Origin of the sequence: Pseudomonas grimontii (genome assembly GCF_007858185.1) — a bacterium.
Classification (GTDB): domain Bacteria; phylum Pseudomonadota; class Gammaproteobacteria; order Pseudomonadales; family Pseudomonadaceae; genus Aquipseudomonas; species Aquipseudomonas grimontii.
On sequence record NZ_VFES01000001.1, the window covers coordinates 1 to 56211 of the forward strand.

Genomic DNA, 56211 nt, shown 5'->3' on the forward strand with positions numbered 1-56211 from the left:
TTGACGACCATAGAGCATTGGAACCACCTGATCCCATCCCGAACTCAGTAGTGAAACGATGCATCGCCGATGGTAGTGTGGGGTTTCCCCATGTGAGAGTAGGTCATCGTCAAGATTAAATTCCGAAACCCCATTTGCGAAAGCAGATGGGGTTTTGTTTTGCTCGGTCGAAAAGTGCAGAAAGAGGCACGACAAATTTGCACAGTTATTTCTGAACCAGACCACTAGAATAGGTACCTAACCTTTTTTAGAGTCAGAGCCCTATCTATGCCGGATCCGGTTGATACCCTTGAGGTGTCGGATTTATCACTGGACAACCTCGTGGCATGCCATGAGTGCGACTTGCTGATGCGCAAACCCGTGCTCGCCCTCGGTGAAAAAGCCCAATGCCCGCGTTGCGGTTATGAGCTGTACGCTCACCGCCATAATGTTGTGGAGCGCAGCCTCGCCCTGGTATTCGCCGCGCTGTTGCTGTACATCCCCGCGAACTTTCTGCCCATCATGCAGCTCAATCTACTCGGGCAGTCCTCAGAAGACACCGTGTGGAGTGGCGTAGTCGGCCTGTTCGATACTGGTATGCAAGGTGTCGCCGCCGTGGTGTTCCTGTGCAGCATGGGTATTCCGCTGCTTAAGTTGCTTTGCCAACTGGCGGTGCTGCTCAGTATTCGTTGGAAGATCGGCCGTAGTTACGGCCTGCTGCTGTACCGCATCTACCACCATATGAAAGATTGGGGAATGTTGGAGGTCTACTTGATGGGCGTACTGGTGGCGATCGTGAAACTCGCCGACATGGCCTCAATCACGATTGGCCTGGGTCTGGTCTGCTTCGTCAGTCTACTAATGGTTCAGGTTCTGCTTGAGGTGGTGATGTCGCCGCACCAGATCTGGCAAGCGCTGTCAGGAGAGGATGAGCATGCGGGCGATTGATGCAGGCATTCTGATTTGTACCGAATGTCACGAGTTGAACAGGCAGGAAGCCGATACCGATGAGCAGATCTGCACCCGTTGTGGTGCGTTGATCCATGCCCGTCGTCCCAATAGCCTCGCACGTACCTGGGCTTTGCTGATCACCGCAGCGATTTTATATATCCCTGCCAATCTGTTGCCGATCATGACCATTAACTCCCTCGGCCAGGGGGATCCCAGCACCATCATGGCAGGCGTGATCCAACTGGTGCAGCACGGTATGTTTCCCATCGCCGCCGTGGTATTTATCGCCAGCATCCTGGTGCCGACATTCAAGCTGGTAGGCATCGGCCTGCTACTTTTTTCGGTGCAGCGCCACCAACCGCTTTCCGCGCAACAACGCATTGTGATGTACCGCTTTATTGAATTCATTGGACGCTGGTCCATGTTGGATATCTTCGTGATCGCCATACTGGTGGCGGTCGTAAACTTTGGACGGCTTGCCAGTGTCGAGGCCAACCTTGGCGCTGCGGCGTTCGCCAGTGTGGTGATTTTGACGATGCTTGCCGCTGTAACTTTTGATCCCCGACTGATTTGGGATAACACGGAGTCGGACGACGACCATGAGTGATTTGCCAAAAGCTAAAACCCGCCCGGCCTCCAACTGGTCGGCCATTTGGGTGTTGCCCCTGATTGCCCTGATCATCGGGGGTTGGTTGGGGTGGCGTGCCTATTCCCAGCAGGGTATTGAGATCCAGGTGCGCTTTGAAAGCGGCGAAGGCATCCAGGCCAACAAAACCGAAGTGGTCTACAAAGGCATGTCCGTGGGTAAGGTCAAGACTCTTGCCCTTGACGACGAAGGCAATAATCGCGGGGTGATTGCCACCATCGAGATGAACAAGGATGTCGAGCAATACCTCAAGACCAACACTCGCTTCTGGCTGGTCAAGCCCAGTGTCAGCCTTGCCGGTATCACCGGCCTGGAAACCTTGGTCTCGGGTAACTACATCGCCGCCAGCCCAGGTGACGGTGAGCCCACACGCAAATTCAAGGCACTCTCCGAAGAGCCGCCTTTGTCCGACGCCAAGCCTGGCTTGCACCTGACCATCAAGGCCGACCGCCTCGGCTCGCTCAACCGTGGCAGCCCGGTGTTCTATAAGCAGATACAGGTTGGCCAGGTCAAAAGCTACTTGCTCTCCGAGGACCAAAGCACCGTTGAGATCAAGGTGTACATCGAGCCGACCTACGCCAACCTCGTACGCAAACACACCCGTTTCTGGAACGCCAGCGGCATCAGCATCGATGCCAATCTGTCTGGAGTGAAGGTGCGCAGCGAGTCCCTCTCCAGTATCGTCGCCGGCGGCATTGCCTTCGCCACGCCGGAGAATCGCAAGGACAGCCCGCCGACCGATCCGAGCCTGCCCTTCCGCCTGTACGAAGATTTTGACGCTGCCGCTGCCGGTATCAAGGCCAAGGTCAAGCTCACTGACTTCGAAGGCCTGCAGGCTGGGCGTACACCGGTGATGTACAAAGGCATTCAGGTTGGCAGCCTGAAAACCTTGAAGATTGACCCGGACCTGTCCAGCGCCAACGCCGAGTTGACCCTCGACCCACTGGCCGAAGACTACCTGGTTCAGGACACTCAGTTCTGGGTCGTCAAACCTTCTATCTCGCTGGCCGGTATTACCGGCCTGGAAGCTCTGGTCAAAGGTAATTACATCGCCATTCGCCCTGGTGACAAAGGCAGCGCCCCGCAACGCGAATTCGTCGCCCGTGCCAAGGCGCCGCCGCTGGACCTGCGTTCCCCAGGCCTGCACATGGTCTTATTTACCGACAACCTCGGCTCCCTGGATGTCGGCAGCCCGATCCTCTACAAGCAGGTCAAGGTCGGTTCGGTGCAGAGCTACCAGTTCTCGCGCAAGAACAAGCAACTGGTGATCGGCGTTCATATCGAGAAGGAATACGAAAACCTGGTTAACGGCTCGACGCGCTTCTGGAATGCCAGCGGCGTCACCCTGACCGGCGGCCTCACCGGTGGTATCCAGGTGAAGAGTGAATCCCTGGCCAGCCTGATGGCCGGCGGTATTGCCTTCGAAACGCCGCAGCCGAACGTACCGCTGAAAAAGCGCATCCCACGTTTCCGCTTGTTTGCCGACCGTGAGGCTGCCAATCAGCATGGCACCCTGGTGACCATCAAGGTCGACCGTGCTGATGGTATGCGTCCAGGCACACCGGTACGTTTCAAAGGCCTGGATGTGGGCAAGATCGAGAGTGTAGACCTCAGTGCCGATATGCAATCGGTGTTGCTCAGCGCGCGTATTACCCAAGTAGCGGACCGCATCGCGCGCGTCGGCAGCCAGTTCTGGGTGGTCAAGCCAGAGCTCGGGCTGATGAAAACCTCCAACCTGGAAACCCTGGTCACCGGGCAATACATCGAGGTGCAGCCGGCCGCTAAAAATGCCGGCCCGCAGAAGAGTTTCGTCGCGCTGGACCAGCCCCCTGAAGCTGTCCGTCAAGAAGCGGGCCTGAGCCTGACACTCAGCGCCGCACGCCGTGGCTCGCTGAAGGAAGGTGTACCGGTGACCTACCGTGAAGTCACCGTGGGCAAGGTTACCGGCTACGAGTTAGGCCAGACCGCTGACCGCGTGCTGATCCACATCCTGATCGAACCCAAATACGCGCCGCTGGTACGCAGTGGCAGCCGCTTCTGGAACACCAGCGGTTTCGGCCTCGACTTCGGCTTGTTCAAGGGCGCGACGGTGCGTACCGAGTCCCTGGAGACGCTGGTGGCCGGCGGTATCGCATTTGCCACGCCAGATGGCGAGCGTATGGGGAACACCGCGCGGCCGCAGCAAACCTTCCCGCTGTTCGACAAATTCGAAGAAGAATGGCTGACCTGGGCGCCTAAAATCCCACTCGGTAAATAGACCGAGGCCCACATTTTAAATGTGTTCACAAATCCAATGTGGGAGGGGGCTTGCCCCCGATAGGGCCGTCAAAAACACCGCAAAACCCCAGCCCAAAAAAAGGCCGCGATCCATCCGATCGCGGCCTTTTTACATTTCAGCGCAAAGCGTCAGACCTCATCCAACTCCGGCTCATCCGCCTGCACATTCACCGTTGCCTTCACCACATCGTGGCGGCGGATGTACTTCCAGTCCGCCTCATCGATGTAGATCCCGTTCGGCCCGCTGCCGCCTTCCAGGTCGATTGCCACCTGGGCAGACACCTGCGGCTTCACACTCGCCAGGATCGGCACGAAGCCCAGTTGCAAGCTGGTTTCCAGCAGCGCTGCCTGGTTCTTCTCATCGATATCCGCCGCCTCGTCGAGGTAGTACGGCAGACGCACGCGGCCGGCCTGGTCGCGGTCCATCAAGTGCAGCAACAAGTACATGTTGGTCAGCGCCTTGATGGTCATGGTGGTGCCGTTGGACGCCGCACCGTCGATGTCGGTGTGGATCACCGGCTGACCGTGTACCTTGGTGATCTCGAAAGCCAGCTCGAACAGATCCTTGAGGCCCAACTGGTTATGGTTGGCGGCCACCAGGCGGGCCAGGTATTCCTTGGCCTCTTCGTTCTTGTTGTCCTGCTCGGCACTTTGGCTGAGGTCGAACACCGACAGGGTTTCGCCTTCTTCGTACTGGCCAGCACTGTGGATGATCTGGTCGATATGCTTGAGGGCTTCCTTGTTCGGCGCGAGCACGATGCGGAAGCTCTGCAGGTTGGACACCTGACGCTTGTTGATCTCGCGGTTGAACAGCGCCAACTGGTGTTCCAGGCTGTCGTAGTCGCTGCGGATATTGCGCAGGGTCCGCGCAATGTCAGTGACCGCCGCACGGCGTGCCTTGCCCAGTGTCAGTGCCTCATCAGTACGGTGCGCATAGGCGTTGATCAACAATTGCAGGCGACGCTCTACGTCATCCTCGCTGTCGAACTTGGCCACGCCCTTGAGGCGCACCTGAGCGTACAGTGCCTCGATCTGGCCATCGGCACGCAGCAAGCCCTGCCAGCTGTCCTGATAGTCATTGAGCAGCGGCAGCAGGTTGTCCATGGAGTCATCGACCGGGTCCATGAACGGCGTGCCGAATGGCAGGTCCGCCGGCAACAGTTGGCGACGGCGCAAGGCGTCATCCAACGTGCGTTGCTTGGCTTCCATATCGCCGATCTGCCGGCCTACCAGTTGCAGCTTGGCGGACAGTTGCTGGACGCGTTCGGTAAAGGCGTCACTGGAACGCTTCAACTCATCCTGGGCTGCTTCCATCTGCGCCAGGTTTTCCAGTTTTTCGCCTTCCTCTGCACTCAGGGTTTGCGCGCGGCGGAAGTCTTCCAGAGCCTTTTGCGCGTCGAGCACCTGCTGGTACAGCGCTTCGGTCTGGGTCTTGCTCGCAGCGCGGTCAGAGGCCACGGCTTGCTGGGTTTTCAGTTGCTTGAGTTCTTTTTCCAGGCGCTCTTTCTGGTCGCGCAAGGCCGCGCGATCCGCCAGGGCCTGCAACGCCGGTGGTTCGATGTGCGAGATGTCGATGGACAGCCCCGGCACTTCAAAGCGCTCGCCCTTGAAGCCATCCAGGATCTGCTCCAGGGATTTGACCCACTGGCCGTCCTCGTCCAGCGTGATGCCGTGCTCACCCAGCGGCAGGCTGAACAACGAGCTGTTGAACAGGCGCATCAGGCGCTCGACATCCTGCTGCGAAAACTCTTCGCGCAGTTTGGCGTAGCTGTTGTTATCCGCGTGATCAAGCTGCTGCTTGACCGACTTCAAGCGTTTTTCCAGGTCGCGCAGACGCTCGTCCAAATCCTCGGCGCTGAACTGCCGCGACTGCGCCAGGGCGCCCGCCAGTTCATCGTGAGCGTCCTTGGCCGCCAGCAGTTGCTGCTCCAGCACCTTGACGTCATCCACCAGGGCAAAGCGATGCTTGAGCACCGACAGCTCGCCCAGCCAACGCTGGATACCGCTGATTTCACGCTCCAGGCGCATCAACTCCTGGGTGCCGCCACGCTGGTCGTTCTGCAGCGCGTCCTGCTCGTTGCGGTAGTGCTCGGCCTGGATGGTCAGTTCTTCCTTGCGCGCACTGGCGTAGTCCGACCAAGTGCCCAGCAGCGAGTCCAGCAGCGGCGACAGGCGATGCAGTTTGCCGCGCAGGGCGTCGCGCTGCCGAACGCCATTGGCCAAGGCTTCGACCAGCGGGCCGGCAGCGACCAGGGAGTTATAGTCCTGCTCCATGCGTCGCACATCGCGGAAGGCTTCTTCGCATGCGGCAATGTAATCGACGCTGCCAGAACGCAGGCTGTGTTCGAACGCATCGAGGAACAGCTGCTTGAGCTTGGCAGCGGTGATTTCGCGCATGTGCAACAGGTTGATAAACAGCGCGCGGAAGGTCTTCAGGCTCTGTTCGCTGGTGGAGCGCAGCGGGATCAGGGTCAGGTCCAGCGGGATCGACGTGTGACCGCCCACTAGCAAACGCCGCAGTTCATCCGGCTTGAGTTCGTAGGCTTTCAGGCCCTCGCGCTCAAGGTTGGTGAACAGCTCTTTCTGGCGCAGGCAGGTGTCGTTTTTCTGGTAATGGGCCAGGTCCAGCTTGCCGGCATAGGCAAAGAACTGGTGACCAAAACCGCCGCCCGGACCGCGCCCGACCACGCCGATTACGTGCGGGCCGTGGGGCAGGGAGACTTCCACCAGGATGTAGCTGGTGTCGGTGGCAAAGTAGAAGCGCCGCGATTGCTCCAGGGTGTATTTGCCGAAACTCATGTCCGACATGCGCGCGAGGATCGGGAACTGCAAGGCGTTGATCGACGCGGATTTACCCAGGTTGTTGGCGCCATACACCGACAGCGGTTCTTCCAGCGGGAACAAACCCAGGCTGTAACCGGCGGTGTTCAATAGCGCGAAGCGGCGGATGCCGTAGCGTTCCTTACTCATGCGTCGGTCTCCTGTTCTTCGGCAATGGCGCGGGCCAGGGCGTCTTCTTCGCTTTCTTGCGCGAAGTCACTCAAGTCCAGTGGGTCATCGGTCTTCAGCAATTTTTCATCGCTGTCTTCGTCGATGATCACTGGCGCAGGCAACGGCAACACGCTGTGCACGCTGGCGGCGAGGTCACGGTCCTGCTGCACCGACAGGCACACGTCGAGGAAGCGGTGCATCGGTGGCAGGAAGCGATAGATGCCGTTGTCTTCGCTGGCAAAACCCAGTTGGGTCATGCGGCGCATGATTTTTTCTTCGAGTTCTTCCTGGGTCTGTACTTCGGCCTGGATAAACAGGTCGCGATACTTTTCCAGCAGGGACGGCAGTTCATCACGGCCGAGGCTGCCTCCGTCGAGAACGGCGATCGGGTCGCGGCCCTGGTCGGCCAGGTGCTCGACAATGATGAAGGTGAACAGCGCCAGGCGCTGGGCGGTCTTGTTGACCTGGGCGCTGGCAATCGCGGAGTCCGGCACGAAGTAGTAGAAGCCACGGGTATCGCACACCAGCTCAAAGCCCAGGGCCTTGAACAGCGTGCGGTACTGGTCCTGGAAGTTCGACAGCTGTGCGTACAACTCGGGGTCGCGGCGGCTGACGTGGTAACCCTTGAACAGCTCGCGAAAGATCGGCGCCAGCTGGGACAGTTCGGATAGATCAAGATGCATAAGGTGTACTCGCAGGATGCTCGGCGGCGTCGGTGCCGGCCGGGAGCAGGGCGAATGAGCGCAGGCTGACCTGGTGCTCGTGTGTGTGGTAGTCGCGGCGTTCCAGGCGCTCGCGCTTGAAGCGTTTTTCGCGCGAGAGCCGCGAGAACCAGTACAGCAATTCGTCGGTGGCACCGTCCGGCTCCTGCTCCAGCAGCCAGGTCATCAGGTCCGGCATCGGCAGTGCGTCTTCGCAGCGCTCGAGCATTTCCTTGACTGTACGCGGCGCGCGCTGGGCTTCGCCCTTGTGGGATTTGTGCGCCTTGGGGAACCGTGCCGGTTTCGGCTCGAAGTTCGCCAGCGCATACACATAGGCCTCGACCTGGCTGGCACTGCCCAGGAAGGTGCTTTGCGGCCGGGTAAACATCGGCATCGCCGCCTGCGGCACCGCGTCCAGGCCTTTACGGCGGATGGCCGAGAGCGCCAGCGCCGCGCCGCGGGTCACGGCATTGTGCCGACGCGCTTCTTCGCGCAGCGGCAACAGCAGTTCGCGGGCATGACGCAACGTCAGTTGGGCGCTGGTCTGCATTTCGAGGATGCGCGCGTGGGTGCGCAGCAGCATGTCATCGTCCACCAGGTGGCCGAGACGCTGTTGCTCGGTGAGCATGCGCAACAGTACGTTTTCCACCTTGCGCACGCCTTGTTCGAAGGCGCCGTCGGCGTTCACCAGTTGGATCATTGGTTCGACGTACTCGTCCCAGGTCGCCAGGACTTCGGCGTAACGCTGGCGCAACGGGATCTGCCGGTCGCTGGTCTTGGCGCGGTCGGCCACGGCCGCGAGGGCCTGTTCGTCGTTGGCGAGTTTTTTCAGTACGTCGCGTACGCGCATATCGAGCAGGCGCAGCTGGCGGGCCAGGTCGTGGCCATCACGGATGTCGAAGGCGTCCTGGATATAACCGGCCAGGCGCTCCAGATGGCGCAGGTAGGCCTCGATTTCCAGGCACAGGCCAAGCCGGTGCTCCTTGCGAAGATAAGCCAGGAAGTCGTGGATCTGCGCGTTGAGCTCGAAACGGTTGGGGCTCTTGGCGACAGGCACCAGGATGTCCAGGCGAATCCACACGTCCAGCAGGCTGGTGATGTCCTGGGGCGTGCTGTCCAGTTGTTGGGCGGCCAGTTGTGTGCGCAGCTCGCTCAGGCTCAGGGTGCCTTGGTCGAAGTGTTCGCACAGAGGCTCAAGTAAGGCCCAGTGTTCGGCGAGGGCGCGCAGGACGCGCTTGGGTTCGATCATGGGAATGGCCGGCTGGTTGGCGATTAAAAGTCGCGATTGTACTGCATCAGGCGCGGGATTTATCCACAGCCGGTCAGTGCACAGTGGGCGATTGTTACCGAACAGCGGTAGAATCCCCGCTCTTTACTTATCCACAAGTGGCCGAGCTGTGCTTATCGAGTCCCGACGTCGCGCTTACTTGACCGCCATGCAGGTGGTCAACTGGCTGCCCCGCACTGAACTGCCGTTCGCCGCCCCGTCGCGGCCCGAGCTGTTAGAGGCGCTTGAGCCCTATGAGGCGTTCGAGACCTCGGGCGAGGAGGCCGCCGCCCCGGTGGTGGTGGCCAAACCAGTGCCGCAGGCGCGCCCGGCGGTCGAACGGGCCAAGATCGAAGTGCCACGCCCCTCGCCCATGGCCAAGCCGGTGGTGGCCGAAGAGGCCGCCCCGGTGGTCAAGGCGCCGGTGGTGCCGCCACCGCGTTTCGCCCTGCAGCTGCTGCGGGCCGGGCGCTGCCTGCTGCTGGTGGAATTGCCCACCGGCGAGCGCTTCCAGACCCGCGACCCCGCCTACATGCTGCTCAAGGACATGTTGCGCGCCGCCGGCCTGCCCGACAGCCCGCAAATCGTTGGCGACCCGGTACGTTGGCCGTTGCTGGTGCGCGGCACCATGGACCAGGGCCCGGAAGCGGCGCGGGATTTTGTGCAAGGCTTCGTGTCGGCACGCCTGGAGGACGAACCCTGCGTGTGCCTGTGGCTGATCGGGCTGCCCGCCGTGCGGTTTGCCGGTGAGGCGAATGCAGAATCCTGGTACCGCGAACTGCAGGTCGAAGGCCTGGGTTCGGTATGGGCCCTGCCGGGCCTGGAATTATTAATGGAAGAGCCACAGCGTAAGGCTGATGTCTGGCAAGCCATGCGCCGGCTGATGGCGCGCTGGAAAACAACCGATGAGTGAGGCTTTATCCTTCCGCCCGATGACCGAGGCTGACCTCGACGCCGTGCTGAAAATCGAATACGCGGCGTTCAGCCACCCCTGGACCCGCGGGATCTTTCTCGATGGGCTGGGCAAGTACCAGATCTGGCTGATGTTCGAAGGCGAGCAGCAGGTCGGCCACGGCGTGGTGCAGATCATCCTGGATGAAGCGCATTTGCTGAACATCACCGTCAAGCCGGAAAACCAGGGCCGTGGCCTGGGTTTGGCGCTGTTGGAGCACCTGATGTCCCGCGCCTATGCCGCCAAGGCTCGCGAATGCTTCCTGGAAGTGCGCGACAGCAACACCGGCGCGTTCCGTTTGTATGAGCGCTATGGCTTCAACGAGATTGGGCGTCGTCGGGACTACTACCCGGCTGTCGGCGGGCGCGAAGATGCGGTCGTCATGGCCTGCACACTGGTCGATTAAGCACTGAAATCCATGTGGGAGGGGGCAAGCCCCCTCCCACATTTTTACCGTGTTGCATCAGCGGTTTCCGTCTACAGGGTCAATGTCGGCCAACTCGGCCTCATCCAAGCCATTCCCGCCGCCAATCTCATCTTCATCCACAATGCTCAGGTCATAATCCGCCGCATTATCCTCACCTTCCTCCCGAGCATCCCGCGCACCATCTTCATGGATCAGCGTTTCCGGGCTCATATCATCATCAGTCGATTCATGATCATCGGTCGAAGCCCCGGTCATTCCGGCCTCACGCACCCGTTCGTCGGGCATCAGGTGCTCGCGCTCGTGAAGGGGGATCTCGTTGCCGATCTCAGCCGTCGGCTCTTCTTCGTCAAAATCCAGCTCCCGCATCGAGCCCATGCGGTCTTCGTTGTCGTCAATCGGTTCGGGCTGTGTAGCGCCGTAGGGACGTCGTGATTCAGTCATGGCCAATCCTCATACTGTGGGGCTTATAGTGTGTGGACAGGCATGGCCCACCAAGATTCAAGTAATTGCCCGCCGGCTATCTTTATGATCGGCGTGACCCGGACGGGCGGTCGTCTGTCAAAGCTGCGCATCATTCCTGAGGCTTTCCCTGATGAACGAACTACAAGACCTGCTTGATAACAACGAACGCTGGGCGGATGCGATCAAACAGGAAGATCCCGAATTCTTCGCCAAGCTCGCCCGCCAGCAGACCCCTGAATACCTGTGGATCGGTTGTTCCGACGCCCGCGTACCGGCCAACGAGATCGTCGGCATGCTGCCCGGTGATTTGTTCGTACACCGTAACGTCGCCAACGTGGTGCTGCACACCGACCTCAATTGCCTGTCGGTGATCCAGTACGCGGTCGATGTGCTCAAGGTCAAACATATCCTCGTCACCGGCCACTATGGCTGCGGCGGCGTGCGTGCCTCGATGCAGGACCGCCAGTTCGGCCTGATCGACGGCTGGCTGCGCACCATCCGCGATCTCTACTATGAAAACCGTGACGTGCTGGCGCAATTGCCGACTGAAGAGGAACGGGTGGACCGCATGTGCGAGCTGAACGTGATCCAGCAGGTGGCCAACGTCGGCCACACCAGCATTGTGCAAAACGCCTGGCACCGTGGGCAGAGCCTGTCGATCCATGGCTGCATCTACGGCATCAAGGATGGCCGCTGGAAGAGCTTGAACACCACCATCAGTGGCTTCGAGCAGTTGCCGCCACAGTATCGCCTGCGCCCGTTGGGCGAAGCTTAAGGTCGCTTGCGCATCCGCCAACGGGTCATGAACGCCTGTCCTTCGGCGTTCAACGGCTCCTGGCTGCCGGTGATCCAGCCTCGGCAGTTCAGCTCGCCGCAGTGGCAAGCGAACTGCCGGAACAACGCGTCCTCGGTACTCGCGTAGTCCAGGGTCAACGGGGCGCCTGCGGGGATGGGCTGCACGGTCCAGAGCTCCAGGTAGGTGGTGTCGAAAAACACATTGGGGTTGCAGGAGTGCCGCATCAGGCCGCAGAACCAACAGTCGTAGAGGTGGATGCGAGGTGACAGTTGCAACGTGTGCGGACGTCGCTCGCTCACGGCGTAACCGGAGACCTTGGCGATGCGCAGGCGGCTGTCAAAGGCTGTGCGAGCCTGGACACCGGCCTCGGTGCCATCGGTGGCTTGTACGACCTGGAAGTGCTCGGACGAGGGGTAGCCGTCTTTGATGAGCAGCGGCTTGAATGGGTACAGGCAGCCAGACACAGTGGTTTTAGCCTTATCCATGGCTTGAGTCTTCATAACTCTCCTTGGTGGGGCTGCCTCGACCTGCGGATGGAGTCTGACTGCCAGTCTTGCAGCGGATGGGCCCGCCTCAAGACTCGCTGAACATGGATCTGATTTCTACTGTCAACCTTGACAGTAGAAATCGGATTTTTTGGGCGCTCTACAGCGCCGGGGCGGTGAGCGCAGGGGCAGGCGCTGCGTTTTTCAGCTGTTTGAGCTGCGCTTTGATCGCGGGCGTGGCGCATTTGGCATTCGCTTGTTCCGGGGTCAGGTTGCGCACCGAGGAGTAGAACAACTCACAGGTCTGCTCTTTGCGCGTGACCTGCCAGGTGTTCATGCAGGCCTTGAGCAGCACATTCGGATCGCTCGCCGGTTTCTGGCCCATTCCGGCCTGCCAGCAGGCGGCGCTCAAGTCCTGGCCCATCACTTTCAAGCCGGCGTCGTCGGCTTTCTGCTCGTTACCGTCATAGGTGTCCGGGCTGGCCGCGTACCAGATGTAGCTGGGGTGGTTGGCGCCCAGCACCGAGACGGTCTTGCCCGCGACAGGGCTGATCTGCGCCAGGCCCAATACACCCACGGTTTGCCCGTATTGTTGTTTGACCCAACTGCGCACCGGCGCGCCGAACGCGACCATTGGCAGTGAGCCGTTGGGGTGCAGGCTCAGTTCGCTGACCATGCGGGTCTGGTAGTCGGTGAAGTAGCCGTAGACGTTCTCCAGGTCCTTGCCCGCGTTGGACGGCGCGGCGATGGGCGCGATGTCGATGATGGTCTGGTAGGCCGGGGTTTCGGTGGCCGGCACGCCGTTGTCGGTGAGCAGGCTGGCCCAGCGGTCGGTGGTGGCCGACTCCAGGTAATCCTGGGCCTGGGTCAGTGAATAATCCGGCGGGAAATGCAGCAACTCGATGCTCTTGCGGTTTTCCAGGGCCATGCCCAGCGGCAGGAACAGGTACCAGTTGTAGGCCCACTTGCCGTCGCTGTTGAGTTTGCTCGCGCCCTGGTAGGCCAGGTCAGCAGTATTAAGCAGCGCGCTCAGGGGCTGGCCGTAACTCTCAGGTACACCGCTGAAGGTCGCCGCGAGCTGCCCTTCATGGTTTTTGACGCTGACCTTGGCTCGGCTATAGCCGTCACGCTGCAAGCTTTGGTTGAGGTAGTGCTCGGCGGTCTGCTCCAGCGTCCATGGCCGAAAGCAGATCACATTGCAGTTATTGGGGTAAGCGAACAACTGGGTGACCCGTTGAGCGCTGCCCAGTGGTACTTCGATGTCGGCGTGTACGACCGCACTGGCCAGCAGTGCGGCCAGGGTGAAGGACAACCTGGTCGGTTTGAACATACTTGGTTCCTTGTCAGCGAAGGCCCGTCTGCGCGGGATGAAAGCCCACCTCCTCACAGTAGCGGTTGACCAGGAAAACCGCGTGCTAAATCGCCAGGCATGTCGCTATTGGATAAGCGTCCTACACGCTGAACTGCAACGCGTTACTCAAATCCCCCATGGGTTTCTGGCCTCGGGCAATCATGGCGTCATCGCGTTGCTTGAGCCCGTCCAGGGCCTCCAGCTGGAAGACCCGCGTAATCAAACGCAGGATCGATGCGGTGTCGTACACCGTATGGTCCACGGTGCCTTTGCGCGCGAAGGGCGAGACCACCAGCGCCGGGACGCGCGTGCCTGGGCCCCAACGGTCGCCTTTGGGCGGGGCGACGTGGTCCCACCAGCCGCCGTTTTCATCGACGGTCACCACGACTACCATGTTTTTCCACTGCGGGCTTTCCTGCAGCACCTTTAAGGCGCGGGCGATATGGCGGTCGCCCGAGGCCACGTCGGCGTAACCGGCGTGCATATTCAGGTTGCCCTGGGGCTTGTAGAAACTCACGGCTGGCAGCTTGCCGGCCTGGGCATCGGCAAAGAATTTGTTGGTGCTCGACTCATCGCCCAAGCCGCCATCGCGCAGGCGCTTGTCACGCTCCGCACGGTTCTCGGGGCCTTGTTGCTTGAAATAGTTGAACGGCTGGTGGTGGTACTGGAAGTTTGGAATCTTCGGAATGCCGCCCGAATCCTTGAACTGATCCAGCGTCGCCTGCCACGCCCCGGCGTACCAGGCCCAGTCGACGTTCTTTTTCGACAGCTTGTCGCCGATATGTTCGTGGGTCTGCGGCACCAGCACGTTGGGCAGGTCAGGCTTTGCGTAATCCGGGTTTTCCGGGTCACGAATCCAGGTCGGCCAGTAAGGTGGCGCCAGGGTGTTCACAGCGTAGCCGTCAGGGGTCAGCGCGCTGGGGCCGAACTGCGGCGCGCCGGTCATGGCGCTGGCCGGGGATTTATCCAGGGGCTTGAGACGCGTATCGGTCGGGTCATCGCTTTGCAGCGTGGCGATCTGCGCCTTGGCCACCGACTGCGCGGCATTCGGGTAAAACGGCGCGGTGGCGCTGATCAGGTATTGATGGTTGAGGAACGAGCCACCAAACGCACCCTGGAAGAAGTTATCGCAGAGCACAAACTCCTTGGCCACGTCCCACAGGCGCAGGGAATAACGGCTCTGGGCGTAATGGCCCATGACCAGGCCACCGGAGTCGGCCCAGGCGACGAAACCGTCGTTCTTGCCGCCGTTGATCTGCATCTGGTTCTGGTAGAACACGTGCCACAAGTCGCGGGTGACCAGGCTCAACGGCAGGTCTTCAGCGTTCGGGCCCTTGAGGGCGAACGGGGCGTTGGGCAGGTTTTCCTGGAATTGCACTTCGCTGGGGTAAGTCACCCCGTCCACGCTTTGCGGGCCCACTTGCAGCACGCCGCCCCAGACGGGGGGCAGGGTGGTCAATAGGCTGCCGTCGCGGTCGCGTTGTTGTGTGTCGGTGGCAGAAAGCGCCGACAGCGGTTTCTCAACGCCAGGGAAGTCCGCAAACAGGTTGTTGAAGCTACGGTTCTCGGCGTAGATCACCACCACGGTCTTCACCTGGTCGTGCAAGGCCTTGTCCAGCTCCTGCGGTGTGAGCGGCCGCGCTGCTGGCTTGCCGGGCGCCTCACTGCTATTGCCGCAGGCACTCAAGGTCGCGCCGACCCCCAATACCGCCGCGCCCCCCAGGAAGCGCCGACGGCTGGTATCTACCGGCGGTTGGGCTGCGGAATCGGGGGCAGGGCGGTCTTCGTGATCGTCACTCATTGCGGGGAGTCCTTGCTGGCGAGTTGTTGCAAGATATTTCGCAGGACGGTAGCAATGCAATGTGACGGAACGAAGACAGCGTTTCGAGTCAGGCGATCACAGCAGACGCAGTGCCAATTGGCTGCCGGCGCGCAGGTACTCTACCTGAGCCGTCACGGCATCCTTGACGATTGCCTCGCCGGTGTCGGTCAGGGTGGCTTTTTTTGCATCGATAACGCTGGTCTGCAGTAGTTGCATGGCCACATCCATGGCTTTCTGGAAGGCGGTTACGTTGTTATGCAGGCCAAATTCCTTGATGACAGCAGCCATGCGGCGATCGGCTTCGTCTCGCAGGGTCTTGTACTCGACGAACGATACGTTGTCGTCTTTGTAAATATCATCGAGCAACTGCTCCAGTGATTTGGATAAAGGGGTCATTCGGATTTTCCTTGGGCTATGTGAGAGGCATCCAAGGTTAATCAAAGGGGCTGGCAGGAGGAGTCAGGGTTGTCATCGTATCGAGTAGGACAACCCCTATGCACGTCATCAGAAACGCCGTGCCCTACGGCATCACCGGCGGTAAATACTTCAAGGTCGTCCCCAGCGCCCACAGCAGGAACAGCACCAACGGTGTGTGCACCAGTAACTGTACAAACGAAAACCCGATCAAATCCCGCGCCTTCAACCCCAGCACGCCCAGCAACGGCAGCATATAGAACGGGTTGATCAGGTTCGGCAGTGCCTCGGCCGCGTTGTAGATCTGCACCGCCCAGCCCAGGTGGTATTGCAGGTCATTGGCGACCTGCATCACGTAAGGCGCTTCGATGATCCACTTACCGCCGCCCGATGGAATAAAGAAGCCCAGTACCGCCGAGTACACGCCCATCAGCAGGGCATAAGTGTCGTGGGAGGCGATGGAGGTGAAGAAGGTCGAGATATGGTGCGCCAGGGTCTGGCCGTCGCCGCCCTTGACCACGGTCATCAGCGCTGCAATCGAACCGTACAGCGGGAACTGGATCAGCACGCCGGTGGTGGTCGGCACTGCACGGGCCACCGCATCGAGGAAGCTGCGCGGGCGCCAGTGCAGCAGGGCGCCCACCATGATGAACAGGAAGTTGTAGGTGTTCAGCCCCGAAATCGCGCTGATCGCCGGCTTGGTCGAGAACTCATGGAACAACCAGCCCGCCGCCAGCAATGCCAGCAGAATGGTCAGCAACGGGCTGTGTTCCAGCCATTCGCCGGGGCGAGTTGGTGGTTGCAGCTTGGGCAGGTTGAAGGCCGGGTCGACGCCACACGCCTTGGCGTCACGGGCGCTGTTCGGGCCGGGAGCGGTGGCGTAGGCGATGATCAGCGACACCACGATCAGCGCCAGCAACAGCACGCCGGATTGCCACAGGAAGATCGTGTCGGTAAACGGGATAACCCCGGTGATCGACAGGATCGACGGCGGCAAACTGGCCGGGTTGGCCTGCAATTGTGCGGCCGAAGACGACAGCCCCAAGGCCCACACCGCACCCAGGCCCAGATAGGCCGCCGCACCCGCAGCACGGTAGTCCATGCGCAAATCCGTACGCCGGGCCAGTGCACGCACCAGCAAACCGCCGAACACCAGGGACAGGCCCCAGTTGAGCAATGACGCCACCATGGAGATCAACGCGACCCACGCCACGGCGGAGCGGCCGTTTTTCGGGATGCGCGCCAGGCGGTCGATCAGCTTGACCGCCGGCGGCGAGCTGGCGACCACGTAACCACCGATCACCACGAAGGCCATCTGCATGGTGAACGGGATCAGGCTCCAGAACCCGTCGCCAAAGGCCTTGGCGGCTTCGGTCGGTGCGGCGCCCATGCCCAGGGTCGCCACGGCGACGATGATCACGGCGAGGGCGGCGAACACCCAGGAGTCGGGGAACCAGCGCTCGGCAAAGTTCGAGCAGCGCAGGGCAAATCGGGCATAGCGGCTTTCTTCGATAGCATCGGCCACGAGTCATACCTCTTGTAGTTATTATGGGGGCGGCAGTTTTCGCGCATGTTCCTCCACGGCCATTGATATGGGAATGCAGTTATCTTCATCGATCAATGAGGAAAACAAATATATCTGCCGCGATTGCCATCATCCGGCTCAGCTCATAACCTGCACGCCATTTTGTTTGTCTGCCGAGCCTCAACATGACTGCCACCTCTGTTCCACAGGCGCAGCGTTTTTCCCGTTCCGACTACAAAACCCTGGGCCTGGCCGCCTTGGGCGGAGCCTTGGAAATCTACGACTTCATTATTTTCGTGTTTTTTGCGCTGACCCTCAGCCAACTGTTCTTCCCGCCGGAAATGCCCGAGTGGCTGCGTCTGCTGCAAAGCTTCGGCATCTTTGTCACCGGCTACCTCGCGCGCCCACTGGGCGGCATCCTCATGGCGCACTTCGCCGATCATCTGGGGCGCAAGCGCGTGTTCAGCCTGAGCATCCTGATGATGGCGTTGCCCTGCTTGCTGATCGGGATCATGCCCACCTACGCACAGATCGGCTACTTCGCACCGCTGATCCTGCTGGCGCTGCGTGTGCTGCAAGGCGCGGCGGTGGGCGGTGAAGTGCCGAGCGCCTGGACCTTCGTCGCCGAACACGCACCGCGCAACCATCGTGGCTACGCCTTGGGCTTCCTGCAAGCCGGCCTGACCTTCGGCTACCTGCTCGGTGCGCTGACTGCCACGCTGCTGGCGCAAGTCTTCACCCCGGCCGAAATTCTCGACTACGCCTGGCGTTTCCCCTTCCTGCTCGGCGGTGTGTTCGGCGTGATCGGCGTGTGGCTGCGGCGTTGGCTCAGCGAAACCCCGGTCTTCCTCGAAATGCAGGCCCGCCGCCAGGCCGCCGCCGAGATGCCGCTGCGCACCGTATTGCGTGACCATCGCGCCGTGCTGCTGCCGGCGATGATCCTCACCTGCGTGCTCACCTCCGCCGTGGTGGTGCTGGTGGTCATCACCCCGACCATGATGCAGAAAACCTTCGGCATGAGCCCCAGCCACACCTTTGCCTTGAGCGCCCTGGGCATCGTCTTCCTGAATATCGGCTGCGTCCTCGCCGGCCTGCTGGTGGACCGCATTGGTGCCTGGCGCGCGGTACTGGTCTACAGCCTGCTGCTGCCGGTGGGTATTTTCGTGCTGTACGCCAGCCTGATCAGCGGCGGCATCTGGCTCGGCGCGGCGTATGCGCTGGCGGGCTTGAGTTGCGGGGTGGTCGGTGCGGTGCCATCGGTGATGGTCGGCCTGTTTCCGGCGCAGGTGCGGGTGTCGGGAATTTCCTTCACCTACAACATCGCCTATGCACTCTGGGCGAGTACCACGCCGCTGATGTTGATCGCGTTGATGCCGACCAGCCCATGGATTTGCGTGGGTTATTGCGTGGTGATGGGCGCGGTGGGGGTGGCAAGTGTGGCGCTGTTTGGTAAGCGCCACACCTTGGCGGCCTGAAGGTCAGGTCAAGAAGTGCCACAGCACCAGCGTACCGACCAGGCCGACGACCGAAACAATCGTCTGCAACACCGACCACACCCAAATCGTCTGCTTCAGTTGCAAGCCAAAGTACTCGCGCACCATCCAGAACCCGGCATCGTTGACGTGGCAGAAGAACACCGAGCCGGCGCCGATCGCCAGCGCCACCAGTGAGCTTTGCGTCGCCGCCAACCCGGCCATCATCGGTGCGAGGATGCCGGCGGTCGTGGTGGTGGCGACCGTGGCCGAGCCGGTGGCCTGGCGCAGCGCCACGGCGATCAACCAGGCCAGCAGCAGGTACGGCATGTGCGCGCCTTCGGCGACTTTGCTGATGGTCTGGCTGACGCCGGCGTCGAGCAGGGTTTGCTTGAGGCCACCGCCGGCGCCGATGGTCAGCAGCAACACGGCGATGGGCGCGAGGGCCTTGCGCAGGGTGTTGCCGACTTCGGCGCGCGGCATGCCGGCGGCCCAGCCCAGGCAGATCACGGCGGCGATCACGGCCAGGCCGAGGGCGATCAGCGGTTCGCCGAGGAATTTCAGGGTCAGGCCCACGCTGCTTTCGGCCGGCAGCGCGACTTTGGCCAAGGTGCTCCCGAGCATCAAAATCACCGGCAACAGAATGATCAGCAATGACACGCCAAAGCTAGGCTGGCGCGGGGCCTTGGGCGGGGCGCTGAACAGCGCGCCGATGTCGGCTGGCTCATCCACATGCAGGCGCTTGGACAGCCAGTTGCCATACAGCGGCCCGGCGAGGATCGCCGCCGGCACCGCCAGGCAGAAGCCCAGCAACATGGTCAGGCCCAGGTCGGCGTGCAATGCGCCCACCGCAATCAGCGGCCCTGGGTGCGGTGGCATCAAGGCGTGCAAGGTGGTCATGCCCGCCAGCGCCGGGATGGCGATTTTCAACAGCGGCTGGTTCGAACGTTTGGCCATCACAAAGATGATCGGCACCATCATCACCAGGCCCACTTCGAAGAACAGCGGCAGGCCGATCACCATCGCCACCAGCGCCATCACCCACGGCAACGACTTGCCTTTGCCCAGCCCGAGCAGCGTGGTGGCGATGCGGTCGGCCGCGCCGGATTCCGCCATCAGCGCACCCAGCATCGAGCCCAGGGCGATGATGATCCCGGCTTCACCGAGGATCGCGCCAGCGCCTTTGCTGAAGGCTTTGGCCACCTCTTCCGCTGGCAGCCCAGCGCCGACCCCGGCGGTAAAGGTGCCGATCAGGATCGACAGGAACGGCGGCAATTTGGTCGCGCTGATCAGCACGATGATGCTGGCGATGGCCAGCAGTACGCAGAGCATGAGACGGGTGTCGTGAACCATCCACGCGGCAGTCGATAACGCCAAGGCGGGACTCCTTATCGAACAGGTTGGGAAAATTGTTTCTTTTTGTTTCTTGTCCGAAAAGCATACCTGATAACGCCCGCCGCAGAGCCATTGCTGTCGGATTTGTAATCTTTGCTCCACCGCTCTGATAAGTCGCGAACGCTACATTCTCCCGGCTTTTACTTTATGGGCGTGGAACTCTCGTTATGGCAATTTCCGTTAGAAAGCTGGTGGGGGCGACGTTGTTGTGGGGAGCTGCCAGCATTGCCCAGGCACAAACCCTCACCCTCGACGCCGCCCTGCAAACCGCCTTCGCCAACAACCCCGACCTGGCGGCTGCGCAATGGGAAATCGAGATCGCCGAGGGCGGTCGCCAGCAGGCCGGGCTGATCCCCAATCCGGTGGCGTCGTGGGATGCCGAAGACACACGTCGCGATACGCGTACCACCACCCTCAAGCTAAGCCAAACCCTCGAGCTGGGCGGCAAGCGCGGTGCCCGCATTGACGTGGCGACGCGTGCCCAGGACGCTGCCGCACTGGCCTTGGAACAGCGCCGCAATACGCTGCGCGCCGAGGTGATCGACGGCTATTACGGTGCCCTGCGCGCCCAGGAACGTCTCGACCTGGCGCAACGCTCCCTGGCCTTGGCCGAGCGCGGGCTGGTGGTCGCCAACGGTCGTGTCACCGCCGGCAAATCCTCACCGGTGGAAGCCACGCGGGCCCAGGTGCAGTTGTCGCAGATCCGCCTCGAATTCAACCGCGCGCACATGGGCCTCACCGACGCCTATCGCCGCCTGGCCGCCAGTACCGGCAGCGCGGCGACCGACTTCCAGGCTGTCGCCACGCCAAGCCACTCCACACCGCCGTTGCCCTCCGCCGCGCAACTGTTGGCGCGTCTTGAACAGACCGCCGAACTGCGCCTGGCCGAACTGCAGATCGTGCAGCACGAAGCCAGCGTAGGCCTGGAAAAAGCCCAGCGTATTCCCGACCTCGATGTATCGATTGGCAGTCAGTACGACGCCAGTGTGCGCGAGCGGGTGAACCTGGTCGGCGTGTCGATGCCGATTCCGTTGTTCAACCGCAACCAGGGCAACGTACTCGCCGCCACGCGCCGTGCCGATCAGGCCCGCGACCTGCGCAACGCTACCGAATTGCGCCTGCGTACCGAAACCCGCCAGGCCCTGGACCTGTGGCAAACCGCGAATACTGAAGTGCGCGCATTCAACCAGCAGATCCTGCCCGCCGCCCAAAGCGCGGTGGACAGCGCCACCCGCGGCTTCGAGATGGGCAAGTTCAACTTCCTCGACGTGCTCGACGCCCAGCGCACCCTGATCGCGGCGCGCACCCAATACCTTGCGGCCACCGCCCAGGCTACCGATGCCTGGCTGCGCATCGAACGGATTTACGGCGACCTCGCCCGGTTTTGATTTTTTCTGGAGTGCCTTATGAACAAACGACACGGCGTGGCGCTTGCCGTCGCCTTGGGCCTGATGCTGTCCGGCGTGGCCAATGCCGAGGAAGAAGAAGGCAAGCTTGAGCTGACTGAACAGCAAATCCAGGCCGCCGGTATCGAACTTGCCGAGGCCCAACCCCAGTCGATCAGCACACTGCTGACGCTGCCGGGGGAGGTGCGTTTCGACGAAGACCGCACCTCGCACATCGTCCCGCGCGCGGCCGGTGTGGTGGAGTCGGTGAAGGTCAATCTGGGCCAGGCAGTGAAGAAGGGCGAGCTGCTTGCGGTGATCGCCAGCCAGCAGATTTCCGACCAGCGCAGTGAGCTGGCAGCCAGCGAGCGCCGGGTTGAACTGGCGCGTATCACCTTCCAGCGTGAACGCCAGTTGTGGCAGGACAAGATCTCCGCCGAGCAGGATTACCTGCTGGCGCGCCAAACCTTGCAAGAAGCCGAAATTGCGCTGAACAATGCCCGCCAAAAGATGACCGCGCTCAGCGGCAACACCGTGCTGGTCGGTGGCAATCGTTACGAGCTGCGGGCGCCGTTCGCAGGTGTAGTGGTGGAAAAACACCTCGGCGTCGGCGAGGTGGTGAGCGAGACCAGCAACGCCTTCACGCTTTCTGACCTGTCGCAGGTATGGGTCACCTTTGGCGTATTTCCCAAGGATTTGAACAAGGTCCGACTCGGCAAACCGGTGAAGGTCAGCTCCACGGAAATGGGCACCGACGTGCTGGGCACCGTGGCTTATGTCGGCAATTTGCTCGGCGAGCAAACACGCACCGCCACCGTCCGCGTGACGGTGCCCAACCCCGATGACGCCTGGCGTCCAGGGCTGTTTGTCACCGTGCAACTGGCCACGGACACCTACCAGGCCAAGGTCACCGTGCCGCAAACGGCGATCCAGACCGTCGAGGAAAAACCGTCGGTATTCGTACGCACGCCAGACGGTTTTATCACCCGCCATCTCGAACTGGGCGCCAGTGAGAACGGCTACGTCGAAGTGCGCCAGGGCCTGGAGGCCGGTGCCCAGGTGGCCACCACCGGCAGCTTCATCCTCAAGTCCGAATTGGGCAAGGGCTCGGCCGAGCACGCCCATTGATCCTGCGAGTGATTTCTCATGTTTGAGCGCCTTATCCAATTCGCCATCGAGCAGCGCATCATCGTGCTGCTGGCGGTGCTGTTGATGGCCGGTGTCGGCATCGCCAGCTATCAGAAACTGCCCATCGACGCGGTGCCCGACATCACCAATGTGCAGGTGCAGATCAACTCGGCGGCGGCCGGTTTTTCGCCGCTGGAAACCGAGCAGCGCATTACCTTTCCCATCGAAACCGCGATGGCCGGTTTGCCGGGGCTGCAGCAGACCCGTTCGTTGTCACGCTCCGGCTTGTCCCAGGTGACGGTGATCTTCAAGGACGGCACCGACCTGTTCTTCGCCCGCCAGTTGGTCAACGAGCGCCTGCAGGTGGCCCGCGAGCAATTGCCTACGGGGATCGAAACCGCGATGGGGCCGATTTCCACCGGCCTCGGGGAAATTTTCCTGTGGACCGTGGAGGCCGAAGAGGGCGCCCGCAAGGACGACGGCACGCCCTACACGCCGACCGACCTGCGGGTGATTCAGGACTGGATCATCAAGCCGCAGCTGCGCAACGTGCCCGGTGTGGCCGAGATCAACACCATCGGCGGCTTCGCCAAGGAATATCAGATCGCCCCCGACCCCAAGCGCCTGGCGGCTTACAACCTGACCTTGAACGATCTGGTCACGGCGCTGGAGCGCAACAACGCCAACGTCGGCGCCGGGTACATCGAGCGCAGCGGCGAGCAATTGTTGATCCGCGCGCCGGGGCAGGTGGCGTCCATCGACGACATCGCCAATATCGTCATCACCACGTCCGACGGCACGCCGATCCGTGTGCGCAATGTCGCCCAGGTCGAGATCGGCCGTGAGCTGCGTACCGGCGCCGCCACGGAAAACGGCCGCGAAGTGGTGCTGGGCACGGTGTTTATGTTGATCGGAGAAAACAGCCGCACCGTGTCCCAGGCGGTGGCTTCCAGGCTCGAACAAATCAACCGCTCGTTGCCCGACGGTGTGGTGGCGGTTACCGTCTACGACCGCACCAACCTCGTCGAAAAAGCCATTGCCACCGTGAAGAAAAACCTCTTCGAGGGTGCGCTGCTGGTGGTCGCGGTGCTATTCCTGTTCCTCGGCAATATCCGCGCGGCGCTGATCACCGCGATGGTGATTCCCCTGGCGATGTTGTTCACCTTCACCGGCATGTTTACCCACAAAGTCAGCGCCAACCTGATGAGCCTCGGCGCGCTGGACTTCGGCATTATCGTCGACGGCGCGGTGGTAATCGTCGAGAACGCCATCCGCCGCCTGGCCCATGCGCAGCAGCGCCATGGTCGCTTGCTGACCCGCAGCGAGCGCCTGCACGAAGTGTTCGCGGCGGCCAAGGAAGCACGGCGTGCGCTGATCTTCGGGCAACTGATCATCATGGTCGTGTACCTGCCGATCTTCGCACTCACCGGAGTGGCCGGGAAGATGTTCCACCCCATGGCGTTTACCGTGGTGATCGCGCTGCTGGGGGCGATGATTTTGTCGGTGACCTTCGTGCCGGCGGCGATTGCGCTGTTCGTCACCGGCAAGGTCAAGGAAGAAGAAAATCTGGTGATGCGTACCGCACGCCGGGCCTATGCGCCGGTGCTGGACTGGGTGATGACCCGCCGGCCGCTGGTGTTCGGTCTGGCCGTGCTGACCATCGTCGCCTCGGGCGTGGTGGCCAGCCGCATGGGCAGTGAGTTTATCCCCAGCCTCAGTGAGGGCGACTTCGCCCAACAGGCCCTGCGCGTGCCCGGCACCAGCCTGACGCAATCGGTGCAGATGCAGCAGCAACTGGAAAAAACCTTGATGGCCCAGGTGCCGGAAATCGAGCGGGTATTTGCACGTACCGGTACGGCGGAAATCGCCTCCGACCCGATGCCGCCGAATATTTCCGACAGCTACGTGATGCTTAAACCGAAGGCGCAGTGGCCGGATCCGAACAAATCCCGCGAAAGCCTGATCGCCGATATCCAACGCGCCAGTGCGATTGTGCCGGGCAGCGCGTACGAGTTGTCGCAACCGATCCAGCTGCGTTTCAACGAGCTGATTTCCGGGGTGCGCAGCGATGTCGCGGTGAAGGTGTTCGGCGACGACATGGCGGTGCTCAACACCACCGCCGCAGAAATTGCCGAGACCCTGCAAGGCCTCGATGGGGCTTCGGAGGTGAAGGTCGAACAGACTTCCGGCCTGCCGGTGCTGACCATCAATATCGACCGTGACAAGGCCGCGCGCTTCGGCCTGAATGTCGGCGATGTGCAGGACACCATTGCCGTCGCCGTCGGTGGGCGTCAGGCCGGTACCTTGTATGAAGGTGACCGGCGTTTCGACATGGTCGTGCGCTTGTCCGACGCGCTGCGTACTGACATCGATGGCTTGTCGCGGCTGCTGATTCCGGTGCCGGCGCTGGCCGGGAATGCGGCGGGGCAGTTGGGGTTTATTGCGTTGTCCCAGGTCGCCAGCCTGGACCTGGTGCTCGGCCCGAACCAGATCAGCCGCGAGAACGGCAAGCGCCTGGTGATCGTCAGTGCCAACGTGCGCGGACGGGATATTGGTTCGTTCGTGGAAGAGGCCGAGGCTGCGATTACGGCGCAAGTGAAAGTGCCAGCGGGTTACTGGACCACCTGGGGCGGTCAGTTCGAACAACTGAAGGAAGCCTCCGAGCGTTTGCAAATCGTGGTGCCGGTGGCGTTGCTGCTGGTGTTCGGGTTGTTGTTCATGATGTTCAACAACCTCAAGGACGGGCTGCTGGTGTTTACCGGGATTCCGTTCGCGTTGACCGGTGGGATCATGGCGCTGTGGCTGCGCGATATTCCGCTGTCGATCTCCGCAGGCGTGGGCTTTATCGCTTTGTCCGGCGTGGCGGTGCTCAACGGCCTGGTGATGATTGCCTTCATCCGCAACCTGCGCGAGGAAGGGCGTTCGCTGTCGGTGGCAATCAATGAGGGCGCGCTGACCCGCCTGCGTCCGGTATTGATGACCGCGCTGGTGGCCTCCCTGGGATTTATCCCCATGGCCCTGGCCACCGGCACCGGCGCCGAAGTGCAGCGTCCGTTGGCGACCGTGGTAATCGGCGGGATCATCTCTTCTACGTTGCTGACCTTGCTGGTGCTGCCGGCGTTGTACCAGTGGGCGCATCGCAAGGAAGAGGAAATACCAGGCTGAACCGTGTAAACCGGCCTGGTTGGCTGCTGACGTCGGCGTGCCCCTGATGCAGGTGCATGATCGACTGCACAATGGTCAGCCCCAGCCCGGTGCCACCTTCGGCGCGGGTGCGGCTGCTGTCGGCGCGGTAGAAACGTTCGAACAGATGCGGCAGGTGATGCGCTTCGATGCCCCGGCCGGGGTTGCCCACTGACAGTGCGACGCTCTGCTCGTAGGTTTCCACCAGCAACAACACGCTGGCGCCGCTGGGGGTATGGCGAATCGCGTTGGACAGCAGGTTGGAAATGGCGCGCTGGATCATCAGGCGATCGCCCGTCACCCAGGCGTCGCCGCGCAGGCTGAGAGTGATCTGCTTGTCCTCGGCACTCAAGGAGAACAATTCGATCACCCGCTGCGCTTCGTCACCTAACGACACGGCGGCAAATCCGGCCCGTGCCGCAGGGTGGCTGACCTGGGCCAGGAACAACATGTCGGAAACGATGCGCGACAGGCGCTCCATTTCTTCGGCGCAGGATTCCAGCCCGGCCTTGTATTCCTCCGAGGGCCGTTCGCGGGACAGGGTCACCTGGGCCTTGCCCATCAGGTTGGTCAACGGCGCGCGCAGTTCGTGGGCGAGGTCGTCGGAGAACTGCGACAACTGCTGTACCCCGGCATCGAGGCGGTTGAGCATCACGTTGAAGCCTTGGGCCAACTCGCCCAGTTCATTGGGCAGGTTATCCACGGACAGTCGATGGGTCAGGTCCTGGGTGGTGACTTGGGCCGCCACGTGGCTGAACTGCTTCAACGGCGCCAGCCCGCGTTGTACCAGCCACCAGGCGCCCATACCGATCAGGATCAACAGCAACGGCAAGGCGATCACCGTGGAGCGCAGGTAGGCGCTGAGCAGCGCTTCATCGTCGGAGCGGTCGAGCGACAGCAATACGCGCACATACTCGCCGCCGCGCAAGGGCATCACGTGGGTGGCGGTGAGGATGCGATTGTCGCGACCGTCTACCCAATTCATGTATGCCAAGGTTTTGCCGGCGGGCGCATCCAGCAACAACGGCTGCTGGGGTTTGGCGCCAACGCTGAGCAGCACGGGCGGGTCCGGCTGGACGCCGGTAATGGTCAGGTAAATGTTGTCGTGACCCATCACCAGGTCCAGCAGCGAATGTGGGCGGGCGGCGATATCCTGGGGTTTGAGGTCCTGGCGCAGGCTGTGTTCCAGTTGCTCCATCTTGTTTTCCAGGCCCTTGCGCGCGAGGTTTTCCAGCTCGTGGGTCAGCGCCAGGTACGCCAGGGTGGCGAGCAACACCACCAGCCCAGCGCCCATCAGGCTGACCGTCAGCCCCAGGCGCATCGACAGGCTGCTGGTCCTCATTGGCGCGCCTCCAGCACATAACCCACGCCGCGAATGGTATGGATCAGCTTGACCTCGCTCTGGTCGTCGACCTTTCCGCGCAGGCGGCTGATGGAGACCTCGACCACGTTGGTGTCGCAGTCGAAGTTCATGTCCCACACCAACGAGATGATCTGCGTGCGGGTCATCACTTCGCCAGCCTGGCGCATCAACACATGCAGCAGGGCGAACTCCTTGGTGGTCAGGTCGATGCGCCGGTCGCCGCGATAGGCGCGATGGCGGCGCGGGTCCAACTCCAGGTCCGAGACGCGTAGCACCTCCGGCAGCGGGATATGTTCGCTGCGCCGCAGCAAGGTGCGTACACGGGCCAGCAGTTCGGGGAATTCGAATGGCTTGACCAAGTAGTCATCGGCGCCCATGTCCAGGCCTTTGATCTTGTCGGCCAGGCGGCCGCGCGCGGTCAGCATCATCACGCGCTGGTTGCCGTCACGGCGCAGTTGCTCAAGTACTTCCCAGCCGTCGGTGTTGGGCAGGTTCACGTCGAGGATCACCAGTTCGTAGATGTGCTGCCGGGCCAGGTGCAGGCCGTCGATGCCGCTGGCGGCGCAATCGACGACGTAGCCACTTTCGGTCAGGCCTTGCTGCAAGTAGTCGGCGGTTTTCTGCTCGTCCTCAACCACAAGGATACGCATGGGGATTTACCTTCAAGAAAAACGAAAGGAGATGACCTCATAGAGGCTTGAATGGACTGTAGGAAAACTCTGAAGCCTGAAGTAGCTTTAGGGTCAAGCCGCGCCAGGCCGGTGCGACGATTCGTCACTGACCGGGCACACAAAAAAAACGCCCCGGCTGGGGCGTATAAAATTCATCTCTGTTCCAAAGGAGCTACACAAAAGCCGCAGAGATGAGATGTGTTCGATGCGCAGTATAAAAAGTGCAACTTAACGAGAAGGTGAGGCCGATATTACAGTTCTGACAGACTTCAACCTGTGAAGAGATGTAGGGCATCGGCAAGTGAATGTAAGCGCGTCTTAAAGAATCGCCAGTGGGTATTCGACAATGACGCGGACTTCTTCAAGGTCGGACTCAAATGAACTTGAGCGCACGGTGGCCTGGCGCAGTCGCAGCGATAAATCCTTCAAGTTGCCGCTTTGCACCACGTACTTGGCTTCGATATCCCGCTCCCAGCGGCGTTGGTCGGTGAGCGGATCGCCGGCGGCATCGCGGCGCATATACACCGCGTTGGCGTTGCTGTAGTCGGCGCCGGTGCCCTTGCCGTAACGGGCCATGAACGACAGGCCGGGAATGCCGAATGGCTGCATGTCCAGGTCGTAGCGCAGCATCCACGAGCGTTCCTTGGGCGAGTTGAAGTCGCTGTACTGGATCGAGTTGTTGAGGAAGATCGAGTCCGACTGGCGCAGGTAATCGAAGTCGTCATCGCCGTTGTTGCGCTGGTGCGACACAGCCAGGCTGTGGGCGCCGACCTTCACGCCGATCCGGGCGCTCCAGATGTTGTTATCGAATTCACCCAGCAGCTTTTTGCCTTCGTCCACAGCCTTGTAGTAGTTGATGTCGCCGAACAGCGAGACGTCTTCGTTCAGCGGGTAACTGGCGGCGCTGCCGACGTAGTATTGGTCCCAGGCGTCCTTCAGGCGGCTGCTGTACAGGCTCAGGCTGAGGTGTTTGTTCACGGTGTAGTCGCCGCCGAAGTAGCCGATCCAAGGTGAATCGACCGGGCCGGCGTAAAACGTTGCGAACCCTTTGTTCATGCCGCTTTCATTGGGTTGGCTCATGCCGCTCAGGCGCCCGCCCTGCAAGGTCAGGCCCTCCAGGCTGGTGTTCTGCAGGGTCACGCCACGGAAGCTTTCCGGCAACACCCGCGAATCGCCGTAGGCCACCACGGGGGTCAGTGGGAACACGTCGCCGGCCTTGATCACCGTGTCCAATACGCGCAGTTTCGCCGCGCCGCCGACCTTGCTGTAGTTGTCTTCGGGATGGTTGTTGCTGTCCACCGGCAGCACGCCAAACGAGCCCTTGCCGCCGCTGCGGCCGGTACCCGAGTCGAGCTTCACGCCGACCATGGCGAAGGCGTCCAGGCCAAACCCGACGGTGCCTTGGGTAAAGCCGGATTCGAATTTACCGATCAGCCCCTGGGCCCAAGCTTCGGAATAGCCATTACCGGTGGGGCTGGACTGGCCCTTGCGGTCATCGCGGTTGAAGTAAAAATTGCGCGCCAGCACGTTCACGCTGCTGCCTTCGATAAACCCCTCAGGTTTGTCTTGCGCTGCCACGGCTGCCAGGGGGAATGTGGCGATCAGTGAAAGGGGAAGGGTGTAATAACGGATCCGCATGTTTCGCTCCTCGGTATTGGCAGTTATCAGCTTCTTATGGAGGCGGGCGTTCTTATTGATCTGGCCCGGGCTGATAGTTGCAAACCGTGGATAACGATTGGGTGGCGTGAACATTACAATTCTGGAAGCTCGCAGCCACCTAACAAATAAGTAATATTCCAGTGAACATGGCGTCAGGGTTCGTTCGTTAGTCTCGGCACTGAACTTTCAGTCGAGGAATATGTGATGAACTTTTCTACCGTAGGCTTGGGTGTATTAACGGCCGTCCTGTCATTCGGTGCATTGGCCGAAGGCGGAGGTGACCGGACCTTTGCCCTGATGATGGAACGCAATGAAAAAGCCATGGCCGCCTACGCCGAGAAAAACGGAAAACGGGCGCCCCAGGTCCAGGTGTATCGCTATGGCATGGACCTGGACATTGCCAAGGTGGTCAACGTGACGCCGCCGATCCGCGCATGCAATCCCGTGCCGTCGCGCATGACCTATGAAGACTCCAGCGGCAAGCTCACTACATTGGAATATCAAGTGATGGGCGTGTGCCGGAACAATGGCAGCTAAGGACGTGCAACCAACCTGGCAGGCTTGCGCTTGAGGTATCGTAAGCTTTTCGCATTAAGAGCCGATCCTCCATGAATTCGACCCACCGCCGCCCCGTTCCCTTGTCCAAGGCCTACCGTTTGCTCAACCACGGCCCAACCGTGCTGGTCAGTGCGGCCGACAACGGCCAGCGCAATATCATGGCGGCGGCCTGGGCCATGCCGCTGGATTTCGAACCGCCGAAAGTCGCCGTTGTGTTGGACAAGGCCACCTGGACTCGCCAACTGCTGGAAGGCGCCGGCACCTTCGTGCTGCAGGTGCCCTGTGCGGCCCAGGCCGACCTCGTGCAGACGGTCGGCAATACCACCGGCGCCGAGCGTGACAAGTTCGCTGCTTATGGCTTGCAAACCTTCAGCGGTGAACACACCGACGCGCCCTTGCTGGAAGGCTGCGTAGCGTGGCTGGAATGTCGCCTGCTGCCCGAGCCCCACAACCAGCAAACCTATGACCTGTTCCTCGGCGAAGTGGTCGCGGCCTATGCCGATGAGCGCGTGTTCAGCGAAGGTCACTGGCACTTCGAAGGGCATGATGAATTACGGACGTTGCATCATGTGGCGGGAGGGCATTTCCTGACCATCGGCGAGCCCATTGATGGACACTCGCTATAAGCCTGCCGGCGGCACCCTCAGCGCCCGAGCATCTTCACCCAACGCGACGGCGGCATACCGTAGGTGCTGCGAAATTGCCGAGTCATATGGCTCTGGTCGGTGAAGCCGGCGATCAGCGCGGCGTCCACCAGCGACTGTCCCTGCGCCAACAGGCTGCGCACCAGGTCCAGCCGGCGCATCGTCAGGTAGCGGTAGGGGCTGGTGCCGAACAGTAAGCGAAAATCCCGCGACAATGCCCAGCGGTCGCGGCCGGCGTGATCAGCGATTTCATCCAGGGTGATGCTGCGGCCCAGGGCGCTGTGGATAAACTCGCGGGCGCGCTCGGCGGCGACGTAATCGAAAGCCTTGCGGCTGACGATGGCGCCAGCGGCGTTGCTCAACGCGTGGGCCAGGTCGAACATCGCGTCCTGTTCCTGCAACGGGTCAATCGGGTGATCGAGGTTCTGCAGCAGCACTTCGCTGGCACGGAACAGCCTTGGGTCAGTGGATAAACCACTGGGGATAAACGGCAACGGCTTGCCGCCGAGGATCTGCTGGATCAGCGACGGCTCCACGTAAATCATCCGGTACTTGAAACCCTCGTCACTGCCGGCGTGGCCGTCGTGGGTCTCATCGGGATGGAGCACCATGGTCGTGCCGGGCAGGCTGTGGATCATGTCGCCGCGATAGTGAAAACTCTGCACGCCAGACAAGGTACGCCCGATGGCGTAGGTGTCATGGCGATGCGGGTCGAACGCAAAACCTGCAAAGTACGCCTCGATACGGTCCAGGCCGCTGGCATGCGGGGCACGGTGCAGCCAGTCGAAGTTGCGGGTCGGTTTGCCCATGGCGGCTTGTCACAAGAAGAGATGGAAATACGTTAACCCAGTCTGCATCCCTTGTCTGCCGGGGTCTTGTACGATTGTGCAGGTGGTAGGCGAGGTCTATGCTCCTCGCTCGTGCCCTGCGCTGATGGAGCTGCCCAATGGAATTTATCGACCCCGCCTACGTGGCTCCCCTGGTCTCACTGGCCCTGCTGTGGGCGGTGGCAGTGGTGACACCCGGCCCCAACTTCTTCAACACGGCACAGCTGGCTGCCAGTTGTTCGCGCCGCCATGGCGTGGTGGCTTCGGCTGGCGTGTCCACCGGCACGATCATGTGGGGGCTGGCGGGTGGGCTGGGCATCAAGTCGCTGTTTACCGCTGCGCCCATGTTGTACCTGGCGTTCAAGATCATCGGCGGCTGCTACCTGATTTACCTGGGGCTGAAACTGTTCAAGCGCTCGGCACCGGCGATGGGCCAGAGCCTGTTGCCGGACGACGCGCGACGTTCGCTGTTTTCCGCCTGGCGCCTGGGGTTGCTGGGCAACCTGTCCAACCCCAAGGCCGCGTTGTTCGTCGCCACCATCTTTGCCTCCACCATGCCGCCGTCGCCGTCGCCGATGCTGCTGACCCTGGCGGTGATCACCATGGCCACCTTGTCGTTCAGCTGGTATTCCTGCGTGGCCCTGGTGTTTTCCAGTGTGCGCATGGCCAACCTCTACAGCCGTTCGCGCAAATGGCTCGACCGTTTTGCCGGCGGTTGCTACGTGTTGTTTGGCACACATCTGGTAGCGAATCGCTGACCACCCGTGGTAAGAAGCCTTACTTTCAACAGTGAGGCCGGGTCATGAGCAAGGTGCGGGTAGGGATTATTTTTGGTGGTCGTTCGGCTGAGCACGAAGTCTCGTTGCAGTCGGCGCGCAATATTGTCGATGCACTCGACCGCACACGCTTCGAGCCAGTCCTGATCGGCATCGACAAGGCCGGCCACTGGCACCTCAATGACACCTCGAACTTCCTGATCAACCAGGAAAACCCGGCACTCATCGCCCTTAACCAATCCAACCGTGAACTGGCGGTGGTGCCCGGCAAGGCCAGCCAGCAAGTGGTGGAAACCGCCGGCCAAGGCGTGCTGGAACACATCGACGTGATCTTCCCCATCGTCCACGGCACCCTCGGCGAAGACGGCTGCCTGCAAGGCCTGCTGCGCATGGCTGACCTGCCTTTCGTCGGCTCCGACGTGCTCGGCTCGGCGGTGTGCATGGACAAGGACATCAGCAAACGCCTGCTGCGTGATGCCGGTATTGCCGTGACGCCGTTCATCACCCTGACCCGCAGCAACGCCGCGCGTACGTCCTTTGAAACGGCGGTGAATAAACTCGGCCTGCCAATGTTCGTCAAACCGGCCAACCAGGGTTCTTCGGTGGGCGTGAGCAAGGTTGGCAACGAGGCCGAGTACCACGCCGCTGTCGAACTGGCCCTGGGTTTTGATCAAAAGGTGCTGGTGGAATCCGCCGTGCGCGGGCGCGAAATAGAATGCGCTGTGCTGGGTAACGAAAACCCGGTCGCCAGCGGCTGCGGCGAGATCGTGGTGAGCAGCGGCTTTTACTCCTACGACAGCAAATACATTGACGGCCAGGCGGCGCAAGTGGTGGTGCCGGCAGATATCAGCCATGAAGCCAGTGAGCGTATTCGCCGCTTGGCCCTCGAGGCGTTTGACGTGCTGGGTTGCGCGGGATTGGCGCGGGTCGATGTGTTCCTGACCGACGACGGCGAAGTGCTGATCAACGAAATCAACTCACTGCCCGGCTTCACCCGCATCAGCATGTACCCCAAGTTATGGCAGGCGGCGGGGATGAGCTATAGCGAGTTGGTGAGCCGGTTGATCGAGCTGGCGTTGGAGCGGCATGCGGGGCGTAAGGGGTTGAAGATCAGCCGTTGATCCTCAGGGAGTGGCCAGTAACGCCATCAGGCGTTACTGAGGACTTCCCGAAAAACGTCTGGTCTTATGGCCGCAATATGCAGCAGTGAGCGTGCTGCACCGGAGGGGGAACGACGCCCCTGTTCCCACTCTTGAAGGGTTCTTACCGAAACCCCCAAAAGCTCGGCAAATTTGGGTTGCGACAGTCCTGTCTTGCTTCTTGCTTCGGCAGCTTGAGTGATTTCGATCTGCTGCACGGCGCCGTAGCGTCCTGCTTTAACATCCTGAATAGCGCTCAGTAATTCTTCGCCGATATTGCGTTTGGCGTCACGTTCCTTCAGTTGTTTATCAGTGAGTGGCATGGTTCATCTCCTTCGCAATTTTGTACAGGATGTGCGCTGGAATATTCTCCGTAGCGCCCTTGCCGTAAATCAGTAGGGCTACTATTGCTCCGCAAGCCAATTGAGTGGTGTAGATGACTCGCACTGCCCCCCCTTTTGCCCTGACCCTCCAAGCACCAGCGTACTTTTCGGCAACCGCCCGAGCCAGGAATAACATTCCCGGCATCGGGATGGCTGGCAAGAAACGCCATGAAAATACCCTTTTCATCTTCGCTCCAATAGTCAGGCCATAGTTTGCTGAACAATGGAGATTCTATGATCGTTAACACGAGAAATTCTACGTCTTTGACGTAGCCCCTGGCAAGAAAGTGCGGGCCAGAAAATCGCAGGTGAAAAGGCGCCGCTCAAGAGGGGGTTTATCGCAAAAAATGACATGGCATTTTGCGATCTGAAGACATGTCGAGGATTTGAGAAAGAGTGTTGTAGGCCTTCTCGTGTCAGTCTGTACGAGCAATCCACGAATAAATCAACGTCTTCGCTTCCTCCGGCTGATGCGTCCTTCTTCGGTAGCTGGCAAACGTCGGCGACGTGCAGTAGGTGCACACCTCGCTCACTTCGATCTGCTCACGCTTGACGCCCGCCGCTTGCAGCAACAACAACCCATACCCGCTCAAATCAAACCACGCACTGCCTGCTTGCCGTGCATGGGGCGGGGTAATTTCCGGGGACCGCAGCGGTGCTGGTTGGACGAAGCTCCACGGTGCCTGGGCGTGTTGCCACAGGTGCCCTTGGTCACTCTGGAAGTCGGCGATAAAGCCTTCGCTCACTTCATAACAGCACCGCTTGATCGATGGGCCGATAGCCACCTGCAGCTGGTCGGCTGCAATCCCGTCGGCGGCAAAACGCTGCATGACGTTGGCGATAATCCCGCGTTGCAGCCCCTTCCAGCCGCCATGGACTGCGGCCACCCGTTCGCCCGTTTTCGACGCGAACAGAATGGGCAGGCAATCTGCGGTGATCACCGCGATCGGGTGAGCGTGGTGCGTCAACACACCATCGGCCTCGATCTTATTGGCCACCTGGCCGGCCTGCCATTCAATCACCGAGGCGCTGTGGACTTGCTTGCAGATGAACGCCTCATCCGGGCGTAGCGGGTCATCGATCGAACAGAAACCGTGGTCGATGCCAGGGATGGCAGCGAGATTTTCAGCCTGATGCAAGGGATCACCTCCGTTCAATAAAGTCAGTCGCCGAGCGCTTCGCCTTCACGCCGAGGATCGGCGCCACCGCTCAGCGACACCTTGCCCAGGGCGTCCCGCTTGAGCACGATGGCCTGGATACCGCTGGTCATGTCTATCTCGCTCAGCTCATGGCCCTTGTCCTTCAACACCTGCTTCAGGCCTGGGCTGAACAAGCCCGCCTCCAGCTCGGTTGCCCCATTGCGGCTGCCGAAATTGGGCAGGCCGATGGCGGCTTGCGGGTCGAGGTTCCAGTCGAGCATCGCCACCAGGGATTTGCTCACGTACTCGATGATTTGCGAGCCGCCCGGCGAACCGAGCGTGGCCAGCAACTCACCGCTCTCGCGGTCGAACACCAGGGTCGGCGCCATGGCCGAGCGCGGGCGTTTGCCGGGTTGCACGCGGTTGGCTACCGGCTGGCCGTTTTCTTCGGGGATGAATGAGAAGTCGGTCATCTGGTTATTGAGCAAGAAGCCCTGGACCATCACATGGGAACCGAACGCGGCTTCCACCGTGGTGGTCATCGACACGGCGCCGCCCTGGTCATCTACGGCGACGACTTGTGACGTGGAGATTCGCAGTGGCGAACGGTCTGGTGCGTACGCGACTTGAATGCCGGCCGGTCGGCCTGGCTTGGCGATGCCCATGCTGCGCTCGCCGATCAGCGTGGCACGCTGTGCCAGGTAGGTCGGGGCGACGAGGCCGGCAACCGGTACCGGCGTGAAGTCCGCATCTGCCACGTACAACGCGCGGTCGGCAAAGGCCAGGCGACCGGCTTCGGCGATCAGGTGTACGGCCTCAGGCGTGGGCTCAAGCCCGGCAGGCGAGGCGCTTTTTATCGGTGTCATCGGCGCGATGGCCAGGTGCGGGTCGCGGGCTTCCAAGGCCTGCAATGTGCCGAGAATCTGCGCGACCGCAATCCCGCCTGAGGACGGCGGCGGCATGCCACAGACTTTCCAGCGTTTGTAATCGGTGCACAACGGCACGCGTTCCTTGGCGACATAGCCCTTGAGGTCCGCTTGAGTCAGGCTGCCCGCATTGCGGTTGCCCTGCACCTTGCGCGCAATCTCATCGGCAATCGGCCCGTGGTACAGGGCGTCCGGCCCTTCCTGGGCAATGCGCTTGAACACAGCGGCCAGCGCCGGGTTTTTCAACCGTGTACCGGTGGCTTTAGGCGTGCCATCGGCATTCAGGAAATAGGCCGCCATCTCCGGCGATTGCGCGATAAAGCGGTCTGCGGCGATCAGGCTGTGCAAGCGCGGCGAGATCGCGAAGCCCTGTTCCGATAAGCGAATCGCCGGTTCGAACAGCTTGGCCCATTGCAGGCGGCCGGTCTTCTTATGGGCCATTTCCAGGGCCCGCAGCACCCCTGGCGTGCCCACCGAGCGCCCGCCGATCTGCGCGTCGGTGAAGGCCATCGGCGTGCCGTCGGTGTTCAGGAACAACCGCTCGGTCGCGCCGGCCGGGGCCGTTTCGCGGCCGTCATAGGCGTGCACGTTTTTCCCATCCCACAGCATGATGAACGCACCGCCGCCAATGCCGGAGGATTGTGGTTCCACCAGGGTCAACACCGCCTGCATCGCAATGGCGGCGTCAATCGCCGACCCGCCTTGGCGCAACATCTCGCGTCCGGCCTCGGCCGCCAGCGGGTTGGCGGCGGCGGCCATATGGCGCTCGGCATGACGGGTGCCGAGGTCGGTGCGATAGCCCGAGCCCAACTCCGGCGCCGGTGGCTGTTCGTTGACCGGGGTGTGGCAGGCAGCCAGGGTAAGGGCTGCCGCCATGAGCGACAGTAGGCGGCGGGAAATCGAAAACACGTGCTGAACTCCGTTCATTTTGAGAATGATCTGTTGTCCTTGGGTACTGCGGTTTACAGGTAAATCGTGCCTTGCATGTACAGCACCGCCTTGCCGGAAATAATCACTCGGTCGCCCAGCAGCTCGCAGCGCAACTGGCCCTTGCGCTGGCCCCCTTGCTCGGCCGTCAAGCGCGACTTGCCCAGGCGCTCGGCCCAGAATGGCGCCAGCGAGGTGTGCGCGGACCCGGTGACAGGGTCTTCATTGATCCCCACATTCGGCCCGAACCAGCGCGAAATGAAATCAAACCGGGTGCTCTTGGCGGTGACTGCAATCCCGCGCTTGGGCAGGCCTTTGAGCTGCGCAAAGTCAGGCGTCAGCGCGGCGACCTGGGCTTCGTCGTCCACCAGCACGATGTAGTCATCGGTGCCGAACACGTCGGCGCGCTCGATCCCCAGGGCACTCAACATTCCGGCGGGCGGTTCGCAGCGCTGTGGCTGCCGGGCGGGGAAATCCATCGCCAGTTCATCGCCATTGCGCGTCACCCGAAGCTCGCCGCTGCGGGTGGCAAAGCGCAGCACCTGTGGTGCGTCCGCCAGCGCGTGAATCAACACCCACGCCGTCGCCAGCGTGGCATGGCCGCACAGGTCGACTTCGACTTGCGGGGTAAACCAGCGCAACTCATAGAACCCATCGCGGGGCACAAAGTAGGCGGTTTCGGAGAGGTTGTTTTCGGCAGCGATATGCTGCAGTTGCTCGTCGGGCAGCCACTCGGTGAGCGGGCATACCGCGGCAGGGTTGCCGCCGAAGATATGTTGGCTGAAGGCGTCGACTTGGTAGATGTCCAGTTTCACCGTGAAGCACTCCGTGTGTGGGGGAGGCTGGACACTAACAGTGGCAAGGGAGGGCGTCAAAAGCGGCCTAACCGAGGATAGGCCGACCCGTCGGGGGGCGTAAGAGCCGAGTGGCGGTGGCGCCTCAGCCCAGTCGCAACACCATAGCCCCGCCGGCAATGATGCACGCAGCCACGATACGGCGGCGGGTCAGTCGCTCCTTGAGCACCAGCGCCGAGATTACCACGCCAAACAGAATCGACGTCTCCCGGAGCGCTGAGACCGTGGCGATCGGTGCTGCCGTCATTGCCCAAAGCGCCAGGCCGTAGGACACGACGGTGCCGAAGCCACCGATAAAGCCAGGGCGCCAGTGGCGCGCCAGGCAGCGGCAGAATTCACGCCGCCTGACGGCAACTGCCCACACGGCAAGCGCAATGCCGGTGAGCAGGAATATCCACAGCGTGTAGGCCGCCGGGGCGCCGGATGTGCGCACACCCACACCGTCGATAAGGGTGTAGCCGGCGATGACCGCCGCATTGACCAGCGCAAGGAGGATTCCTTTTCGCTGACCGGTGCCGGGGGCGGCAGCCATGCTCAAAATGCCGATGCAGATTATGGCAATGCCGAGCCAGGCAAATGAGGACAGGGATTCGGACAACAGCCCTACGCTCGCTGTCGCCACCAGCAACGGCGCGGTGCCCCGCATGATCGGGTAGGTCTGGCTCATGTCGGCAATACGGTAGGTCGAGGCGACCAGCACGAAATACATCACCTGCAAAATCACCGACGCGCCGATGAAGGGCCAACTTTCCTTTGCCGGCAACGCCAGAAACGGAATGACCGCTGCTGCAATCAGCGATGCGATGGACGCGATCATGCACGTGGTCAGCAGCTTGTCGTCACCGCCCTTGACCACGGCATTCCAAGTGGCGTGGAGCGCAGCGCCCAGCATGATGATTGCGAACACATCAAGGCTCATGACGGGACATCCTGTTGGCTCAGTTCTGTATCCAGGGATGGGGCTGCGAGTATGCCCCAGGCACTTTCTTCGAGGCATAAAAAAACGGCCTACCTTGCGGTAAGCCGTTTTTAGTACTTGGTGGCTACACAGGGACTTGAACCCCGGACCCCAGCATTATGAATGCTATGCTCTAACCAACTGAGCTATGTAGCCAAGTGGCGCGCATTATTCGCGTAGAACGGGAAAGCGTCAAGCATTTATTTTTAGTTTTTATCTACGCTTTCAATTGTTTAACGGAAACGACCGGGTTTGGCGACGAGTGGTTCCTGATTCACTTCTCCAGTGAAGGGACGCCCGGGTGGCCGTTAACTCCCTGACGGGAGAGTCTTCCTTCTCGAAAAATGATGTTCGGTGCCGGCCGGATCGGTGCAGTGCTGCTGGGGCACTTGGAGTGCTGTTCACGGCTCGCACGCAAAGGCCTGATTCGGTTGGGCAGATATCCCTGCCGCCCAACGCTTGGCCAGCTAGCCGGGTTTACGGTCTAAACGGGTTCTGGGTGGCGCGCTTGAGCTGCTCGCGTGCCCGCGACAGTCGTGAACGAACGGTGCCGATAGGGATGTCCAATACGTCGGCCGTGTCCTGGTAGCTGCCGTCGGTTTCCAGCGAGGCATACATCGTCTTGCGCATTTCCGTCGGCAGGTGATCGATGGCGCTCAGGGTGTTCTCCAGGCGGCGGTTGATCTCAAACTCCCAATCCAGGTTGTTGTTTTCTTCCTGACCATGCCACAACGACTCATCAAACTCGCAATGCACGGGTTTGGCATACATGCGCCTGAAGTGATTGCGAATCAGGTTCTGTGCGATGCCGCACATCCAGGTGCTGAGTGACGCATTACCGCAGAAACGCTCGCGGTTGCGCCAGGCTTCCAGGTACGTGAGTTGCAGAAGATCATCCGCGTCTTCTGGGTTGAGTACGCGTTTGTGAATGAAACGTCGGAGTTTTTTTTGCTGGTCATCTGTCAGGTGAAGCATGAATTGAGGCGAGCTGCCAACGAGGTGAGCTATAGCTTCAATAGGGAGATTCATGTTTTTTTTCCTTAGGGTAGACGCAGTCGAACGGGTGTCGACAGGACCCTTTAGCACTCCCTGTGCCAAGCTTAAAAAAACACATAAGTTCATGATTTATATATATAAATATTTTTAGTTGGTGCATTTTTGCGCAGTGACTTGCACGGAGCGCCGAGGGCTTTTGCAAGTTTTTTCAAATTCGTTGTGCGAGCGAATTTCGATGGAACCGTATGGGAGGGCGTTGCCACACAGGTACACACTCTTCCTGTACTGGCGTGTCCATGAAAGTTGACCCCCACAACGATGTGCAAGCAGTCCGCCCTTTGGATCAAGCAGTTGTTAGCCATACCTCAGCGCCTGCGTCCGCGAAGGGCGTTGATGAGCTTGCCGATCTGTTCAGCCAGGAGGTGGGGTTAAACAGTCAGGAGTTGATGAAGCGGAAGGTGGAGGTGCGCGTGCCTCCAACCGAGCAGTTTTTGCAGCTTTATGATCAGTTGGGCTATCCGGCCCGGGCGACCCTGGCTTCCGTTTCACTACGCATCAGAATGCAATTGCTGCGCAGACCCAGTGTCGAAAAATTGCTGGCCCTGGCGGGAGGGGACCCGGCATGTGCGTATGTGGTGCTCAAGCATGTGGAGGCTCAGGCAGACAGCGAGGTACGTCAGCCCGAGGCCGCGTTGGCACGCGATGCCATTGCCAGGCTTGAAGTCCGTTTCAAAGGGCAAATCCAGGCAGGCCTGAACATTGCCGTGGCCTTGCAGGGGGCTGGGGTTGACCCGCAGGAACGCCAGGCGCTGCGTGTGCTGTATTACGCGAGCGTGGCCCCGCGCCAGTCCCTGACGACGATGATGCAGGCGTTGCTGGGTGTGTACGGTAGCGAGCGGCTCCACATTGGGCTCAATGCGATGAGTAAGGCTTTGGCGGATAACCTTGCGGTCCTGGAGACGTCAATGCCCACGCCGTTGTTGCGCACTTTGCTGCTGGGGCTGCAAAGCTGCAAGCAGTTGAGCACAGTGTTAGCGGGCTGCAGTGAGGTGATTAAGCGCTTGGGCATCGAGCATGACGCAGTAGGCCTGTTGCAGCGTGTGCTGGCGTACGCCGGCAGCGGCATCGAGACTACTGAGGCCCTGCGACTGGGGAATGATCTGGGTGGTGGTCAGTCCCAGAAGCAACTGGGCGCCCTCCAAGTGCTTTACCCGTTGTTCCAGCAGTTGCCCTTGGCCTGGTGGTCTGACAGTCAAGTACGTCGGGAGACCCTGTCTCGGCTGGTGATCGTGGTGGATGAGCTGGATCGGCACTTGCGCGGGCCCACACGGTTTGCCGGCGAGCCGAGGACCATGACGTGACCGCTCTGTCGGCCATCAACCGTGTGCTGCTCAAAGTGGCACAGCGCGCCGAGGTATTGGGTGCCGTGGTGGTCATGGCCATCATCTTTATCTTTATCGTGCCGCTGCCCACCTGGCTGGTGGATATTCTGATCGCCCTCAATATTTGCATTTCGTGTCTGCTGATCGTTCTTGCACTTTACCTGCCGGGTCCCCTGGCGTTTTCGTCGTTCCCGTCGATCCTGTTGTTGACCACCATGTTTCGTCTGGCCCTGTCGATTGCGACCACGCGTCTGATCCTGCTGGAGCAAGACGCCGGTGACATCGTCGAAGCCTTCGGCAATTTTGTGGTCGGAGGCAATCTGGCGGTGGGGATGGTGATTTTCCTGATCCTGACATTGGTCAACTTCCTGGTGATCACCAAAGGCTCGGAACGGGTTGCCGAGGTCGCGGCGCGCTTCAGCCTGGATGCGATGCCAGGCAAGCAGATGTCCATCGACAGCGATTTGCGTGCCGGCCTGATTGACGGCACGCAAGCGCGGGACAAGCGCGAGCAGTTGTCTCGTGAGAGCCAATTGTTCGGCGCCATGGATGGGGCCATGAAGTTCGTCAAGGGAGACGCTATCGCGGGGTTGATCATCGTCGTGGTCAACCTGTTGGGTGGTTTCTCTACAGGCATGTTTCAGCACGGTTTGAGTGCTGCCGATTCGATGGCGTTGTATTCGGTGCTGACCATCGGCGATGGCCTGATTGCGCAGATTCCGGCGCTGCTGATCTCCCTGACTGCCGGCATGATCATCACCCGCGTGGCGCCGGAGGGACGCAAGGGTGTCAGTAACATGGGCGCCGAAATTGCACGGCAAATGACCAGCGAGCCCAAGAGCTGGATGATCGCTTCGGTGGGGATGCTCGCGTTTGCGATAGTGCCCGGTATGCCTACCGGGGTATTTGTCCTTATTTCGCTGATAACCGGCTCCCTCGGGTATTACCTGCTGCGCCAGCGTCAACGAGAAGCAGAGCCCGCGTCCGAAACGGCCGACGTCGTTCGTGCCGAAGATAACGGGAGCGAGGACTTGCGCGGGTTTGATCCGTCGCGCCCCTACCTGTTGCAGTTCTCCCCGGTTATGCGTGGGGCGCCTGAGATGACGGAGCTTATTCATGGGATTCGCCAGGTCCGAAATGCGTTGGTTACCAACATAGGCCTGACCCTGCCGCCATTCGAAGTCGAACTCGATGATGTGCTGGCCGGCGACGAAATGCGTTTCTGTGTGTATGAAGTGCCGATGGTCAAGGCATCGATTGTCAACCATCTGGCCGTTGAGCGTAACGCGTTGATGGTTGAACCTGAGCACGGAATGCCTGGGCTGGCTGAGCGTGATGAACAGCGTTGGGTCTGGCTGGCCCCGGATGATCCACTGCTCGATGACCCGCAATTGGAGCGCTTCACTGCGACAAGTCTGATCATCGAACGCATGAAGCAGGCCATGATGCTCAGCGCGCCGCAGTTCCTGGGGATCCAGGAGAGCAAGTCGATCCTCAGCTGGCTGGAGCACAACCAGCCGGAACTGGTGCAGGAACTGCAGCGAATCATGCCGCTGTCGCGTTTTTCGGCGGTGTTGCAACGCTTGGCCAGCGAAGGGGTGCCGCTGCGGGCCGTGCGGCTGATTGTCGAATCGCTGATCGAATATGGCCAGCATGAGCGTGAACCCGAAGCCCTGGCCGACTACGCGCGTATTGCACTCAAGGCGCAGATTTTCCACCAGTACAGCGAGGCCGACGGCCTGCATGCCTGGCTGCTGTCACCGCAAACTGAAAACGTCCTGCGCGAGGCACTGCGCCAGACCCAGACCGGGGTGTTTTTCGCGCTTGACGACGACCACAGCGCTGCGTTGATCAACCTGCTCAACCAGGCCTTTCCCTTGCGGGCCAAGAGCAAGAGTGTGCTGTTGGTCGCGCAGGACCTGCGTAGCCCCCTGCGTACCTTGCTGCTGGAAGAGTTCAATCATGTCCCGGTGCTGTCGTTTGCCGAGTTGGGAAGCTCCGCGAAGGTCAAAGTGCTGGGGCGCATTGACCTGGGGCAGGACGAACTGATGCGTGGTGCGGCGGCATGAGCATTTGGCCATGGCCAGCGTGGAGGTTTCGATGATGTTTGAGCTGAGGGTGCTTGATGGTCTGCGCCAGGGCGCCGCGTTGCCGTTGTTTGGGGAGCAGTGGAGCATTGGCGCTCACCCGGAAGCAGACCTGATGTTGAATGACCCTGGAGTCGTCGAGCAGCATGCGCGCCTGCAGTTTATCTGCGCCAACTGGTTAGTGCAGGCCGAAGCCGGGCTGTTGCGAGACGCCGAAGGCCGGGTACTGGCGCAGATCACTAGCCTGGCGCTGAACACAACGTTTTCACTGGGGGGGGGTGCGTCTGTGCGTCACCTTGGCGGAGCAGCCTTGGCCCCAGCAGCTGGTCGCCCCTGAGGCGGTATCGCCGCCAACGCCCCATGAATCTGCGCAAACGATGACGTTATCGTCAATCTCGCACTTGCAGCAAAAGCGCCTCATCAGCCTGGTGTTGGTGGTAACGGCAATCCTTGTGGGAGTGGGCATGATCTCCACAGGGGAGCGTGAGGTACAGGCTTCTCTGATACCGCCCGTGGTTCAGAAGCAGGAATTGGCCTCGTCTTTTGAGGTCCGCCAGCAGTTGTTGAAGATGCTCAAGGAGCGTGAGTTGAGTCAGCGGGTGACCTTGCAACTGATTAATGACCAGGTCGCGCTCAGTGGGGATGTCTCCCAGGACGAGGTGGAACTGGTAGCGCGCATGCTCAGCCGTTTTGGTGAGCAATTTCACAGCACGGTGCCGGTGATCAGCCGTGTGCGTGTGCACGATCGCGAACTGCCGTTCAGGATTGTGCAGATCGTCGGCGGACCGAACGGCCATGTGGTGCTGGAAGAGGGCGGCCGACTGTTTTTGGGGGACGAAGTGGAGGGGCTGCGACTGGTGCTGATCGAAAACGGCAAGGTGGTCTTCGAGGGTGAACAGCGTTACGAGGTGCACTGGTGAGTGCAGAGCTGCAAGCCCGTCTCCAGGCCTGGCAGCAGCGTCAGGCCCAGTCACTGGCCAGCTTTGCGCCGGTGACGATGCGCGGCCGAATCCAGCGCGTCAACGGCATGCTGCTGCAGTGCCGGTTGCCCCAGGCGCGTATCGGTGACTTGTGTCAGGTGGAAAAAAAACCGGGCGACTACATGCTCGCCGAGATCATCGGCTTCGATCAGCAGGACGCGGTGCTCAGTGCCCTGGGTAATTTGGAGGGCGTGGGCGTCGGTGCCGGAGTGGAGCGCCTTGGGGTATCGCATCGCGTGCAGGTCAGCGAGGCACTGTTGGGTCAGGTGCTGGATGGCTTCGGACGATCGATTACGGGGCAGGGCGTGAGTGCGTTTGTCGAGGCTGACCTGCCGGATACCAGCGCGGTGTTGTGTGAAGCACCGTTGCCCACCGATCGGCCGCGGATCAACCGAGCGCTGGCCACAGGCGTGCGTTCGATCGATGGGTTGCTGACACTCGGCGAGGGTCAGCGTGTGGGTCTGTTCGCCGGCGCCGGCTGCGGCAAGACCACCTTGCTGGCCGAGATCGCTCGTAACGTCGAGTGCGATGTCATCGTGTTCGGCCTGATCGGCGAGCGGGGGCGGGAGCTGCGTGAGTTTCTCGACCATGAGCTGGATGAACAGCTGCGCGCCAAAGCAGTGCTGGTGTGTGCCACCTCCGATCGATCCAGCATGGAGCGCGCCCGTGCCGCGTTCACGGCCACCGCCTTGGCGGAAGGGTTTCGGCGCAAGGGGAAACGGGTATTGCTGTTGATTGACTCCCTGACCCGCTTCGCCAGGGCCCAGCGCGAAATCGGCCTGGCCGCCGGCGAACCCTTGGGGCGCGGAGGTTTGCCGCCGTCGGTCTACAGCCTGTTACCACGGCTGGTGGAGCGTGCCGGGTTGACGCGTGACGGCGTGATCACGGCGATCTATACGGTGCTGATTGAGCAGGACTCCATGAACGATCCGGTAGCCGATGAGGTTCGCTCGCTGCTCGATGGGCATATCGTGCTGTCACGCAAATTGGCCGAGCGTGGGCACTACCCGGCGGTGGATGTGTTGGCGAGCCTTTCACGGATCTTGAGCAACGTCGCAGAACCTGCGGATATCCAGGCGGGTACGGCGTTGCGACGTTTGTTGTCGGCGTATCAGCAGATTGAGCTGATGCTCAAGCTGGGGGAGTACCAATCCGGCAGCGATGCCCTGACCGATTTGGCGGTAGACAGTCGTCAGGCGATCGATGGTTTCCTGCGCCAGGACCTGCGTGAGCCTACGCCGATGTTGACGACGCTGGAGCAGCTTAAGGATCTGACGTCCCATGTCCCATTCTGATGTGCTTCTCGGTGAGGTCGAGACGCTGCGGCGCCTGCGCAGGCATCGGGCAGACCGGGCCGAGCGCGCGCTGCGTGAGGCGAAGCGCGCCCAGCAGAGCCTGCTCGCACACATCCAGCAGGCAAAGGATGCGCTTGAGCAGACTCAGCAGGAGGAGGCCCGACAAAGTGCTCAATTGCTCAGCCAGCACCAAGGCCAGGTTTTGACCCTGAAGGCCTTGAACTCCTGGGGAACGCAGGAGCGCTCCCTATGTGCCAGTACCCAGCGGGAGCTGAACCAGCTGGAGGCATTGCGCAGCCAGCAGGGTGAAAGGGACAGCCGTGTTGGCAGCGCCCAGAAACAGGTTACCGAGTGCCTCCGGCAGGTGGAAAAACTTCAGGAGTTATCCCTTTTACTTGCTCAGGAGCCGATATGACCCAGGTTTCAAATAAACCCACTGACGGGCCGCGCCGGCGTGAGCCGCAGGATGAGCGTGAGCGGGGGGCCACGGGAGGAGTGTCCATGGAATTCGGGAGATTATTCGCTCAGCTGTATACAGAAGACGTTGGAGGCACTGGGGCGGGGGCTTCCTTGTCGGGCAAGAAGGCGTCGGCCGGTATAACCCTGATCGAGGCACTTGCCGAACAACTGGCGCCTCGTGTACAGGCCGCTTCGCAGTGGCCGTTGCAGGCGGTGTTGTACTTGCCCCGCCTGGGACGGATCAATGCCAGCGTGCGCCGTGAACAGGGCGCCTGGACGATCGAGCTGGAGGCGGAACAGAACGAGACGGCGCGTTGGCTCAACGGTGTACGCCAACAGTGTGAGGATCGATTCGCAGGAGCGCTGGGGCTGCCAGTGAGCCTGCGTCTGCGCTGCATCGGTTGCGCATGCTGATGCCGCTGCTGACATTTCCCTTGATTAATGGCGATACAGTTGCCGCACGCCGTCGACTGGGGCGCGGCTTGCGCTTGCCGTTTCAGGTCGCCGGGCAGGACGGCGAGTTGCTGCTTGAGCCCGGGCGTGCCCCTGACGGGGGCCAGGCGGTCTGCTTTGAGACGGAGTGTGGCGTCCTGGCGTTGGCTGAAGCAGGGCCTTTGCTCAGTCTGTTGGGCGAATGCCCGGTGACCCTGGCCCCGTCCGGCAACGATCCTGAATCGTGGTTCTGGGCGTTGTACCAGCACCACATGAGTCCCCAGGTGCGGGCGCTGCTGGGCTATGTGCGCTTGCTGGAAACTGATCGACCCAAGGGGTTTGGCTGCCGGGTCAACGTAACCCTGGGGTCGTCCCAAATCGAAGGTTACATGTGGCTGGCTCCCGAAAGCTTCCTGGCGTTGTGCGAGGCAGGGCCCTGGCGCGCCACCGCTGCTGCGTTGCCGGCGTCGTTTCACCTGGCAATTGCCGTGACACTGGGGCGCGTTCCGTTACAGATTGCGCAGGCGCGCAACCTGCGCACCGGTGATGTGCTGCTACTTGGCCCGAGTTTTTTTTCAGTTCGGGGCAACGGCTACGTGCAGCTTGGCGGGCAGCGGTTGCATGGCTGCATTGACGATGACACCGGACCGTTGTGTCTGACGCTTACTTCTATCGAGGACACGTCCGTGGACGAAGATTTTGCAGTACCCCATCACTCGGGGCCTGAGGATGATAAACCTGTGGAGGATGTATTTGGCCCTGAGCCATTCGATGAGTTGAGCATGGCGCTGAATGTGCGATGTGGAACGCTGAGTCTTACCCTTGGGGAGTTGCGTAACCTCTCGCCCGGCACGGTACTGGGTATTGCCGGTTACGCTCCCGGCATGGCGGGTCTTTTTTACGGCGACCGGCCCATTGGCGAGGGGCAATTGGTAGAAGTTGACGGGCGCCTTGGTTTGCAGTTGTCTCGTGTGCTGTTCGGCCGATGATCCTTCAAGGCTTAGACCCGATAGTTCTGGCGGTCATTCTGGCGACGCTGTCTTTGCTGCCCATGCTGTTGATCATCTGCACAGCGTTTTTGAAGATTGTCATTGTGCTGATGATTACGCGCAACGCCATCGGTGTGCAGCAGGTACCGCCAAGCATGGCCATCAACGCCATAGCGCTGGCGGCCACGCTGTTCATCATGGCACCAGTGGGTTACGAGATCGCCGAGAGCGTCAAGGTCTCGCCCCTGGACATGAGTAACGTGCAAATGTTTCTGCAGACGGGCAATGAGGCCATCAAACCGTTGCGTGCATTCATGCTGCGCAATGTGGATCCGGATGTACTGACGCATCTGCTGGATAACACCGCGCGCCTGTGGCCCGAGCAAATGGCGCAGGAGGTGCAACGCGAAGACCTTATCCTGCTGATTCCTGCGTTCGTGTTGTCGCAATTGCAGGCAGGGTTCGAGATCGGCTTCCTGATCTATATCCCCTTTATCGTGATCGACCTGATTGTCTCCAACCTGCTGCTGGCGCTGGGCATGCAAATGGTCTCGCCGATGACCATTTCCCTGCCGCTCAAATTGCTGTTGTTCGTGTTGGTGTCGGGCTGGTCGCGCTTGCTCGACAGCCTGTTCCTTTCCTATCTCTGAGTGGCGTATGGAACCGATCATGCTGTTCAAGCAAGGCATGCTGCTGGTGGTGGTGCTGTCGGCGCCACCGTTGATTGTCGCGGTGTTGGTGGGGGTGCTGACGTCCCTGGTGCAAGCGCTGATGCAGATACAAGACCAGACGCTACCCTTTGGCATCAAGCTGGTGGCGGTCGGGGTCACACTGATCCTGACCGGGCGTTGGATTGGCATGGAGTTGATTCAACTGATCAACATGACCTTCGAAATGATCGGCCGATCGGCCCTGAACTGAGGTCTCGCCTGTGCTGCTTTATCTCGACTACCTGCCAAGCCTGGTTATCGGCATGGCGCGTATCTACCCCTGTGGGATCCTGGTGGCGGCGTTCTGTTTCCAGCATATACGTGGCATGCCCAGGCACGTCCTTGTGATGGTCATGGCACTGATGCCCGCGCCGGGCATTCATGCGGCGTTGGAGGGCCAGGACTACTCCGCGCTGATACTCGGTGCGCTGATACTCAAGGAGGTGGCATTGGGGTTGCTGCTGGGCGTGTTGTTGGCGATGCCGTTCTGGCTGTTCGAATCGGTGGGCGCGCTGCTGGATAACCAGCGTGGAGCCTTGGCCGGAGGTCAGCTCAACCCTTCGCTGGGGCCGGATGCGACGCCGATTGGGCATATGTTCAAGCAACTGGCGATTTTTCTGTTGATGGCCACTCTGGGGTTAGGCGCGTTGACCCAGGTGATCTGGGACAGTTACCTGATCTGGCCGCCCACCGTGTGGTTTCCACTCCCGGCGCCTAACGGCATGAGCGTATTTCTCGGCCTGCTTGGCGACACCTTCACGCATATGATGCTCTACGCTGCGCCCTTTATCGCGGTGCTGCTGTTGCTGGAATTCGGCATCGCTCTGTTGGGGGTCTACAGTCAGCAGCTGCAGGTGAGTACGTTGGCGCCACCGGTCAAGTGCCTGGCAGGGATCGGTATTCTGCTGTTGTACTTTGCGCTGCTGCAGGACCTGATCGTTGGTCGTATGGGCCAGTTGAGTGACCTGAAGCATTCGCTGGGTCTTTTATTCAAGGCCCCGATGCCATGAGTGACTCGGGGGAAAAAAAGCACCCGGCGTCAGCCAAGAAGCTGCGTGACCAGCGCAAGAAAGGCCAGGTCGCTCAAAGTCAGGATGTGGCCAAGTTACTGGTGCTGACAGCCATCAGTGAGATCGCCTTGTTCACCGCCGATACCAGCTTGCAACGCTTCCAGCAATTGATGGTGCTGCCGATCTCACGCCTGAACCAGCCCTTTGTGCGGGCTCTGGAAGAAGTACTGTTTGAAGGGTTAGTGGTGTTTTTCTCATTCGGCCTGCTGATGGCCGGTGTGACGATTGCCACGAAACTGATCGCCAGTTGGATGCAGTTCGGATTGCTGTTTGCCCCCGAGACACTGAAACTCGATTTCAATCGCCTCAACCCGGTCAACCAATTTAAGCAATTTTTTTCTGCCCAGTCGCTGATGAATCTGTTGATGAGCATCGCCAAAGCGTTTCTCTTGGGGCTGATTGTGTACGTAGTGGTCTGGCCCTTTCTTGAGACGTTGATCAACCTGGCAAACAGCGATCTGCAAAGTTACCTCCAGGCGTTGATTGCGCTGTTCCGCTACCTGCTGCATGCCTGTCTTGGGTTATTACTGGTACTGGCCCTCATCGACTTTACGTTGCAGAAGCACTTCTTCGCCAAGCGCATGCGCATGACCCAGGTTGAACTCGTCAAAGAGTACAAGGACATGGAGGGCGACCCGCATGTGAAGGGCCAGCGCCGCGCGTTGGCGCATCAGTTGGCCCAGGAAGAACCGAAGGTCAAACTGCGCAAGCTGGAGGAGGCCGATATGCTGGTGGTCAACCCGACCCACTTTGCTGTCGCCCTGTATTACCGCCCCGGCGAGACGCCGCTTCCGCTGCTGGTCAGCAAAGGCACGGACGACGACGCCCGCCAGTTGATTGCGCAGGCGAAGGCCGCCGAGGTGCCGGTCATCCAATGCGTGTGGCTGGCCCGCTTGCTCTATACCAAAGCGTTGGGCACAAGCATTCCTCGCGAAACCCTGCAGGCTGTGGCTCTGATCTACCGCACCTTGCGTGAGCTCGATGATGAGGCCAAGCGCGAGACTCTGGAGTTGCCGGAGTTGGAGCGGCGCTGATCAACAGCTGGCGCGTGCGTCCAGGGCTTCGAGATTGGCCAGCGACAGCATCCGGCTGAGGGTTCTGTCGAGCGCTTCGTGCGATGCCGACAGCGCGTGCCAGATCACCAGGGCATTCTGAGCGTCGAGGTAGATAAAACAGCCGTCGAATAGCACGGCCAGCTCAAAGCGTCGTTCCAACACCCGCCGCAATTGCCCGGCTTGCAACGCTTCACGGGCGATGTGCAAGGCCAGGCCCGGACGCTTGCCGGCGTGCAGTGCACAGGCCTTGATACCAGGAGCGAGTGTCAGGTGAGCGGCAGCGCCACTCACCAGATTGTCCAGAAATACCTGGCGTTGATTGTCGGGCATTTCCTGGAGGCTCATCGTTCCAGCGATATAGTCTGGTAGTCTGCCCGTTCCCCGGATGGGCCAGGCTCGGCGCGCATCTGCGGTGGCCACCAGATCACCATTTTGTCTTTGCTCGATTGCGGGCGTGAGCAGGAATCGCCCTTGCAGGTAGGTGTGCAGCCGGCGACGAGCAGTGCCGTACCGATCAGGGTGACGCACAGTAAGCGGTGTTTCATGGCGTGGCCTTCTGAGTTGGAGTAATCAAGGAGGGACGGGGCACGCTGAGGTGTTCATCCTTCACCACCGGGCGCATGGCGATAAATACCTCGGCTTCTTCACCCGGCTTGAGCCAGGCATGCGGCCACACGCTGACGGCCAGGGTCTGCGAGTTGCTGCATTCCTTTTCATCGATACGCACGTGGCGGTTGAAGTTGTTGCGCAGTACCACCACTGCCACGTTGAACTCAGGGCCCGCATACCATTGGCTGCGCTCGGTGTTCAGCGCGAGCAAGTCGCGGGTACTGCACAATGTGTCCAGCCCCAGAGGTATCGGCGCCTCCTTGAAGGCCTTGGGCACTTGCCCGCTGACCAGGTGCGCCAGGGTACTGATGATATTGCTGCGCTTGATCTCGGGTTCGTGAGCGCTGAAGCGCCGCGCCAATGGTGCGAGGGCTGCCTGCAGTTCGGCCTGTTCGGCTTGGGGCAGGTAGCGTGATGGGTCTGCTTGATCACCAATGACGCGCGGGGTGAGGATGAACAGGCGTTCACGCCGATTGTTCTGCCGTTCGGTCGAGGAGAAAAGCATATTGCCGAGCAGCGGGATATCACCCAGCAGAGGCACCTTGTTGCGCTTGTCGCTGCTTTCGGTGACGTGAAAACCACCGACCACCAACGAACGCTTTTCCGCCATGACCGCCTGCGTGCTGACCTTGCCCCGGCGTACATCAAGATTGCCGGGGGTGAGGTTGGTTTCGTCGAAGTTGCCATCCTCAATATCCACCGCCAGATGAATCTGATGGCTGCCACGGCTGGTGATGACTCGCGGGACAACCTGGAAACTGGTGCCCACGGTGACCGGTAAAATCGTTGCATTTTCCCGGCCGGGCGTCAGGTATTGGGTGCGGTTGAAGTCGATGACTGCCGGTTGGTTTTCCAGCGTGAGTACGGAGGGGTTGGAGACCATGCTCGCGAGTCCCTGCGCTTCCAGTGCGCGTATATCCGCGTAGAAACGCTCGCGGTTTTCAATCGATACCTGCGACGAGGTACCCGGTGCCATATTGACGCCGCCGCGGAACCGGCTGTTTTGAAACCCCCAATTCACCCCAAACTCGCGTAATTGCGTGCGCTCGATATCGAGAATGATCGCGTCGATTTCCACCAGCTTGCGCGCGACATCGAGTTGAGTGATCAGGTCGCGGTACATGGCCTGACGGTCCGGCAGGTCATAGATCAGTACAGCGTTATTGCGCACATCGGCTTCGACGCGAATCCTGTTGGTCGAGGTCGGAGCTCGCGGGGTGATTGTGTGAGGCGCGTCCATCTGCCCGGCGTTAGCGTTTGCACCCAGCATCTGCCCCAGTAAAGGGGTGTTCAATCGGGAGGAGGGCGGCATGAGGGGCGCGGGATTTGACGTGGAGCGTTGGTTCAGCCTGTCGAGGGTCGAGTTGGCGCGCGGCTCCAGCAACCCTTGTAGAATGCTGGCCACGCCCGGAATCGTGAGCTTCTCGCCGCGATAATCCACTTGGCGGTCCGTTGCATTGGCGAACTTAAGCGGGAAACTCAGCACACTCTGTTTTTCATCCAATGAGCGGCGCTGGCTGCTGAACTGTTTGATCTGTTCGATATAGTGTCGAGGGCCCGAAACGAGCACAACACCGTCCTCGGGCAACTCACCCCAACCGAAGCGGCTATCGAGCAGGCCAATATCGGTGAGAGCATGCTTAAGGTCGGCAATCGTCTCGGAAGAGACTTCCAGGCGCGCCGACTCTTGCTGGTCCAGGGTGCTGATATAGAGGGTGTTGCTGTACAGGTACCACTGGAAACGGTGTTCTACCCCCAGCCTGTCGAGCAATGACTGCGGGGTACTGGCGCGTATCTTGCCATTGACGCTGCCCTCCAGTGGGCCTTCGATTTGTAGTTGGGTACCAAAGGTATGGGCGAAGTCTTCGAGCACTTCGCGCAGGGACTTATTTTCGGCTTCATAGGCAAAGGCCGTGTTTTTCCATTCGGCGGGGATGGCTGCCCAAGCCTTTGGCGGCGGCGCCAGCAAAAAAGGTAGGGCCAGCAGACAGCACAAGCCGGTGCGTGCGTAGATGTTGTTATTCATGGCGAATTCTCGAATTCAGTGCGTCAGCGTCCGCAACGATTTAATGCTGCGCGGGGGCACAGTCGTGGTGAGGCGCGCGGATACGCTGCGCCAGGTATCACGTTGGTTGAGCAAGCTCTCCAGGGCGGCGAGCACGGTTGGCTGGCTGCACTGGCCTGGCAGGCGTTGGAGCAGCCACAGTTGCCCGCTTGCGGGCGCTTGCGCCAGCGCGCCCTGGTAGTGCTCAAGGCTTGACTGGCCCAGACGCAGCCAAGTGTGCAACGTGCGTATATCAGGGGGGGAACGGGTCAACTGGACGCGCAGCAACACATCCTGCGCGCTGGACTGGACATTGATTTCGTCGTCTGTTTCAAACAGCGTGGTGAGTTGATCACATCCGCTTGAACAGCCGGCTATTTGCTCGTGCCAGTCACTGAATCCCATCGATGACCACTTTGACTCTTTCGTTCAGAAAGTGTGTGAGGGTCGAAGTGGCAGTCATGCCGGAAGAGAGCTTGAGCTTTTCTTCGAATAAAGCGCTCATGGCCTCTTCGTGGTTTTGAGAGTCTACGCGGTTCTGTTCGAAGTGTTTTACGGTCCTGTCCAGTTGGCTGTAGAGCCTTGCTTGCAGGCGAGGGTCAAAAGTCATCGGTAGGTGTCTCCAGTTCCAGTGATTGATTCCTCTTGTGTGGCGACGGTGTTGTAACGGGTTCCCGCAACTGCGCTTTTATCGAAAAATAGCAAACAGCCACTTGACGAACAAAACCGTTATGAGGGCGGGGTTGGGAGCAACGTGCCGAGTGTGCTCTGCCAGTCGATATGGAAGTCGCCTTCGTCGGTTTCCAGGATCAGGGCCAGGGCGGTGACCTCGTCCTTGCAACGCAACGCCCAGGGCACGTAACTGTGCTGGTGGAGCCAGTGCTCTACCGCCGTCCGGTCTTGCGGGTTACACAGCAAGCATCCTTTGACCGCAGGCACTTGGCTGGCGAGCAGGTGTTTGAGCAGGACGGTGATACGTTGAGCGGGTGTTGCCTCATCGAGAAGGGTGCGAACGGCTGCCTGGGTTATGGACGCCGCGATGTGCTCTACGTTGTCACTCATGGCTTGGCGCTCCAGGTCCCAGCGCAGTAATTGGGCATTGGCTCGCTGCCAAAACTCCACGGATGCTTGTTCCAGCATCTTCTTACATTGGACCTCGGCCTGAAGAATAAGCGCCTGTGCTTGCGCCTCGGCGTTTTCAAGCAAATGACCGGCCTGGGCCAAATCAGCGAGCGTCTCTTTGGGAATGAGAGTAACGGGTAAGTTGGGGGCGCTTGCGTTCAACTCGATCTTGCGGACACAAAACATGGTCAGTTTTCTCGTAGAGGGACACGCTCAGGGTCGTTGTTCGTTGTTCGTTGTTCGTTGTCGAGATCGCGCGCCATATGGCTGCTTGCCACAGGGTATTCATGCGGCCGCTACTGTCGAGCAACCTGGGGTGTTGATCCAGCTCAAGTACCTGGCAACGGGAAAACCCCAACCGCAGCCGTTGCCAGACAGCGGGTTCAACCCAGGCGCGCAGGTAGTGCAGTGGCGCATCGGTGTCCACCGAAATCGGGTGAGGTGACAGCGCTTTGATCAAGCGTTGGCACCAGAGGTTTTGCTCGTCGTCCAGGAGGGTCTCCTGGCGTGGGTGGCAGACACCATTGACCAGCATGAGGGTGAGGTCCCGTTGGGCAGCATTAGCCTGAGCCAGCTGTAGCAGGGCAGGCGCGGGCGGCGGTGGTAGGCAAGGTCCAATCTGGAACAATGCGCTCAACCGTGCGTGATGGTGACGCGCGAGCGCTGTGGATAGGGTTAAGGCTGGGGTCGTTAGCCAGTCGGAATGAGCCTGTTCCCACGGGCACGCCCACCAATGTGCCCAGGCCAACTCTTCACTCATGGGCATTTGGGCGATCAGGCCCCGCTGGACGGGTAGGTTGTTGGCGCCTACGCCAGGATATCCAGGCAATACCTCCCAATACGGCGGCGATCAGCGGCGCGGCAACGCTGGTGCGCCAGAACCCAAGATCGTCTTCTGCTATTAGAAAAGGGCCGAAATAGACGAGCCTTTGTTGTTCCAGGTAAGCCACCGACGGCACAAAGACGACGGTAAGTTTTTGCGTGTTGTCCCCTGCCGTGCTCATTCCGGGGATACTGCTGGTCACAAGGCGGCGTACTCTGGCGGTGATATTGTCAGGGTCCAGACGCGGGTCATGTTTGATGAACACTGATGCGGCGGCTGGCTGCACCGGCTCGCCCGGTGCCACGCGTTCGGGGAGTACGACGTGCACGCGAGCAACAATTACCCCGTCGATGTTCGACAAGGTCGCTTCCAGTTCCTGAGACAGCGCATGAATGTAACGGGCGCGTTCCTCCAGCGGTGTGGAAATCACGCCCTCCTTACGAAATATATCTCCCAGCGTGGAGCGGGCCATCTTTGGCAGGCCCACGGCCTCGAGCGTGCGTACGGCACGGCTGATGTCTTGCTCCCTGATGCGGACAGTCACTCCATCCTTTGCCGGTACCTTTTGTGCGCGAATATGTTTATCGGCCAGTTCGGCAATGACTTCATTGGCCTCTTGCTCGGACAGCTGGCGATGGAGTTCAACACTTTCACCGCAGCCGCCCAGCATTAATGCCGACGATAAAAGTAGGGTGCTGGTTAGACGCCTGTACATGTTTGATCTACTGAAGGTTGGAGGTCTTCTCAATGAGTTGCACGCACTTGTTGATAATCTTGACCGACACGGCAAGTTGCTGATGGGATTCGGACAGGAACCTGGTAAGTTCCCGTGTCTCCTTGGTGTTTTTACTCAGGCTCAAGTCGCGCATGCCCTTGTTTATACCGTCCAACAATTTGCCCTGTCGTGTGGAACGATCAGCCAACAATGGCATGTCAATGGGGGATGTCGTGATGTTTCTGGGTGGTGCAGGGTTGTTCAGTTGGGATGCAAAGAAATCGACATCGGTGGTCTGATGGACTGGAGTGGATGTTTCGTTTTTGCGCAACCTCAGTGCCGCATCTGAAAAAACGTCTGTTCCGATCTGCATGTAATTCACCCTGAAATACAGTAAAAAAATTTGCCCAGTGACAGCCATCGCCAATGGGCATTGGCGATGGCGGTACATGAGTCAGAGCCGTATTTTGGTTAGGTTATCTTTTACAGCGGTGAGTATTTCGGATCGAAAACCTTCTTTTGCCAGTTGATACTGTTTGTCCTTTTTTTCTTCGTCAAGCTCGCGCATTTTGGCTTCGTGTAACTTATCGGACACGGCGGTAGTTGCACCGCCAAACAGAGTTCCCAAAGCGCCGCCTATAAGACCTAACATAATGGAGTGACCTCGATTCTGATTTGATTTAAGGTTGATGGCTTAAAATTTCGTGTGTGACGTTGAATGAATCGACGTACGTCGATCGTGATTTAAGTGGTCGGGTCTTAAGTTGAAGTTCCATGGTTCAAGCGGGTCTGTCTTCGAATGCCCACTTAACTTGTCGCTTAATGTGACAGCGTTAGTGTCATGGATATTCATCAGTCCAACGGTATTTCAAGCTGTTTCAGCCTGTAGTACAGCGTACGCTTGGCGATGCCCAGCTCACTTGCCACGGTATCCACGCAGTGCTGGTTGCGGCGCAGTGATTCTTCGATCAAGGCTTTTTCAATTTGCTGCAAGCGTGTTTTCAGGCTCA

55 protein-coding genes, 1 tRNA gene, 1 rRNA gene and 1 pseudogene (1 of these 58 only partly in view) are annotated in these 56211 nt (G+C 60.5%); 26 read left to right on the top strand and 32 right to left on the bottom strand.

Features of this window, described 5'->3' with window-relative positions; genetic code table 11:
* From rrf to FIV39_RS00020, 4 genes are all read left to right on the top strand, one after another.
* Positions 1-115: ribosomal RNA gene (gene rrf, locus FIV39_RS00005) — 5S ribosomal RNA — on the top strand.
* Positions 116-267: 152 nt separating this feature from the next.
* Entirely contained in the window at positions 268-927 is a 660-nt protein-coding gene (locus FIV39_RS00010) for a paraquat-inducible protein A (RefSeq protein WP_090409751.1), read from the top strand.
* Positions 914-1537, top strand: coding sequence for a paraquat-inducible protein A (locus FIV39_RS00015; protein ID WP_090409749.1), 624 nt, complete (start codon positions 914-916; stop codon positions 1535-1537). The genes FIV39_RS00010 and FIV39_RS00015 overlap by 14 nt, the downstream gene beginning before the upstream one ends.
* Entirely contained in the window at positions 1530-3833 is a 2304-nt protein-coding gene (locus FIV39_RS00020; protein ID WP_090409747.1) for a PqiB family protein, read from the top strand. Before FIV39_RS00015 ends, FIV39_RS00020 begins: the two co-directional genes overlap by 8 nt.
* A gap of 149 nt (positions 3834-3982) precedes the next feature.
* Here the strand turns inward: FIV39_RS00020 and mksF are convergent, their stop codons facing one another.
* Genes mksF through mksB form a run of 3 tightly spaced genes read right to left on the bottom strand, consistent with a single transcriptional unit; the run spans position 3983 to position 8794 of the window.
* Positions 3983-6823: an Mks condensin complex protein MksF gene (gene mksF / locus FIV39_RS00025; protein WP_090409745.1), complete on the bottom strand. Its 2841-nt coding sequence runs from the start codon at positions 6821-6823 to the stop codon at positions 3983-3985.
* Entirely contained in the window at positions 6820-7527 is a 708-nt protein-coding gene (gene mksE / locus FIV39_RS00030; protein WP_090409743.1) for an Mks condensin complex protein MksE, read from the bottom strand. Before mksE ends, mksF begins: the two co-directional genes overlap by 4 nt.
* Entirely contained in the window at positions 7517-8794 is a 1278-nt protein-coding gene (mksB, locus tag FIV39_RS00035) for an Mks condensin complex protein MksB (RefSeq protein WP_090409742.1), read from the bottom strand. Before mksB ends, mksE begins: the two co-directional genes overlap by 11 nt.
* Before the next feature lie 187 nt (positions 8795-8981).
* Here mksB and FIV39_RS00040 point away from each other — a divergent pair, with 187 nt between their 5' ends.
* Together FIV39_RS00040 and rimI are read left to right on the top strand one after the other, a co-directional pair.
* Positions 8982-9725: an energy transducer TonB gene (locus tag FIV39_RS00040; protein ID WP_090409740.1), complete on the top strand. Its 744-nt coding sequence runs from the start codon at positions 8982-8984 to the stop codon at positions 9723-9725.
* Complete coding sequence (gene rimI, locus FIV39_RS00045; RefSeq protein WP_032886035.1) at positions 9718-10170, top strand: ribosomal protein S18-alanine N-acetyltransferase; 453 nt, start codon at positions 9718-9720, stop codon at positions 10168-10170. The genes FIV39_RS00040 and rimI overlap by 8 nt, the downstream gene beginning before the upstream one ends.
* 57 nt (positions 10171-10227) lie before the next feature.
* Here the strand turns inward: rimI and FIV39_RS00050 are convergent, their stop codons facing one another.
* A complete protein-coding gene (locus FIV39_RS00050) occupies positions 10228-10632 on the bottom strand; it encodes a serine kinase/phosphatase (protein WP_090409738.1) in 405 nt (134 codons plus the stop codon).
* A 151-nt stretch (positions 10633-10783) separates the two neighbouring features.
* Here FIV39_RS00050 and can point away from each other — a divergent pair, with 151 nt between their 5' ends.
* Positions 10784-11428 (top strand): carbonate dehydratase, encoded by a 645-nt coding sequence (gene can / locus FIV39_RS00055; protein ID WP_003188288.1) that lies wholly within the window; start codon positions 10784-10786, stop codon positions 11426-11428.
* Here the strand turns inward: can and FIV39_RS00060 are convergent.
* From FIV39_RS00060 to FIV39_RS00080, 5 genes are all read right to left on the bottom strand, one after another.
* Positions 11425-11949: an SET domain-containing protein-lysine N-methyltransferase gene (locus tag FIV39_RS00060; RefSeq protein WP_090409735.1), complete on the bottom strand. Its 525-nt coding sequence runs from the start codon at positions 11947-11949 to the stop codon at positions 11425-11427. The two genes, can and FIV39_RS00060, sit on opposite strands and share 4 nt — an antisense overlap.
* A 145-nt stretch (positions 11950-12094) precedes the next feature.
* Entirely contained in the window at positions 12095-13264 is a 1170-nt protein-coding gene (locus FIV39_RS00065) for a hypothetical protein (RefSeq protein ID WP_090409733.1), read from the bottom strand.
* Positions 13265-13385: 121 nt separating this feature from the next.
* Positions 13386-15086, bottom strand: coding sequence for an acid phosphatase (gene acpA / locus FIV39_RS00070; RefSeq protein WP_090409731.1), 1701 nt, complete (start codon positions 15084-15086; stop codon positions 13386-13388).
* A gap of 96 nt (positions 15087-15182) precedes the next feature.
* The gene (locus FIV39_RS00075; RefSeq protein ID WP_090409729.1) at positions 15183-15503 is read right to left on the bottom strand and encodes a hypothetical protein; all 321 of its coding nucleotides are present in this window, start codon (positions 15501-15503) and stop codon (positions 15183-15185) included.
* A gap of 124 nt (positions 15504-15627) precedes the next feature.
* A complete protein-coding gene (locus FIV39_RS00080; RefSeq protein WP_090409727.1) occupies positions 15628-17046 on the bottom strand; it encodes a short-chain fatty acid transporter in 1419 nt (472 codons plus the stop codon).
* Positions 17047-17231: 185 nt separating this feature from the next.
* Between FIV39_RS00080 and FIV39_RS00085 the strand changes: the two genes are divergently transcribed.
* Entirely contained in the window at positions 17232-18521 is a 1290-nt protein-coding gene (locus FIV39_RS00085; protein ID WP_090409725.1) for an MFS transporter, read from the top strand.
* A gap of 3 nt (positions 18522-18524) precedes the next feature.
* On the opposite strand, the gene FIV39_RS00090 is transcribed toward FIV39_RS00085, so the two are convergent.
* A complete protein-coding gene (locus tag FIV39_RS00090) occupies positions 18525-19895 on the bottom strand; it encodes a GntT/GntP/DsdX family permease (protein ID WP_090409723.1) in 1371 nt (456 codons plus the stop codon).
* Positions 19896-20080: 185 nt separating this feature from the next.
* Between FIV39_RS00090 and FIV39_RS00095 the strand changes: the two genes are divergently transcribed.
* The 3 genes from FIV39_RS00095 to FIV39_RS00105 are packed head-to-tail and all read left to right on the top strand — an operon-like array spanning position 20081 to position 25591.
* Positions 20081-21301, top strand: a complete 1221-nt coding sequence (locus FIV39_RS00095) for a TolC family protein (RefSeq protein WP_090409721.1) — start codon at positions 20081-20083, stop codon at positions 21299-21301.
* An 18-nt stretch (positions 21302-21319) separates the two neighbouring features.
* On the top strand, positions 21320-22426 hold the full coding sequence (locus FIV39_RS00100) for an efflux RND transporter periplasmic adaptor subunit (RefSeq protein ID WP_090409719.1): 1107 nt from the start codon (positions 21320-21322) through the stop codon (positions 22424-22426).
* 18 nt (positions 22427-22444) lie between these two features.
* Positions 22445-25591, top strand: a complete 3147-nt coding sequence (locus FIV39_RS00105) for a CusA/CzcA family heavy metal efflux RND transporter (protein WP_090409717.1) — start codon at positions 22445-22447, stop codon at positions 25589-25591.
* Here the strand turns inward: FIV39_RS00105 and FIV39_RS00110 are convergent.
* From FIV39_RS00110 to FIV39_RS00120, 3 genes are all read right to left on the bottom strand, one after another.
* A complete protein-coding gene (locus tag FIV39_RS00110; protein WP_090409715.1) occupies positions 25515-26951 on the bottom strand; it encodes a heavy metal sensor histidine kinase in 1437 nt (478 codons plus the stop codon). The genes FIV39_RS00105 and FIV39_RS00110 overlap by 77 nt on opposite strands.
* A complete protein-coding gene (locus FIV39_RS00115; protein WP_090409713.1) occupies positions 26948-27622 on the bottom strand; it encodes a heavy metal response regulator transcription factor in 675 nt (224 codons plus the stop codon). The genes FIV39_RS00110 and FIV39_RS00115 overlap by 4 nt, the downstream gene beginning before the upstream one ends.
* Positions 27623-27961: 339 nt before the next feature.
* Positions 27962-29281, bottom strand: a complete 1320-nt coding sequence (locus FIV39_RS00120) for an OprD family porin (RefSeq protein ID WP_090409711.1) — start codon at positions 29279-29281, stop codon at positions 27962-27964.
* Positions 29282-29506: 225 nt separating this feature from the next.
* On the opposite strand from FIV39_RS00120, the gene FIV39_RS00125 reads away from it, so the two are divergent.
* Complete coding sequence (locus FIV39_RS00125; RefSeq protein WP_090409709.1) at positions 29507-29839, top strand: DUF2790 domain-containing protein; 333 nt, start codon at positions 29507-29509, stop codon at positions 29837-29839.
* A gap of 71 nt (positions 29840-29910) precedes the next feature.
* Positions 29911-30486, top strand: a complete 576-nt coding sequence (locus tag FIV39_RS00130) for a flavin reductase family protein (RefSeq protein ID WP_090409707.1) — start codon at positions 29911-29913, stop codon at positions 30484-30486.
* 17 nt (positions 30487-30503) lie between these two features.
* On the opposite strand, the gene FIV39_RS00135 is transcribed toward FIV39_RS00130, so the two are convergent.
* Positions 30504-31313 carry an AraC family transcriptional regulator gene (locus tag FIV39_RS00135; protein ID WP_090409705.1) on the bottom strand — a complete coding sequence of 270 codons (810 nt, stop codon included), beginning with the start codon at positions 31311-31313 and terminating at the stop codon, positions 30504-30506.
* A gap of 137 nt (positions 31314-31450) precedes the next feature.
* On the opposite strand from FIV39_RS00135, the gene FIV39_RS00140 reads away from it, so the two are divergent.
* Together FIV39_RS00140 and ddlA are read left to right on the top strand one after the other, a co-directional pair.
* Complete coding sequence (locus tag FIV39_RS00140) at positions 31451-32089, top strand: LysE family transporter (RefSeq protein ID WP_090409703.1); 639 nt, start codon at positions 31451-31453, stop codon at positions 32087-32089.
* A gap of 44 nt (positions 32090-32133) precedes the next feature.
* Positions 32134-33228 carry a D-alanine--D-alanine ligase gene (gene ddlA / locus FIV39_RS00145; protein WP_090409701.1) on the top strand — a complete coding sequence of 365 codons (1095 nt, stop codon included), beginning with the start codon at positions 32134-32136 and terminating at the stop codon, positions 33226-33228.
* A gap of 26 nt (positions 33229-33254) precedes the next feature.
* Here ddlA and FIV39_RS00150 read toward each other — a convergent pair whose 3' ends face one another.
* The 7 genes from FIV39_RS00150 to FIV39_RS00185 form a co-directional block, all read right to left on the bottom strand.
* The gene (locus FIV39_RS00150) at positions 33255-33569 is read right to left on the bottom strand and encodes a helix-turn-helix domain-containing protein (protein ID WP_090409699.1); all 315 of its coding nucleotides are present in this window, start codon (positions 33567-33569) and stop codon (positions 33255-33257) included.
* A gap of 476 nt (positions 33570-34045) precedes the next feature.
* Positions 34046-34768 carry a polyphenol oxidase family protein gene (locus FIV39_RS00160; protein WP_090409695.1) on the bottom strand — a complete coding sequence of 241 codons (723 nt, stop codon included), beginning with the start codon at positions 34766-34768 and terminating at the stop codon, positions 34046-34048.
* 23 nt (positions 34769-34791) lie between these two features.
* A complete protein-coding gene (gene ggt / locus FIV39_RS00165) occupies positions 34792-36621 on the bottom strand; it encodes a gamma-glutamyltransferase (RefSeq protein WP_090409693.1) in 1830 nt (609 codons plus the stop codon).
* Between the two features lie 35 nt (positions 36622-36656).
* The gene (locus FIV39_RS00170) at positions 36657-37436 is read right to left on the bottom strand and encodes a PhzF family phenazine biosynthesis protein (RefSeq protein WP_090409691.1); all 780 of its coding nucleotides are present in this window, start codon (positions 37434-37436) and stop codon (positions 36657-36659) included.
* 124 nt (positions 37437-37560) lie between these two features.
* Positions 37561-38394, bottom strand: a complete 834-nt coding sequence (locus FIV39_RS00175; protein WP_090409689.1) for an EamA family transporter — start codon at positions 38392-38394, stop codon at positions 37561-37563.
* 118 nt (positions 38395-38512) lie between these two features.
* Positions 38513-38589 (bottom strand) — tRNA-Met (locus FIV39_RS00180).
* A 321-nt stretch (positions 38590-38910) separates the two neighbouring features.
* Entirely contained in the window at positions 38911-39462 is a 552-nt protein-coding gene (locus FIV39_RS00185; protein WP_090409687.1) for an RNA polymerase sigma factor, read from the bottom strand.
* 263 nt (positions 39463-39725) lie between these two features.
* On the opposite strand from FIV39_RS00185, the gene sctW reads away from it, so the two are divergent.
* From sctW to sctU, 11 genes and pseudogenes are all read left to right on the top strand, one after another.
* Positions 39726-40790, top strand: coding sequence for a type III secretion system gatekeeper subunit SctW (gene sctW, locus FIV39_RS00190; RefSeq protein ID WP_090409685.1), 1065 nt, complete (start codon positions 39726-39728; stop codon positions 40788-40790).
* Entirely contained in the window at positions 40787-42880 is a 2094-nt protein-coding gene (sctV, locus tag FIV39_RS00195; RefSeq protein WP_090409683.1) for a type III secretion system export apparatus subunit SctV, read from the top strand. Before sctW ends, sctV begins: the two co-directional genes overlap by 4 nt.
* Before the next feature lie 34 nt (positions 42881-42914).
* Positions 42915-43818: pseudogene (locus FIV39_RS00200) on the top strand (FHA domain-containing protein).
* On the top strand, positions 43815-45173 hold the full coding sequence (locus tag FIV39_RS00205) for a FliI/YscN family ATPase (RefSeq protein ID WP_090409681.1): 1359 nt from the start codon (positions 43815-43817) through the stop codon (positions 45171-45173). Before FIV39_RS00200 ends, FIV39_RS00205 begins: the two are co-directional and overlap by 4 nt.
* Positions 45160-45588, top strand: coding sequence for a type III secretion system stalk subunit SctO (gene sctO / locus FIV39_RS00210; RefSeq protein ID WP_090409679.1), 429 nt, complete (start codon positions 45160-45162; stop codon positions 45586-45588). Before FIV39_RS00205 ends, sctO begins: the two co-directional genes overlap by 14 nt.
* Positions 45585-46046: a type III secretion system HrpP C-terminal domain-containing protein gene (locus FIV39_RS00215; RefSeq protein WP_090409677.1), complete on the top strand. Its 462-nt coding sequence runs from the start codon at positions 45585-45587 to the stop codon at positions 46044-46046. Before sctO ends, FIV39_RS00215 begins: the two co-directional genes overlap by 4 nt.
* Positions 46040-47053, top strand: a complete 1014-nt coding sequence (locus FIV39_RS00220) for a FliM/FliN family flagellar motor switch protein (RefSeq protein ID WP_090409675.1) — start codon at positions 46040-46042, stop codon at positions 47051-47053. The genes FIV39_RS00215 and FIV39_RS00220 overlap by 7 nt, the downstream gene beginning before the upstream one ends.
* Positions 47050-47703 (top strand): type III secretion system export apparatus subunit SctR, encoded by a 654-nt coding sequence (gene sctR / locus FIV39_RS00225; protein ID WP_090409673.1) that lies wholly within the window; start codon positions 47050-47052, stop codon positions 47701-47703. The genes FIV39_RS00220 and sctR overlap by 4 nt, the downstream gene beginning before the upstream one ends.
* A 7-nt stretch (positions 47704-47710) precedes the next feature.
* On the top strand, positions 47711-47974 hold the full coding sequence (sctS, locus tag FIV39_RS00230) for a type III secretion system export apparatus subunit SctS (protein WP_090409671.1): 264 nt from the start codon (positions 47711-47713) through the stop codon (positions 47972-47974).
* Between the two features lie 10 nt (positions 47975-47984).
* On the top strand, positions 47985-48773 hold the full coding sequence (gene sctT / locus FIV39_RS00235) for a type III secretion system export apparatus subunit SctT (RefSeq protein WP_090409669.1): 789 nt from the start codon (positions 47985-47987) through the stop codon (positions 48771-48773).
* Positions 48770-49867 (top strand): type III secretion system export apparatus subunit SctU, encoded by a 1098-nt coding sequence (gene sctU, locus FIV39_RS00240; RefSeq protein WP_090409667.1) that lies wholly within the window; start codon positions 48770-48772, stop codon positions 49865-49867. The genes sctT and sctU overlap by 4 nt, the downstream gene beginning before the upstream one ends.
* On the opposite strand, the gene FIV39_RS00245 is transcribed toward sctU, so the two are convergent.
* The 11 genes from FIV39_RS00245 to FIV39_RS00295 form a co-directional block, all read right to left on the bottom strand.
* Entirely contained in the window at positions 49868-50218 is a 351-nt protein-coding gene (locus FIV39_RS00245; RefSeq protein ID WP_090410152.1) for a transcriptional regulator, read from the bottom strand.
* 11 nt (positions 50219-50229) lie between these two features.
* Positions 50230-50433 carry an HrpT family type III secretion system protein gene (gene hrpT / locus FIV39_RS00250; RefSeq protein ID WP_090409665.1) on the bottom strand — a complete coding sequence of 68 codons (204 nt, stop codon included), beginning with the start codon at positions 50431-50433 and terminating at the stop codon, positions 50230-50232.
* The gene (gene sctC, locus FIV39_RS00255) at positions 50430-52523 is read right to left on the bottom strand and encodes a type III secretion system outer membrane ring subunit SctC (protein ID WP_090409663.1); all 2094 of its coding nucleotides are present in this window, start codon (positions 52521-52523) and stop codon (positions 50430-50432) included. The genes hrpT and sctC overlap by 4 nt, the downstream gene beginning before the upstream one ends.
* Positions 52524-52538: 15 nt before the next feature.
* A complete protein-coding gene (locus FIV39_RS00260; RefSeq protein ID WP_090409662.1) occupies positions 52539-52946 on the bottom strand; it encodes a CesT family type III secretion system chaperone in 408 nt (135 codons plus the stop codon).
* Positions 52933-53151 (bottom strand): hypothetical protein, encoded by a 219-nt coding sequence (locus tag FIV39_RS00265; protein WP_090409660.1) that lies wholly within the window; start codon positions 53149-53151, stop codon positions 52933-52935. Before FIV39_RS00265 ends, FIV39_RS00260 begins: the two co-directional genes overlap by 14 nt.
* Before the next feature lie 119 nt (positions 53152-53270).
* The gene (sctL, locus tag FIV39_RS00270) at positions 53271-53849 is read right to left on the bottom strand and encodes a type III secretion system stator protein SctL (protein ID WP_090409658.1); all 579 of its coding nucleotides are present in this window, start codon (positions 53847-53849) and stop codon (positions 53271-53273) included.
* Positions 53767-54198 (bottom strand): hypothetical protein, encoded by a 432-nt coding sequence (locus FIV39_RS32935; RefSeq protein WP_186731503.1) that lies wholly within the window; start codon positions 54196-54198, stop codon positions 53767-53769. Before FIV39_RS32935 ends, sctL begins: the two co-directional genes overlap by 83 nt.
* 217 nt (positions 54199-54415) lie before the next feature.
* A complete protein-coding gene (sctJ, locus tag FIV39_RS00280) occupies positions 54416-55201 on the bottom strand; it encodes a type III secretion system inner membrane ring lipoprotein SctJ (RefSeq protein WP_090409656.1) in 786 nt (261 codons plus the stop codon).
* A 7-nt stretch (positions 55202-55208) separates the two neighbouring features.
* Positions 55209-55652: a hypothetical protein gene (locus FIV39_RS00285; RefSeq protein WP_143513911.1), complete on the bottom strand. Its 444-nt coding sequence runs from the start codon at positions 55650-55652 to the stop codon at positions 55209-55211.
* Between the two features lie 3 nt (positions 55653-55655).
* Positions 55656-55853 carry a hypothetical protein gene (locus FIV39_RS00290; protein ID WP_090409653.1) on the bottom strand — a complete coding sequence of 66 codons (198 nt, stop codon included), beginning with the start codon at positions 55851-55853 and terminating at the stop codon, positions 55656-55658.
* A gap of 200 nt (positions 55854-56053) precedes the next feature.
* On the bottom strand, positions 56054-56211 hold the 3' end of the coding sequence (locus tag FIV39_RS00295) for a sigma 54-interacting transcriptional regulator (RefSeq protein ID WP_090409651.1). It continues 766 nt past the right edge of the window; 158 of the gene's 924 nt are visible here — the last part of the coding sequence; its start codon lies beyond the right edge, outside the window; its stop codon occupies positions 56054-56056.

Coding starts and splice junctions, on each gene's coding strand:
- FIV39_RS00010 (WP_090409751.1), top strand. CDS start 268: ATGCCGGATCCGGTTGATACCCTTGAGGTGTCGGATTTATCACTGGAC.
- FIV39_RS00015 (WP_090409749.1), top strand. CDS start 914: ATGCGGGCGATTGATGCAGGCATTCTGATTTGTACCGAATGTCACGAG.
- FIV39_RS00020 (WP_090409747.1), top strand. CDS start 1,530: ATGAGTGATTTGCCAAAAGCTAAAACCCGCCCGGCCTCCAACTGGTCG.
- mksF (WP_090409745.1), bottom strand. CDS start 6,823: ATGAGTAAGGAACGCTACGGCATCCGCCGCTTCGCGCTATTGAACACC.
- mksE (WP_090409743.1), bottom strand. CDS start 7,527: ATGCATCTTGATCTATCCGAACTGTCCCAGCTGGCGCCGATCTTTCGC.
- mksB (WP_090409742.1), bottom strand. CDS start 8,794: ATGATCGAACCCAAGCGCGTCCTGCGCGCCCTCGCCGAACACTGGGCC.
- FIV39_RS00040 (WP_090409740.1), top strand. CDS start 8,982: ATGCAGGTGGTCAACTGGCTGCCCCGCACTGAACTGCCGTTCGCCGCC.
- rimI (WP_032886035.1), top strand. CDS start 9,718: ATGAGTGAGGCTTTATCCTTCCGCCCGATGACCGAGGCTGACCTCGAC.
- FIV39_RS00050 (WP_090409738.1), bottom strand. CDS start 10,632: ATGACTGAATCACGACGTCCCTACGGCGCTACACAGCCCGAACCGATT.
- can (WP_003188288.1), top strand. CDS start 10,784: ATGAACGAACTACAAGACCTGCTTGATAACAACGAACGCTGGGCGGAT.
- FIV39_RS00060 (WP_090409735.1), bottom strand. CDS start 11,949: ATGAAGACTCAAGCCATGGATAAGGCTAAAACCACTGTGTCTGGCTGC.
- FIV39_RS00065 (WP_090409733.1), bottom strand. CDS start 13,264: ATGTTCAAACCGACCAGGTTGTCCTTCACCCTGGCCGCACTGCTGGCC.
- acpA (WP_090409731.1), bottom strand. CDS start 15,086: ATGAGTGACGATCACGAAGACCGCCCTGCCCCCGATTCCGCAGCCCAA.
- FIV39_RS00075 (WP_090409729.1), bottom strand. CDS start 15,503: ATGACCCCTTTATCCAAATCACTGGAGCAGTTGCTCGATGATATTTAC.
- FIV39_RS00085 (WP_090409725.1), top strand. CDS start 17,232: ATGACTGCCACCTCTGTTCCACAGGCGCAGCGTTTTTCCCGTTCCGAC.
- FIV39_RS00095 (WP_090409721.1), top strand. CDS start 20,081: ATGGCAATTTCCGTTAGAAAGCTGGTGGGGGCGACGTTGTTGTGGGGA.
- FIV39_RS00100 (WP_090409719.1), top strand. CDS start 21,320: ATGAACAAACGACACGGCGTGGCGCTTGCCGTCGCCTTGGGCCTGATG.
- FIV39_RS00105 (WP_090409717.1), top strand. CDS start 22,445: ATGTTTGAGCGCCTTATCCAATTCGCCATCGAGCAGCGCATCATCGTG.
- FIV39_RS00110 (WP_090409715.1), bottom strand. CDS start 26,951: ATGAGGACCAGCAGCCTGTCGATGCGCCTGGGGCTGACGGTCAGCCTG.
- FIV39_RS00115 (WP_090409713.1), bottom strand. CDS start 27,622: ATGCGTATCCTTGTGGTTGAGGACGAGCAGAAAACCGCCGACTACTTG.
- FIV39_RS00120 (WP_090409711.1), bottom strand. CDS start 29,281: ATGCGGATCCGTTATTACACCCTTCCCCTTTCACTGATCGCCACATTC.
- FIV39_RS00125 (WP_090409709.1), top strand. CDS start 29,507: ATGAACTTTTCTACCGTAGGCTTGGGTGTATTAACGGCCGTCCTGTCA.
- FIV39_RS00130 (WP_090409707.1), top strand. CDS start 29,911: ATGAATTCGACCCACCGCCGCCCCGTTCCCTTGTCCAAGGCCTACCGT.
- FIV39_RS00135 (WP_090409705.1), bottom strand. CDS start 31,313: ATGGGCAAACCGACCCGCAACTTCGACTGGCTGCACCGTGCCCCGCAT.
- FIV39_RS00140 (WP_090409703.1), top strand. CDS start 31,451: ATGGAATTTATCGACCCCGCCTACGTGGCTCCCCTGGTCTCACTGGCC.
- ddlA (WP_090409701.1), top strand. CDS start 32,134: ATGAGCAAGGTGCGGGTAGGGATTATTTTTGGTGGTCGTTCGGCTGAG.
- FIV39_RS00150 (WP_090409699.1), bottom strand. CDS start 33,569: ATGCCACTCACTGATAAACAACTGAAGGAACGTGACGCCAAACGCAAT.
- ggt (WP_090409693.1), bottom strand. CDS start 36,621: ATGAACGGAGTTCAGCACGTGTTTTCGATTTCCCGCCGCCTACTGTCG.
- FIV39_RS00175 (WP_090409689.1), bottom strand. CDS start 38,394: ATGAGCCTTGATGTGTTCGCAATCATCATGCTGGGCGCTGCGCTCCAC.
- FIV39_RS00185 (WP_090409687.1), bottom strand. CDS start 39,462: ATGAATCTCCCTATTGAAGCTATAGCTCACCTCGTTGGCAGCTCGCCT.
- sctW (WP_090409685.1), top strand. CDS start 39,726: ATGAAAGTTGACCCCCACAACGATGTGCAAGCAGTCCGCCCTTTGGAT.
- sctO (WP_090409679.1), top strand. CDS start 45,160: ATGTCCCATTCTGATGTGCTTCTCGGTGAGGTCGAGACGCTGCGGCGC.
- FIV39_RS00215 (WP_090409677.1), top strand. CDS start 45,585: ATGACCCAGGTTTCAAATAAACCCACTGACGGGCCGCGCCGGCGTGAG.
- FIV39_RS00220 (WP_090409675.1), top strand. CDS start 46,040: ATGCTGATGCCGCTGCTGACATTTCCCTTGATTAATGGCGATACAGTT.
- sctR (WP_090409673.1), top strand. CDS start 47,050: ATGATCCTTCAAGGCTTAGACCCGATAGTTCTGGCGGTCATTCTGGCG.
- sctS (WP_090409671.1), top strand. CDS start 47,711: ATGGAACCGATCATGCTGTTCAAGCAAGGCATGCTGCTGGTGGTGGTG.
- sctU (WP_090409667.1), top strand. CDS start 48,770: ATGAGTGACTCGGGGGAAAAAAAGCACCCGGCGTCAGCCAAGAAGCTG.
- FIV39_RS00245 (WP_090410152.1), bottom strand. CDS start 50,218: ATGCCCGACAATCAACGCCAGGTATTTCTGGACAATCTGGTGAGTGGC.
- hrpT (WP_090409665.1), bottom strand. CDS start 50,433: ATGAAACACCGCTTACTGTGCGTCACCCTGATCGGTACGGCACTGCTC.
- sctC (WP_090409663.1), bottom strand. CDS start 52,523: ATGAATAACAACATCTACGCACGCACCGGCTTGTGCTGTCTGCTGGCC.
- FIV39_RS00260 (WP_090409662.1), bottom strand. CDS start 52,946: ATGGGATTCAGTGACTGGCACGAGCAAATAGCCGGCTGTTCAAGCGGA.
- FIV39_RS00265 (WP_090409660.1), bottom strand. CDS start 53,151: ATGACTTTTGACCCTCGCCTGCAAGCAAGGCTCTACAGCCAACTGGAC.
- sctL (WP_090409658.1), bottom strand. CDS start 53,849: ATGTTTTGTGTCCGCAAGATCGAGTTGAACGCAAGCGCCCCCAACTTA.
- FIV39_RS32935 (WP_186731503.1), bottom strand. CDS start 54,198: ATGCTGGTCAATGGTGTCTGCCACCCACGCCAGGAGACCCTCCTGGAC.
- sctJ (WP_090409656.1), bottom strand. CDS start 55,201: ATGTACAGGCGTCTAACCAGCACCCTACTTTTATCGTCGGCATTAATG.
- FIV39_RS00285 (WP_143513911.1), bottom strand. CDS start 55,652: ATGTACCGCCATCGCCAATGCCCATTGGCGATGGCTGTCACTGGGCAA.
- FIV39_RS00290 (WP_090409653.1), bottom strand. CDS start 55,853: ATGTTAGGTCTTATAGGCGGCGCTTTGGGAACTCTGTTTGGCGGTGCA.